General features: G+C 65.9%; 54 protein-coding genes and 2 tRNA genes (2 of these 56 cut by a window edge). 21 read left to right on the top strand and 35 right to left on the bottom strand.

Features of this window, described 5'->3' with window-relative positions; all coding sequences use genetic code 11:
* Together ABZ293_RS04990 and ABZ293_RS04985 are read left to right on the top strand one after the other, a co-directional pair.
* Positions 1-66: the end of a TerD family protein gene (locus ABZ293_RS04990; protein ID WP_355177376.1), read on the top strand. Its footprint begins 1605 nt before the window's first position; only the last 66 of its 1671 coding nucleotides appear in the window; the start codon falls outside the window, past its left edge; the stop codon is at positions 64-66.
* A gap of 59 nt (positions 67-125) precedes the next feature.
* The gene (locus tag ABZ293_RS04985) at positions 126-905 is read left to right on the top strand and encodes an enoyl-CoA hydratase-related protein (RefSeq protein ID WP_355177375.1); all 780 of its coding nucleotides are present in this window, start codon (positions 126-128) and stop codon (positions 903-905) included.
* On the opposite strand, the gene ABZ293_RS04980 is transcribed toward ABZ293_RS04985, so the two are convergent.
* The 4 genes from ABZ293_RS04980 to thiL are packed head-to-tail and all read right to left on the bottom strand — an operon-like array spanning position 902 to position 3907.
* Complete coding sequence (locus ABZ293_RS04980; protein ID WP_355177374.1) at positions 902-1789, bottom strand: alpha/beta hydrolase; 888 nt, start codon at positions 1787-1789, stop codon at positions 902-904. The two genes, ABZ293_RS04985 and ABZ293_RS04980, sit on opposite strands and share 4 nt — an antisense overlap.
* A gap of 58 nt (positions 1790-1847) precedes the next feature.
* Positions 1848-2102, bottom strand: a complete 255-nt coding sequence (locus ABZ293_RS04975) for a hypothetical protein (protein ID WP_355177373.1) — start codon at positions 2100-2102, stop codon at positions 1848-1850.
* 42 nt (positions 2103-2144) lie between these two features.
* Entirely contained in the window at positions 2145-2828 is a 684-nt protein-coding gene (locus ABZ293_RS04970; protein WP_355177372.1) for a uracil-DNA glycosylase, read from the bottom strand.
* A gap of 11 nt (positions 2829-2839) precedes the next feature.
* On the bottom strand, positions 2840-3907 hold the full coding sequence (gene thiL, locus ABZ293_RS04965) for a thiamine-phosphate kinase (protein ID WP_355177855.1): 1068 nt from the start codon (positions 3905-3907) through the stop codon (positions 2840-2842).
* Positions 3908-4186: 279 nt separating this feature from the next.
* Between thiL and ABZ293_RS04960 the strand changes: the two genes are divergently transcribed.
* On the top strand, positions 4187-4831 hold the full coding sequence (locus ABZ293_RS04960) for a DUF3515 domain-containing protein (protein ID WP_355177853.1): 645 nt from the start codon (positions 4187-4189) through the stop codon (positions 4829-4831).
* A gap of 32 nt (positions 4832-4863) precedes the next feature.
* Here the strand turns inward: ABZ293_RS04960 and ABZ293_RS04955 are convergent, their stop codons facing one another.
* Complete coding sequence (locus ABZ293_RS04955) at positions 4864-5997, bottom strand: D-alanine--D-alanine ligase family protein (RefSeq protein ID WP_355177371.1); 1134 nt, start codon at positions 5995-5997, stop codon at positions 4864-4866.
* Between the two features lie 66 nt (positions 5998-6063).
* A complete protein-coding gene (locus tag ABZ293_RS04950; protein WP_355177370.1) occupies positions 6064-7059 on the bottom strand; it encodes an NAD(P)H-dependent glycerol-3-phosphate dehydrogenase in 996 nt (331 codons plus the stop codon).
* Between the two features lie 43 nt (positions 7060-7102).
* On the opposite strand from ABZ293_RS04950, the gene cofC reads away from it, so the two are divergent.
* The 3 genes from cofC to ABZ293_RS04935 all read left to right on the top strand — a co-directional run bounded on the left by cofC (position 7103) and on the right by ABZ293_RS04935 (position 11087).
* Positions 7103-7801 carry a 2-phospho-L-lactate guanylyltransferase gene (cofC, locus tag ABZ293_RS04945; RefSeq protein WP_355177369.1) on the top strand — a complete coding sequence of 233 codons (699 nt, stop codon included), beginning with the start codon at positions 7103-7105 and terminating at the stop codon, positions 7799-7801.
* Positions 7802-7962: 161 nt separating this feature from the next.
* Complete coding sequence (locus ABZ293_RS04940; RefSeq protein WP_355177368.1) at positions 7963-10122, top strand: RNA degradosome polyphosphate kinase; 2160 nt, start codon at positions 7963-7965, stop codon at positions 10120-10122.
* Between the two features lie 20 nt (positions 10123-10142).
* Entirely contained in the window at positions 10143-11087 is a 945-nt protein-coding gene (locus ABZ293_RS04935) for a bifunctional NUDIX hydrolase/histidine phosphatase family protein (RefSeq protein ID WP_355177851.1), read from the top strand.
* A 192-nt stretch (positions 11088-11279) separates the two neighbouring features.
* On the opposite strand, the gene ABZ293_RS04930 is transcribed toward ABZ293_RS04935, so the two are convergent.
* From ABZ293_RS04930 to leuC, 3 genes are all read right to left on the bottom strand, one after another.
* Entirely contained in the window at positions 11280-11918 is a 639-nt protein-coding gene (locus ABZ293_RS04930; protein WP_355177367.1) for an HU family DNA-binding protein, read from the bottom strand.
* A gap of 156 nt (positions 11919-12074) precedes the next feature.
* Positions 12075-12683: a 3-isopropylmalate dehydratase small subunit gene (leuD, locus tag ABZ293_RS04925; protein ID WP_355177366.1), complete on the bottom strand. Its 609-nt coding sequence runs from the start codon at positions 12681-12683 to the stop codon at positions 12075-12077.
* Positions 12684-12908: 225 nt separating this feature from the next.
* Positions 12909-14330: a 3-isopropylmalate dehydratase large subunit gene (leuC, locus tag ABZ293_RS04920; RefSeq protein ID WP_355177365.1), complete on the bottom strand. Its 1422-nt coding sequence runs from the start codon at positions 14328-14330 to the stop codon at positions 12909-12911.
* Between the two features lie 146 nt (positions 14331-14476).
* Between leuC and ABZ293_RS04915 the strand changes: the two genes are divergently transcribed.
* From ABZ293_RS04915 to ABZ293_RS04905, 3 genes are all read left to right on the top strand, one after another.
* Positions 14477-15178 (top strand): IclR family transcriptional regulator, encoded by a 702-nt coding sequence (locus ABZ293_RS04915; RefSeq protein ID WP_354957543.1) that lies wholly within the window; start codon positions 14477-14479, stop codon positions 15176-15178.
* A gap of 34 nt (positions 15179-15212) precedes the next feature.
* Positions 15213-15749: a PPOX class F420-dependent oxidoreductase gene (locus ABZ293_RS04910; RefSeq protein ID WP_355177364.1), complete on the top strand. Its 537-nt coding sequence runs from the start codon at positions 15213-15215 to the stop codon at positions 15747-15749.
* Positions 15750-15881: 132 nt separating this feature from the next.
* On the top strand, positions 15882-16076 hold the full coding sequence (locus ABZ293_RS04905; RefSeq protein WP_355177363.1) for a DUF5302 domain-containing protein: 195 nt from the start codon (positions 15882-15884) through the stop codon (positions 16074-16076).
* An 829-nt stretch (positions 16077-16905) separates the two neighbouring features.
* Here the strand turns inward: ABZ293_RS04905 and ABZ293_RS04900 are convergent.
* From ABZ293_RS04900 to ABZ293_RS04885, 4 genes are all read right to left on the bottom strand, one after another.
* Positions 16906-16978, bottom strand: a tRNA-Glu gene (locus ABZ293_RS04900).
* Positions 16979-17134: 156 nt separating this feature from the next.
* Positions 17135-17206: transfer RNA gene (locus ABZ293_RS04895), tRNA-Gln, on the bottom strand.
* A 133-nt stretch (positions 17207-17339) separates the two neighbouring features.
* Positions 17340-18812 (bottom strand): glutamate--tRNA ligase, encoded by a 1473-nt coding sequence (gene gltX, locus ABZ293_RS04890; RefSeq protein ID WP_355177362.1) that lies wholly within the window; start codon positions 18810-18812, stop codon positions 17340-17342.
* 13 nt (positions 18813-18825) lie between these two features.
* The gene (locus ABZ293_RS04885; protein ID WP_355177361.1) at positions 18826-19599 is read right to left on the bottom strand and encodes a fumarylacetoacetate hydrolase family protein; all 774 of its coding nucleotides are present in this window, start codon (positions 19597-19599) and stop codon (positions 18826-18828) included.
* Positions 19600-20005: 406 nt separating this feature from the next.
* Here ABZ293_RS04885 and ABZ293_RS04880 point away from each other — a divergent pair, with 406 nt between their 5' ends.
* The 3 genes from ABZ293_RS04880 (at position 20006) to ABZ293_RS04870 (ending at position 22282) form a co-directional block, all read left to right on the top strand.
* Positions 20006-21142 carry an MFS transporter gene (locus ABZ293_RS04880; protein WP_355177849.1) on the top strand — a complete coding sequence of 379 codons (1137 nt, stop codon included), beginning with the start codon at positions 20006-20008 and terminating at the stop codon, positions 21140-21142.
* 297 nt (positions 21143-21439) lie between these two features.
* Positions 21440-21922 (top strand): hypothetical protein, encoded by a 483-nt coding sequence (locus ABZ293_RS04875; RefSeq protein ID WP_355177360.1) that lies wholly within the window; start codon positions 21440-21442, stop codon positions 21920-21922.
* Positions 21923-22033: 111 nt separating this feature from the next.
* On the top strand, positions 22034-22282 hold the full coding sequence (locus ABZ293_RS04870; protein ID WP_355177359.1) for a hypothetical protein: 249 nt from the start codon (positions 22034-22036) through the stop codon (positions 22280-22282).
* A gap of 9 nt (positions 22283-22291) precedes the next feature.
* On the opposite strand, the gene ABZ293_RS04865 is transcribed toward ABZ293_RS04870, so the two are convergent.
* The 5 genes from ABZ293_RS04865 to ABZ293_RS04845 all read right to left on the bottom strand — a co-directional run bounded on the left by ABZ293_RS04865 (position 22292) and on the right by ABZ293_RS04845 (position 27897).
* Complete coding sequence (locus ABZ293_RS04865; RefSeq protein ID WP_355177358.1) at positions 22292-22894, bottom strand: Uma2 family endonuclease; 603 nt, start codon at positions 22892-22894, stop codon at positions 22292-22294.
* 171 nt (positions 22895-23065) lie between these two features.
* Positions 23066-24073, bottom strand: a complete 1008-nt coding sequence (locus ABZ293_RS04860) for a 3-isopropylmalate dehydrogenase (protein ID WP_355177357.1) — start codon at positions 24071-24073, stop codon at positions 23066-23068.
* Between the two features lie 272 nt (positions 24074-24345).
* A complete protein-coding gene (gene serA, locus ABZ293_RS04855; protein ID WP_355177356.1) occupies positions 24346-25944 on the bottom strand; it encodes a phosphoglycerate dehydrogenase in 1599 nt (532 codons plus the stop codon).
* Between the two features lie 700 nt (positions 25945-26644).
* A complete protein-coding gene (locus tag ABZ293_RS04850; protein ID WP_355177355.1) occupies positions 26645-27097 on the bottom strand; it encodes a hypothetical protein in 453 nt (150 codons plus the stop codon).
* 305 nt (positions 27098-27402) lie between these two features.
* Positions 27403-27897: a helix-turn-helix domain-containing protein gene (locus tag ABZ293_RS04845; protein WP_355177354.1), complete on the bottom strand. Its 495-nt coding sequence runs from the start codon at positions 27895-27897 to the stop codon at positions 27403-27405.
* 463 nt (positions 27898-28360) lie between these two features.
* Here ABZ293_RS04845 and ABZ293_RS04840 point away from each other — a divergent pair, with 463 nt between their 5' ends.
* On the top strand, positions 28361-29812 hold the full coding sequence (locus ABZ293_RS04840) for an amidase (RefSeq protein ID WP_355177353.1): 1452 nt from the start codon (positions 28361-28363) through the stop codon (positions 29810-29812).
* Positions 29813-29975: 163 nt separating this feature from the next.
* Here ABZ293_RS04840 and ABZ293_RS04835 read toward each other — a convergent pair whose 3' ends face one another.
* From ABZ293_RS04835 to ABZ293_RS04805, 7 genes are all read right to left on the bottom strand, one after another.
* Entirely contained in the window at positions 29976-30179 is a 204-nt protein-coding gene (locus tag ABZ293_RS04835; RefSeq protein WP_040693519.1) for a cold-shock protein, read from the bottom strand.
* A 368-nt stretch (positions 30180-30547) separates the two neighbouring features.
* The gene (locus ABZ293_RS04830) at positions 30548-30946 is read right to left on the bottom strand and encodes a TetR/AcrR family transcriptional regulator C-terminal domain-containing protein (RefSeq protein ID WP_355177847.1); all 399 of its coding nucleotides are present in this window, start codon (positions 30944-30946) and stop codon (positions 30548-30550) included.
* 52 nt (positions 30947-30998) lie between these two features.
* Positions 30999-32840, bottom strand: a complete 1842-nt coding sequence (gene iolD, locus ABZ293_RS04825) for a 3D-(3,5/4)-trihydroxycyclohexane-1,2-dione acylhydrolase (decyclizing) (RefSeq protein WP_355177352.1) — start codon at positions 32838-32840, stop codon at positions 30999-31001.
* A 25-nt stretch (positions 32841-32865) separates the two neighbouring features.
* Complete coding sequence (locus ABZ293_RS04820) at positions 32866-33705, bottom strand: ATP-binding cassette domain-containing protein (RefSeq protein WP_355177351.1); 840 nt, start codon at positions 33703-33705, stop codon at positions 32866-32868.
* Complete coding sequence (locus ABZ293_RS04815) at positions 33702-34754, bottom strand: ABC transporter permease (RefSeq protein ID WP_355177350.1); 1053 nt, start codon at positions 34752-34754, stop codon at positions 33702-33704. The genes ABZ293_RS04820 and ABZ293_RS04815 overlap by 4 nt, the downstream gene beginning before the upstream one ends.
* Positions 34755-34767: 13 nt before the next feature.
* Positions 34768-35775 (bottom strand): sugar ABC transporter substrate-binding protein, encoded by a 1008-nt coding sequence (locus ABZ293_RS04810; RefSeq protein ID WP_355177349.1) that lies wholly within the window; start codon positions 35773-35775, stop codon positions 34768-34770.
* Between the two features lie 10 nt (positions 35776-35785).
* A complete protein-coding gene (locus ABZ293_RS04805) occupies positions 35786-36715 on the bottom strand; it encodes a TIM barrel protein (protein ID WP_355177845.1) in 930 nt (309 codons plus the stop codon).
* A 288-nt stretch (positions 36716-37003) separates the two neighbouring features.
* On the opposite strand from ABZ293_RS04805, the gene ABZ293_RS04800 reads away from it, so the two are divergent.
* Complete coding sequence (locus ABZ293_RS04800) at positions 37004-38008, top strand: LacI family DNA-binding transcriptional regulator (protein WP_355177348.1); 1005 nt, start codon at positions 37004-37006, stop codon at positions 38006-38008.
* A gap of 66 nt (positions 38009-38074) precedes the next feature.
* On the top strand, positions 38075-39094 hold the full coding sequence (locus ABZ293_RS04795) for a Gfo/Idh/MocA family oxidoreductase (RefSeq protein WP_355177347.1): 1020 nt from the start codon (positions 38075-38077) through the stop codon (positions 39092-39094).
* Between the two features lie 185 nt (positions 39095-39279).
* On the opposite strand, the gene ABZ293_RS04790 is transcribed toward ABZ293_RS04795, so the two are convergent.
* Positions 39280-39756: a nitroreductase/quinone reductase family protein gene (locus tag ABZ293_RS04790; RefSeq protein WP_355177346.1), complete on the bottom strand. Its 477-nt coding sequence runs from the start codon at positions 39754-39756 to the stop codon at positions 39280-39282.
* A 100-nt stretch (positions 39757-39856) separates the two neighbouring features.
* Here ABZ293_RS04790 and ABZ293_RS04785 point away from each other — a divergent pair, with 100 nt between their 5' ends.
* Positions 39857-40486 (top strand): TetR/AcrR family transcriptional regulator, encoded by a 630-nt coding sequence (locus ABZ293_RS04785; protein ID WP_355177345.1) that lies wholly within the window; start codon positions 39857-39859, stop codon positions 40484-40486.
* Positions 40487-40647: 161 nt separating this feature from the next.
* On the opposite strand, the gene ABZ293_RS04780 is transcribed toward ABZ293_RS04785, so the two are convergent.
* Both ABZ293_RS04780 and ABZ293_RS04775 read right to left on the bottom strand, forming a co-directional pair.
* A complete protein-coding gene (locus ABZ293_RS04780) occupies positions 40648-42036 on the bottom strand; it encodes a VWA domain-containing protein (protein ID WP_355177344.1) in 1389 nt (462 codons plus the stop codon).
* Entirely contained in the window at positions 42033-42923 is an 891-nt protein-coding gene (locus ABZ293_RS04775; RefSeq protein ID WP_355177343.1) for a MoxR family ATPase, read from the bottom strand. Before ABZ293_RS04775 ends, ABZ293_RS04780 begins: the two co-directional genes overlap by 4 nt.
* Before the next feature lie 263 nt (positions 42924-43186).
* Here ABZ293_RS04775 and ABZ293_RS04770 point away from each other — a divergent pair, with 263 nt between their 5' ends.
* A complete protein-coding gene (locus ABZ293_RS04770) occupies positions 43187-43495 on the top strand; it encodes a hypothetical protein (RefSeq protein ID WP_354954331.1) in 309 nt (102 codons plus the stop codon).
* Positions 43496-43731: 236 nt separating this feature from the next.
* On the top strand, positions 43732-44151 hold the full coding sequence (locus ABZ293_RS04765; protein ID WP_355177342.1) for a hypothetical protein: 420 nt from the start codon (positions 43732-43734) through the stop codon (positions 44149-44151).
* 63 nt (positions 44152-44214) lie between these two features.
* On the opposite strand, the gene ABZ293_RS04760 is transcribed toward ABZ293_RS04765, so the two are convergent.
* From ABZ293_RS04760 to ABZ293_RS04735, 6 genes are all read right to left on the bottom strand, one after another.
* The gene (locus tag ABZ293_RS04760; protein WP_355177341.1) at positions 44215-45261 is read right to left on the bottom strand and encodes a hotdog domain-containing protein; all 1047 of its coding nucleotides are present in this window, start codon (positions 45259-45261) and stop codon (positions 44215-44217) included.
* A gap of 105 nt (positions 45262-45366) precedes the next feature.
* Positions 45367-46527, bottom strand: coding sequence for an alkane 1-monooxygenase (locus tag ABZ293_RS04755; RefSeq protein WP_355177843.1), 1161 nt, complete (start codon positions 46525-46527; stop codon positions 45367-45369).
* Between the two features lie 285 nt (positions 46528-46812).
* Positions 46813-48117, bottom strand: coding sequence for a lipase family protein (locus ABZ293_RS04750; protein ID WP_355177340.1), 1305 nt, complete (start codon positions 48115-48117; stop codon positions 46813-46815).
* Positions 48118-48437: 320 nt separating this feature from the next.
* Positions 48438-49439 (bottom strand): ketol-acid reductoisomerase, encoded by a 1002-nt coding sequence (ilvC, locus tag ABZ293_RS04745; protein ID WP_354954363.1) that lies wholly within the window; start codon positions 49437-49439, stop codon positions 48438-48440.
* 247 nt (positions 49440-49686) lie between these two features.
* The gene (gene ilvN / locus ABZ293_RS04740; protein ID WP_040693551.1) at positions 49687-50190 is read right to left on the bottom strand and encodes an acetolactate synthase small subunit; all 504 of its coding nucleotides are present in this window, start codon (positions 50188-50190) and stop codon (positions 49687-49689) included.
* A complete protein-coding gene (locus tag ABZ293_RS04735; protein WP_354954318.1) occupies positions 50187-52115 on the bottom strand; it encodes an acetolactate synthase large subunit in 1929 nt (642 codons plus the stop codon). The genes ilvN and ABZ293_RS04735 overlap by 4 nt, the downstream gene beginning before the upstream one ends.
* Before the next feature lie 332 nt (positions 52116-52447).
* Between ABZ293_RS04735 and ABZ293_RS04730 the strand changes: the two genes are divergently transcribed.
* Together ABZ293_RS04730 and ilvD are read left to right on the top strand one after the other, a co-directional pair.
* Positions 52448-53095 carry a PH domain-containing protein gene (locus ABZ293_RS04730; RefSeq protein ID WP_355177339.1) on the top strand — a complete coding sequence of 216 codons (648 nt, stop codon included), beginning with the start codon at positions 52448-52450 and terminating at the stop codon, positions 53093-53095.
* A 336-nt stretch (positions 53096-53431) separates the two neighbouring features.
* The gene (gene ilvD / locus ABZ293_RS04725; protein WP_355177338.1) at positions 53432-55273 is read left to right on the top strand and encodes a dihydroxy-acid dehydratase; all 1842 of its coding nucleotides are present in this window, start codon (positions 53432-53434) and stop codon (positions 55271-55273) included.
* 436 nt (positions 55274-55709) lie between these two features.
* Here ilvD and ABZ293_RS04720 read toward each other — a convergent pair whose 3' ends face one another.
* A complete protein-coding gene (locus ABZ293_RS04720; protein ID WP_355177337.1) occupies positions 55710-56606 on the bottom strand; it encodes a DoxX family protein in 897 nt (298 codons plus the stop codon).
* 111 nt (positions 56607-56717) lie between these two features.
* Here ABZ293_RS04720 and ABZ293_RS04715 point away from each other — a divergent pair, with 111 nt between their 5' ends.
* Positions 56718-57671, top strand: partial view of a PQQ-dependent sugar dehydrogenase gene (locus tag ABZ293_RS04715; RefSeq protein ID WP_355177336.1) — the 5' portion only. It continues 153 nt past the right edge of the window; 954 of the gene's 1107 nt are visible here — the first part of the coding sequence; it begins with the start codon at positions 56718-56720; the stop codon falls past the right edge of the window.

The raw sequence follows: 57671 nt of genomic DNA, 5'->3' as shown, positions 1-57671 counted from the left end.
ACAAGTGTCGCCAATCTCCAGATCCTGTGCCGAAGGTGCAATCTGGAGAAGGGTGCACGCATGTGAGTGCCCGGATACGGCGCCAGCCGGGTGCAATGCCGATGGGCAGCGATAGGGTGCTGGACATGACCTCCACTGCGCAAACCGAGTACGTCACCATTGCGGACGGCGTTCTGCAGATCACGATTGCTACCGCCGCCAATGGCACTTCTATGGACTTCCAGGGGATTACCGCCGGGACGGAGGCATTGCGGGCGGCGGGGCGCGAGGTGGGGGCCGTGGTGTTGACGGGGAGCGGGGCGAACTTCTGTGCGGGTGGGAATGTGCGGGGGTTCGCCGAGGCGGAGGATCGGGCGGGACATATTCACGGGCTGGCGACGGTGCTGCACGACTTCGTGCGGGCGCTGGACGAGACGACGGTGCCGGTGGTGGTCGGGGTGCAGGGCTGGGCGGCGGGAGCCGGGATGAGCCTGGTATGTGCGGCCGATATCGCCATCGGCGGGCCGAGCACCAAGTTGCGTCCGGCCTATCCGGGGATCGGCCTGAGCCCGGACGGCGGGATGTCGTGGACGCTGCCGCGCATCGTCGGTGCGGGACGGGCGCGCGAAATCCTGCTCACCGATGCGATTCTCACCGCCGAGGAGGCCGTGCGGCTCGGCATCCTCAGCCGCTTGGTCGACGACGAGCAGGTGCGCGACGAGGCCATGAACCTGGCCCGAACCTTCACGACCGGACCACGATCCACCTATGCGAGCATCAAATCACTACTGGCGCGGTCGAATTCGGCGACGCTGAGCGAACAGCTCGACTATGAACGCGATGCGATCGCCGCCGCGGCGAACAGCCCGGCGGGCATCGAGGGCGTCAACGCGTTCATCGAGAAGCGCAAGCCGAAGTACGTTTAGTCACAAACGGATTCGGTCTCCATCGTCCGAGTCTCCAGCACGAATTTGGCGACCGCATCGGTGAAGGCATCATTGTCGTCACCGGCCGCGGTATGCGCCGCTCCACCGATCTCGACCAACTGCGCATGCGGCACCATCTCCCGAAATGCCGCGGCTCCCTCGGGCGTCACCACATCGGACTGCATACCGCGCACCAGCAGCACCGGCATCGTCAGAGCACGCGCCGCGACCTCCATCTGCTGGCTCATCTCGCTCGCATCCTCCACGCGGTCCCCGAGCATGTCCGGATCCCAGTGCCAGTACCAGCGCCCCTCGCGCTGCCGCAAGTTCCGCTGCAGACCATCGGTGTTCTTGGGCCGCGGGCGGTGTGGCATATATTCGGCGACCGCGTCGGCGGCCTGCTCCAGCGTGTCGAATCCGCCGCGATGCTTGCCGAGGAAGTCGATCACCCGCGCGACACCAGTCGGTTCGGGTCGGGTGACGATATCGACGAGCACCAACGCGCTGATCGCCTCGCCACCGGGCACCATCGTGGTGAGCAGGCCGGTGATCCCGCCCATGCTCGCCCCGACCACGACCGCGGGCGCACCCAACTGCTCGAGCACATTGACCAGATCCGCGACCATCGTGTCGCGCCGGTAATTCGCATCCGCCGCCCACTGACTGTCACCGTGGCCGCGGGCGTCCAGCGTGACGACCCGCATCCCGGCGGCGGCCAGCTTCGCCCCCGTCTGCTTCCACGAGTGTCGGGTTTGTCCGCCACCGTGGAGGAACAGCACGAGCGGGCCGTCCGCCGGGCCGAACTGGTCGGCCGCCAGCTCGATCCCATCCGAACCACGCAGGTGCAGCCGAATCGGATCGAGCAGGTTGTTCGCATTACTCACGATCCGAGGATCGCACAGCCTCCGTGGGGCCTCTTGTTGACCCCCGGTCAACGGGACGTCAGCAGTTCCACTTACCTTGCGCGCTGAGGGTGTTCTGCAGCAGGCAGGCGACCTTCGCATTCACCGAAGAAGAAATGGTGGAGGAGCCGTTCGAGGTGAATTCCTCACCGACCGGGGCGGCGTTGCCGGTCGAGGTGGTGTCCGCAGCGGGCTCCAGTCGCAGCGGGGCCGCACTCGCGGTGGCTGCGCCGCCGGCCATGGCCGCGCAGAATGCCAGCGCGACGGTGGCGCCGCGGACGGTCTTGATGTGCATTGAATTGTGCTCCTCTACTTTGTTTTACCTCAGCGCCCGGGATCAGGGCAGGCGCCAGTCAACAGGTTCGGCACCCAGTTCGTCGAGTAGTTCATTCACTCGCGAGAAGGGTCGCGAACCGAAAAACCCGCGCGAGGCCGACAGTGGCGACGGATGCACGGATTCGATATAGGGCACCTCGGCCTCGGCCAGCTGCGGCTTCAGTGTCTGCGCGTCGCGACCCCACAGGATCGCGACCAGCGGTTCATCCCTGGCCACCAGCGCGCGAATCGCCTGGTCGGTCACTGCTTCCCAGCCCTTGCCGCGATGGGATGCGGGCTGTCCCGGCGAGACCGTGAGGACTCGGTTCAGCAGCAGCACGCCCTGATCCGACCACGGACTCAGATCGCCATTGGACGGTGTGGTGTAGCCGAGGTCCTTGCTGTATTCGGCGAAGATATTGGCGAGGCTGCGCGGAACCGGCGAAACATCCGGGGCGACAGAGAAACTCAGCCCCATCGGATGGCCGGGCGTCGGATACGGATCCTGGCCGACGATCAGCACGCGCACCGCGTCGAACGGGCGCTGGAAGGCGCGCAGCACATTCTCACCGGCCGGTAGATAGCCACGGCCCGCGGCGTTCTCCGCGCGCAGGAATTCGCCCATGGCCGAGATCTGCTCCGCAACGGGTTCGAGAGCCTTCGCCCAACCCGGATCCATGATTTCCGTCAGTGGTTTCGCGCCCATGACCGCACAACCTATCGTGGCTCGGGCTCGGATGCCGAGTCCACCCCGCTGAACGATTCCCAGCCCCCGCTGCCCGACCGTCGCACACCGTCGACAGTGACGCCGTGACCTGCCAGCACACATCCGATCGGCGTCCAGCCCGGCGGCAATTCCCGCCGCGCCGACCAGGTTCCGACGAAGGCATGATCCTCGCCGCCGGTCAGAATCCATTGCGTCGCATCGGCATCCAGGCGTCGCGCGATCGCCTCCAGTTCCGGATCGCGCAATGCGGTCGAACCGATATCGATGGCCACGCCGGACACCGCGGCAATATGGCCCAGATCCGCGAGCAGTCCGTCCGAGATATCGGTCAGCGAGTTGGGGATCGCGGCCGCGGACGACCCGAGCACGCCCTCCGCTGAGGTATTCGAATCATCCGGTCCGGCAGCAACATCGACGATCGCGGCCAGCACCGCCGAATAGGGCGGCTGCGGGACCCGATGGGCCGCAAGCGCTTCGGCAACGAGCTCGTCGTCCGGATCGACCCCGGCGGTCAGGGCCGCCAGCCCGGCGGCGGACCAACCGAGCCGACCGGCCACCGCGACCGTATCCCCCACGCGCGCACCGGCTCTGGTGATCGGCGCGCGACCGTCCAGATCGCCGAAGGCGGTGACCGAGATGACCAACTGCGGGCTGCGCACCACATCACCGCCCGCGATCGAACCACCGGCCCGCCCCGCCTCGGCCCACATACCGTCGGTGAGACCGTCGATGACCTCGACCGGCGTATCGGCCGGACAACCCAGCGCCACCACGAATGCGGTCGGCACCGCGCCCATCGCAACCACATCGGCCGCGTTCTGCGCGATCGCCTTCCGCCCGATATCGCAGGGACCGGACCAATCGAGCCGGAAGTGCCGATCCTGAACCAGCATGTCGGTTGTCACCACGAACCGGCCGTCCGGCGCGGCCACCACGGCGGCATCGTCGCCGGGACCGAGCAGTACGCCGGGCGCCTGGACCCGGCCCGCGTTGATCCGCTCGATCAGTGCGAACTCCCCCAGCTCACGCACTGTCCGCGGTGGCGTGCTTTCGCTGATGACCGGTCCCTTCCCGACGTCGTGCTGGCTGGAATCCGACCGAGGGTACCCTTTCCAGGGCAATCGAGTACTACCAGGCCGGTGCGCAGCATCCATCCCCGCAACCGGTGCGAACAGGAAGGACCGGTGAGCATGGCGGCGGAGTCGTCGGAGCGCGATTCGTCGAGGGCGGATTCGCCGAAGGCCGAGGAGTCGAAGGATGCCGAGCTGTCATCGGACACGGCGGAGTCGGCTGGCGATAGCGCCGTAGCGCCGGGCGCCACAGCGGAGAACGCGCCCCTGCCCGCCACCGAGACCTCCGAAGATGTCGACGCCGAGTCCGAAACGGCCGATAGCGGCCCGGAGGACGCCGCTGCCGAGTCAGCTGGCGCCGAATCGGCCCCCGAAACCCGGGGCTACCCACCCGCGCTGATCGCGACCGCCGTCGCACTACCGGTGGTGCTGGTAGTCGCCGTCCTCGTCGCCGCCGTGCTGGCCCGCCGCGCGCCGACCGAACGCGAACCCCTGGTACTCGGTCCGGTCCCCGCGCCCGCCGCGACCGGACCCGCCTGCACCGCCTTGCTGCCCGCACTACCGGTCGACCTCGGCGACTACACCAAATCCACCCTGGTGGAACCCGCTCCGCCCGCGACCCGTGCCTGGCAGCGCAAGGACGGCGGCGATCCCATCGTGCTGCGCTGCGGCCTGGAGCGACCGCTGGAGTTCAACCGCGCCGCCGCGCTGCAGATCGTCAATGGCGTGCAGTGGTTCGAGGTCCGCGATGCCGCCGCCAAGGCGAGCACCTGGTTCGCCGTCGACCGCGAAACCTATATCGCACTGACCGTTCCCGACGGCTCCGGACCGACTCCGCTGCAAGGAGTTTCGGACACCATCACCGCGAATCTGCCCGCGAAGCCGATCGAACCCGCCCCCCTGCCGAACTGACCGCCGCCCTGGAGCGATAGGCCGCTCGGCCACTAACGCAGGCCGGTACCCCGTGCCAGCGCGGTCTCGATCAGCGTGGAAACCAGTGTCCGGTAGTCGATTCCGGTCGCCTCCCACATGCGTGGGTACATCGAGATCGATGTGAAGCCGGGCATCGTATTGATCTCGTTGATCACCGGCCCCTCGGCAGTGACGAAGAAATCGACCCGGGCGAGTCCCTGGCAGTCCAGTGCCTTGAACGCGCGCACCGCGAGTTCCCTTATGCTGTCGGACACTTCGTCGTCCAGCTTCGCTGGAACGTCGAATTCGCAGACATCGTCGAGGTATTTGGTTTCGAAGTCGTAGAACTCCGGCGCCGCGGCATCGGCATCCGGCATCCGGATCTCGGCCACCACGCTGGCCTCGACCCGGCCGTCCGGAAATTCCAGTACACCGCATTCGACTTCACGTCCGAGGATGCCCGCCTCCACGATCACCTTCGGATCGTGTACCCGCGCCGCGGCGATCGCCGCGTCCAACGCACTCCAGTCGGTGACCTTGGTAATGCCGATCGAGGAGCCCCCGCGTGCCGGTTTGACGAACACCGGAAGTCCGAGCCGCGCCCGATCGTCCGCGCCGAGCGTGTCGGCACCGGGCCGCAGCACCACCTGCCGCCCGATCGGCAGCCCCTCGGCGGCGAGCAGCTTCTTGGTGAATTCCTTATCCATACCCGCCGCGCTGGCCAGCACGCCCGGCCCGACATATGGCACCCCGGCCAATTCGAGCATGCCCTGCAGCGTCCCGTCCTCACCGAACGGGCCGTGCAGGATCGGGAACACCACATCCACCGAACCCAGCGTCACACTCGGATCGTCCAGCGCGACCAGCGCTCCGGACCGGCTCGGGTCGGCGGCCATGGTCAGCGCGGTGCCGGTGCTGTCCACCGCGGGCAGCGCATTGTCCTTGAAGCCGTCCGTGGCGACTGCTTGCCGGTCGCTCGAAAAGGTCAGCGCGGCCACATCGGAGCTGCCGAGCACCCAGGCGCCGTCGTGGGTGATGCCGATGGGCACCGCCTCGTACTGTTGCGGATCCAGGTTGCGCAGCACGCTGCCAGCGGATACACAGGACACGGCGTGCTCGTTACTGCGCCCGCCGAACACCACAGCCACCCTGATCCGGTTCGTCATGAACGGAACCGTACCCGTTATGCGGGGCGAACCAACCTCGCGCCCGTGCGATGCCCGCCTTCGGCCCTATTCCGGTTTGATCCGCCGTCCCAGCAGTTTGTCAACCGCTGCACGCACCGAAACTCCCTCATGACACACCAGGTGTACCGATGTGGTCAGCGGCATCTCCACATCGTGTGCGGCGGCCAGCGCCCGAATCGATGTGCACGACTTCACACCCTCGGCGACCTGGCCATGGGTTGCCTCCTGGGCCGCCTCCATGGACCCGCCCGCCCCGAGCACATGCCCGAATGACCGGTTGCGCGACAGCGGCGAGGTGCAAGTGGCGACCAGATCGCCCACCCCGGCCAAACCCGCAAGCGTGACCGGCTCCGCGCCGAGCGCTACCCCGAGCCGGATGATCTCGGCCAGCCCGCGGGTGATCAGACTGGCGATCGAGTTGTCACCCAACCCCATTCCCGAGGCGATGCCGCAGGCAAGCGCGATGACGTTCTTGCAGGCACCGCCGATTTCACAGCCGATCACATCGGTATTGGTGTAGGGCCGGAAGTATCCGTTGGCGCAGGCCTGCTGCAGCGCGGCCGCCCGCGCGGCATCGGTGCAGGCGATCACGGTCGCCGCGGGCTGCTCGGCGGCGATCTCCTTGGCCAGATTCGGCCCCGACAGCACCGCGATGCGGCTCTCATCGGCACCGGTGACCTCGCCGATGACCTGACTCATCCGCAGTAGCGTTCCGGTCTCGATGCCCTTGGCGAGACTGAGCAGCGCCGCGTCCGGCCCGATCGAGTCCTTCCACGTTTCGAGATTCGCGCGCAGGGATTGAGACGGAACCGCGAGTACGACAATGTCGGCCCCATCGAGCGCTTCGACGTGATCGTGGGTGGCCGCGATCGGCGGTAATCGCACGTCGGGCAGATAGAACGGATTGCGATGTTCGGTGGCGAGCGCCTTCGCCACCTCGGGCCGCCGGGCCCAGATCGTGACCTCGGTTCCCGCGTCCGCCAACACCTTCGCGAACGCGGTCCCCCACGATCCCGCGCCCAGCACTGCCGCCCTCGTCATCTGCCCAATATGCCATGGAAGCACTCGTGGAAGGATTAGGACCATGCGTCCGCATGCCGTGCACGCCGTGATCGCGGTCAAGAGCCTCGATCGGGCCAAGAGCCGCCTGGCCGACCGGCTGCGCCCGGAGCACCGGGCACAGCTGGTGCTCGCCATGCTCGCGGACACCGTATCCGCCACCGTCGCGGTGCCGCAGGTCGCGTCGGTCACCGTGGTGACCCCGGATCCGGTGGTCGCCGAGCTGGCGGGCTCGCTCGGCGCGGCGGTCCATCCCGAACCGCGCCGTGCGGTGCTCGACCCCGCCGACCCGGACGGTCTGAACACCGCACTCACCGATGCGGCGACCGCGCTGCGGCACCGGTACGGCCCGGTCGAACTGCTGGCCCTACAGGCGGATCTGCCCGCCCTGCGCCCGGACGAGCTCTCGGACATGCTGAGCACCGCACCGGTCGGGGTGCGCTCGGTCGTGGTGGACCACGCGGGCACCGGCACCGCCGCGCTATTCGTCGGCGACACCGTCGCGGCGCTGGACCCACGTTTCGGGCCCGGCTCCGCGGTACGGCATATTGCCGCCGGCGCGGTCGATCTGCGCGGTGACTGGCCGGGATTGCGGCTGGATGTGGACACCGCGGACGATCTCGATCGTGCCATCGACCTCGGCACCGGGGATTCGACGTGCGCTGCCCTGCAGGACATCGGCTGGCCGATTCGCGTTCACGAGGGCGTGCGCCGGGTGTGCTAGCCGATCGCCACGCCCGGCGTGATACTCACGTCAATGATGACGTCGGGCTGCACAGGGCCCGGTTAGTAGGGGATGATCGTTAACGTGAGTGAGCGAAGCGAGCGATTCCCGTACCAGCGCGCATCGCGCCTGTCGGTGCCGCGTGCCAGCGAGGCATGGGCATGAGCGAGACCGAGACCGTCAAGCAGCAACTGCTGCCGAACCCACTGCCCGCCGCGACACCGTTGGCCGACGATGCGGTGGTGCAGCGGTTGCCACGTGATCGCTACCTGAACCGTGAGCTCAGCTGGCTCGACTTCAACGCGCGGGTACTCGCCCTCGCCGAGGACGCGTCGCTGCCGTTGCTGGAACGCGCGAAATTCCTGGCGATCTTCGCCTCCAATCTGGACGAGTTCTATATGGTCCGCGTCGCCGGTCTCAAACGCCGTGCGGAGACCGGACTTTCGGTGCGTTCGGCGGACGGCCGTTCGCCCAACGAGCAACTGGAGCTGATCGCGGCGCGTACCCAGGAGATCGCCGACCGGCATGCCCGCGTTTTCCTCAACTCGGTACTGCCCGCGCTGACCGCCGAGGGCATTGCCATCATCGATTGGGCCGATCTGGACGACGATGAGCGCCAGCGCCTCTCGGGCTATTTCCAGGACCAGGTCTTCCCCGTCCTCACCCCGCTGGCGGTGGATCCGGCCCACCCCTTCCCTTACATCAGCGGACTGAGTCTCAACCTCGCGGTGACGGTGAAGGATTCCTCCACCGGCGCCGAACACTTCGCCCGCGTCAAGGTGCCCGATAACGTCGATCGCTTCGTCCGGGTGCGGCGAAACGAGTCCGGATCCCCCGTCGCGGCCTTCTTGCCGATGGAAGCGCTGATCGCCGCACATCTCGATCTGCTGTTCCCCGGTATGAAGGTGGTCGAGCACCACTCGTTCCGCATCACCCGCAATGCCGATTTCGAGGTCGACGAGGACCGCGACGAGGATCTGCTGCAGGCGCTGGAGCGCGAACTGGCTCGCCGCCGCTTCGGTTCGCCCGTCCGACTAGAGGTCTCCGACGATATGACCGAGCACATGCTCGATCTGCTGTTGCGCGAGCTCGAGGTCGATCCCGGGGATGTGATCCAGGTGCCGGGTCTGCTCGATCTGTCCTGCCTCTGGCAGGTGTACGGGGTCGATCGGCCCAATCTCAAGGACGCACCGTATGTGCCCGCGACGCCTCCGGCGTTCGGCGAGCGCGAAACCCCGCGCAATGTCTTCCAGGCGCTGCGCGAGGGCGACGTCCTGGTGCACCACCCCTACGACTCGTTCTCCACCAGCGTGCAGCGCTTCATCGAACAGGCCGCCGCCGACCCACAAGTGCTCGCCATCAAACAGACCCTGTATCGGACCTCCGGTGACTCCCCGATCGTGAACGCGCTCATCGACGCAGCCGAGGCGGGCAAGCAGGTCGTCGCGCTGGTCGAGATCAAGGCACGCTTCGACGAACAGGCCAACATCAAATGGGCCCGCGCGCTGGAGCAGGCGGGCGTGCACGTGGTCTACGGTCTCATCGGCCTCAAGACGCACTGCAAGACCTGTCTGGTAGTGCGCCGCGAGGGTGCGACCATCCGCCGCTACTGCCATATCGGCACCGGCAACTACAACCCGAAGACCGCGCGGCTCTACGAGGACGTCGGGTTGCTCACTGCCGCACCGGAAATCGGCGCCGACCTGACCGATCTGTTCAATTCGCTCACCGGCTACTCGCGAAAGGCCAACTACCGCAACCTGCTTGTCGCTCCGCTGGGTGTGCGCGCCGGAATCATCGAGCGCATCCAGCGCGAGACCGAACTGGCCGAAGAGGGCGTCCCGGCGCGAATCCGGATGAAGGCCAATGCAATTGTCGACGAGCAAGTCATCGACGCGCTCTACCGAGCTTCTCAGGCCGGTGTACCGGTGCAGATCGTGGTGCGCGGCATCTGCGGTCTGCGCCCGGGTGTCGAGGGGATGAGCGAGAACATCGAGGTGCGCTCGATTCTCGGTCGCTTCCTGGAGCATTCGCGGATCATGCACTTCCAGGCCCAGGACGAATACTGGATCGGCAGTGCCGACATGATGCACCGGAATCTGGACCGGCGCGTGGAAGTCATGGCGCAGGTGAAGGATCCGAAGCTGTGCGAGCAGTTGGGGTCGGTATTCGACTCCGCGCTGTATCCGACGACCCGCTGCTGGATACTTCAACCTGACGGCAGCTGGCAGGCCTCGCCCGACGGCGCCGACCGAGACGGTGCCCATGTACGTGACCACCAAGAATTCCTGATGCGAATGCGGAGACCGGATCACCAGTGAGTGGTACGACGGGATACGACATGGACGGGGGACCGTTCTGGGATCCCCGGGTAACAGCCAACATTCACGCCGCCGGTGCGGTGCTGTGGCGCAGGACGGCCGACGGTCCCGGTGCCATCGAGATCGCGGTGGTGCATCGCCCCAAGTATCAGGATTGGTCGCTGCCCAAGGGCAAACTCGATCCGGGCGAGACGCCGGTGCTCGCTGCGGTGCGTGAGGTCGGCGAAGAAACCGGCCTGGACTGCCGTCTGGGCCGGTATCTCGGGCACGTCACGTATCCGATTCCGGGACACCGGAAATTGAAGCGAGTGGACTACTGGGCAGCCGAGGTCGCGGGTGGGGCGTTCAGCGCCAATTCCGAGGTCGATGTGCTGTCCTGGTACACCTTGGACCGGGTGATGGACCAGCTGTCGTATCCGATGGACCGCCAGGTGCTGCGCGCCTTCACCCGCCTGCCCGCGGCCACCGCCACGCTGCTACTGGTTCGACACGCCAAGGCGGGCAGCCGGGGCCGATTCGACGGCCCGGATGAGCAGCGCCCACTGGAGCGGGAAGGGCAGGCCCGGGCACAGGCGCTGGTCCCGAATCTGCTGGCGTTCGGTGCATCCGAGATCTATTCGGCCGATCCGGTGCGCTGCGTCCAGACGGTGACGCCACTGGCCGAGAAACTCGGCGCAACCATCGCCATCGAGCCGCTGTTTTCCGAAAGCGGTTATGCCGCAGCGCCGGACAAGGCCCGACAATGCGCTGTCTCCCTGGTATCGGATCGCGCGGTGCGCGTTCTGTGCAGTCAGGGCAAGGTAATTCCCGATCTGCTGCAGTGGTGGGCCGATCGGGACGGCATCACGCTGCCATCCGCGCGCAACCGCAAGGGCAGCGTGTGGGTGCTGTCTTTTGCCTCGGGTCGGTTGGTCGCCGCCGACCACCTCGACCGGTCGCTGTCGGCCGCCATCGTCAAATCCTGACCCCAATGGGGACCGCAACCGTCACGCGGTCGCTACTGGACCCCAAATTCGGACATAGGTAGCTAAAACGGCCCTGGGGCGAACCCCAGGGCCGTTTTTAGCCGGTACAGGGAGTGATTCCGCTCAGTGGAACCGAATCACTCGATGGCGCTGGACCTTCAGCCGCATCCGATGCGGCCTCGAACCTCCGCGTCAGCGAGCGCGGCGGGCCGGAGCCTTCTTGGCCGCGGTCTTCTTCGCGGGCGCCTTCTTGGCGACGGTCTTCTTCGCAGCGGTGGCCTTCTTGGCCGCCACGGCCTTCTTGACCGGAGCCTTCTTGGCGACGGTCTTCTTGACGGCCGCCTTCTTCGCGACCGTCTTGGCGGCAGTTGCCTTGCGGGCGGTGGTCTTTGCCGGGGCCTTCTTCGCAGCCGTCTTCTTCGCGGGCGCCTTGGTGGCGGTCGCCTTCTTGGCGGCAGCCTTCTTCGCCGCCACCTTCTTGGCGGCCGCCTTCTTCGCCGCCACCGGTGCATTCGCGCCGCGCTTTACGGCGGGGCCGCTCGCGGTCAGCTTCTGCTTACCCGCGATGACGGCCTTGAACTGAGCACCTGGGCGGAACGCAGGCACCGAAGTGGGCTTCACCTTGACGGTTTCGCCGGTGCGCGGGTTCCTGGCAACTCGAGCCGCACGCTTACGCTGTTCGAACACACCGAATCCGGTGATTGTGACGCTTTGACCCTTGTGCACAGCGCGCACGATGGTGTCGACCACATGCTCGACTGCCGCGGTGGCCGTGCGCCTGTCCGTACCCAACTTTTCGGTCAGAACGTCGATCAGTTCCGCCTTGTTCATTGAATCCTCCGCAGACTAATGGCCCGTCGTCGGACCGACTAGGTACCACGGTAAACCCACTTTGAGCAAGAGTCTATGTGCCACGCCAAAATTCATGTGGTTTAGCACACGTCCAGCTACCGCCCCTAGGGCTGTACAGCTATCACTACCGGGTGATTACGCCTGCGAAATATGTGCCGGAAGGGTTGTGGGTTTCCAACTTGGCCTTGCCTTTTCGAACTCATCGATGACGTCACTGCGCCGGAGGGTGAGCCCGATGTCGTCCAATCCTTCGAGCAGACGCCACCTGGTGTAGTCATCAATATCGAACGGCAACACGACGGTTCCGGCCGTCACCGTGCGCGCCTCGAGGTCTACAACCAATTCGAGACCGGGCTGTTCCTCGAGCAACTTCCAGAGCATTTCGACATCGTTCTGTGACATCTGCGCGGCCAACAGACCACCCTTGCCCGCATTGCCGCGGAAGATGTCGGCGAAGCGTGATGAGATGACGACACGAAAGCCGTAGTCCGACAGTGCCCATACCGCGTGCTCACGCGAGGATCCGGTGCCGAAGTCCGGCCCCGCCACCAGCACACTGCCCCGGTTATAAGGCTCGGTGTTCAGAATGAAGTCCGGGTCGGACCGCCATGCTGCGAACAGTCCGTCCTCGAATCCTGTGCGCGTCACCCGCTTCAGGTACACGGCCGGAATGATCTGATCGGTGTCGACATTGGATCGGCGCAGCGGCACTCCGATCCCCTTGTGGACGGTGAAGGCTTCCATTTCTGCTGATTCTCCTGGGTCGTTAGGCGATTTGAGCCGACCGTTTCGAGCGACCTGCAAGCAGTCGCTACGGCTGCCGTTTCGAGCGACCTGCAAGCAGTCGCTACGGCTGCCGTTTCGAGCGACCTGCAAGCAGTCGCTACGGCTGCCGTTTCGAGCGACCTGTGGGCGGTCGCTATGGCCGGAAGTGCGAATCGATGCGGGCGCAAGGCGTCCGCACGCCGATCAGTCCAGATCCGCCGGTGCGGACAGGGTGCCGCGGACCGCCGTCGCGGCCGCTACGAGCGGGGAAACCAGGTGTGTACGGCCACCTTTGCCCTGTCGACCCTCGAAGTTGCGGTTCGATGTCGAAGCACAACGCTGACCGGGCGCGAGCTGATCGGGATTCATTCCCAAGCACATCGAGCAGCCCGCCTGACGCCATTCGGCGCCCGCCGCGGTGAAAATCTCGCCCAGTCCTTCTTTTTCCGCCTGTGCGCGCACCCGCATAGATCCCGGTACAACCAACATTCGCACACCGTCGGCGATGCGGCGTCCCTTCAAAATCCCGGCCACAGCGCGCAAATCCTCGATGCGCCCGTTGGTGCACGAACCGACGAATACCGTATCGACCGACACCTCTCGAAGCGGAGTTCCCGGCTCCAAGTCCATGTATCGCAGCGCTTTCTCCGCGGACTCCCGCGCCGTATCGTCGGCAATCTGCGCGGGATCGGGCACCGTCTCACCCAGTGGCGCACCCTGTCCCGGATTCGTGCCCCAGGTGACGAACGGGGTCAGCGCATTGGCGTCGATGTGCACCTCGGCGTCGAAAACCGCGCCCTCATCGGTCTGCAACGCCTCCCAGGCGGCCACTGCGGCGTCCCAGTCGGCTCCCTGCGGCGCGTGCGGGCGTCCTTTGAGGAATTCATAGGTGGTTTCGTCAGGGGCGATCATTCCGGCCCGCGCACCCGCTTCGATCGACATGTTGCAGATGGTCATTCGCGCCTCCATGGACATGGCGCGAATGGCCTCGCCGCGATACTCGAGCACATAGCCCTGACCGCCGCCCGTACCGATCTTGGCGATAACGGCCAGAATCAGGTCCTTACTCGTGACACCGGGCGGCAATTGGCCGTCAACGGTGATCGCCATGGTCTTGAACGGACGCAGTGAGAGGGTCTGCGTGGCAAGGACATGTTCGACCTCGCTGGTGCCGATCCCCATCGCCAGTGCGCCGAACGCACCGTGGGTCGAGGTGTGGCTGTCACCGCACACCACCGTCGTACCCGGCTGCGTCAAACCGAGCTGCGGCCCGACGACGTGCACGATGCCCTGATCCAGATCCCCCATCGGATGCAGTCGCACACCGAATTCCGCGCAGTTGTGGCGCAGGGTCTCGACCTGGGTGCGCGAAATCGGGTCGGCGATCGGCTTATCGATATCGATGGTCGGGACGTTGTGATCCTCGGTCGCGATGGTGAGATCGGGACGGCGCACGGGGCGACCGGCGGCGCGGAGCCCGTCGAAGGCCTGCGGACTGGTCACCTCGTGCACGAGGTGCAAATCGATGTAGATCAAATCCGGCTCACGGGAGGCGCCTTCGCCCTCTCCGCGGGCAACGACGTGCTGCTCCCACACCTTTTCGGCCAGTGTGCGGCGCTCGGCCATTCTCGATCACCTTTCCGACGAGCAACCGGTTCGCGCGATCTGGGCTGAGGCGCGGTTCCGGCTGCACAATTTGGCTATCCGGCGCGTCGGGAGCGAGCAGAGCGCTTAAGTGGCTTTCTCAACATCCGAGACGCTAATATCGTTCTATGAGACAGCATAGCGGTATCGGCGTCCTCGACAAAGCGGTGTCAGTGTTGTATGCCGTCGCGGAGCACCCCTGCGGTCTCAATGAGCTGTGCACCCGCACCGGACTGCCCCGCGCCACCGCCCATCGCCTGGCTGTAGGGCTCGAGGTACACCGGCTGCTGGCCCGCGACAACAACGGCCTGTGGCGGCCGGGCCCGGCCCTCGCCGAACTCGCCGCCGGCGCCACCGATCCGCTGCACGAGGCCGCCTCCGCAATTCTCCCGCGCCTGCGCGAGATCACCGGCGAGAGTGTCCAGATCTACTGCCGCGACGGCAATGCGCGGGTATGCATCGCCGCCCTGGAACCACCGGTCGGACTGCGCGATACCGTGCCGATCGGCGCGCGACTGCCGCTCACCGCCGGATCGGCGGCCAAGGTGCTGCTGGCCTGGGCGGATCCGGAATTGCAGCGCACCATCCTGGCCGATGCGGTCTTCGGCGAGCGCGCGCTGGCCGAGGTACGCAAGCGCGGCTGGGCGCAGAGCGCCGCCGAGCGGGCCAGCGGTGTGGCCAGCGTCTCCGCACCCGTGCGCGATGCCGCGGGTCATGTCATCGCGGCCGTTTCGGTATCGGGCCCGATCGATCGCATGGGCCGCAGACCCGGCGCACGCTGGGCGGCCGACCTGGTCGCCGCCGCGGACGCATTGCACAAGAGGCTGTAACACGTTCTAGTTCGAACATCTAAGGTTGGTGCGCATGGGAGTAAACCAACGGGCGCAGATCGTCATGTCCGATGCCGAGATCACCGAGTTCCTGCAGCGCAGCCGCATCGCAACGCTGGCAACCATCGGCCCGAACGGCACGCCGCATCTCATCGCGATGTGGTATGCCCTGCTCGATGGCGAGGTCGCACCCGATGGCTCGGTCCGCAAGCTGCCCGAGCTGTGGTTCGAAACGAAGGCGAAATCGCAGAAGGCCGTCAACCTGCGCCGCGACCCGCGCATCACCTGCATGGTCGAGGCGGGTCACACCTACGACCAGTTGCGCGGGGTCTCCATCGAAGGCCACGCCGAGATCATCGACGATCCGGAGAAGCTGTTCGCCGTCGGCGTGAGCGTCTGGGAGCGCTACACCGGCCCCTACAGCGAGGAAGTCCGCCCGCTGGTCGAACAGATGCTGCACAAGCGCGTCGCCATCCGGGTGGTCCCCGATCGCCTGCGCAGCTGGGACCATCGCAAACTCGGTCTGCCGGAGCTGCCCCTCGGCGGCACCACCGCGCAATCGCCGGACTGATCGCGGCACGCGGGCGATATCCGACTGACACACCGCGCCCGCGCACAGTAGCGTCAACCCTGTTCGACCCGAATCGGCAGCGCGCCGACGCCCCTTGGCGCGGTGCGCGGTCGCGACGACGAGGAGCAGACGATGGCGGAAGCGGATAGTTCCAACGGCAGCGCGGGGTCCAGCGCCGAAGAGGTCAAGCGCAAATTCAAGGAAGCCCTGGAGCGCAAGAACCAGCACCACGCCAAGTCGACCGATCATATGAACGGACGATCCAAGGCAACCTCCGCCCACGGCAACGCCAGCCACAAACGCGAGTTCCGCCGCAAGAGCGGATAAAGCCCCACCACCCCACCAAAAGGCCCGCCAGCCCCCACCTGGAGGGCCTTTTGCATGTCCCCCACTTCCCGCCCCCACCGACAGCCACACCAAATACGGACCGCCCCCAAACACCCCCCATCACGCACCCCCCAGTACAACCTCACCCCCGCCCGGCCCCCCTCCAACGACCAAGCAACACCCACCCCCCGCCCCGTGCCCCCCAACATGGATCGGCCGAGAATGCGCTGATGCAGGGGTGCTCTCGACGTTTACCTGCATGAGCGCATGGTGATCACTTGTCCAGGGGTTGCATACCCCCTCTCGTCGGTGGTGAGCCCGCGCGAGAGGTCGACGGTGCTGGAGACGCGGGGCGCAGCTGGGAACCCAGGCCCAGGAACAATGCATCGGCGAGCCACCAGCCCGGGATCTATGTGACCACCAACGGTCCGGCACGCATGCGACCAAGAACCACCAACCCGGCACCCTGCGACCAAGAACCACCAACCCGGCACCCTGCGACTAAGAACCATCAATCCGGGACCCCGTCACCGGCCCGGGACCCTCGATCAAGAACCACCCAGCCCGGCACCCCTCAATCAAGAACCACCCAGCCCGGCACCCACACAGCCGAAACCACGCGTCCAGTCCCCTGCGAACCCCCCACATGACCGGCACCAACACGACCGACAACCCCATCGCGGAAGCCACCTAGCCGACCCCATAAGCCCGCGATCCCGGTCCGGGGGCGAAGCCCTCCGGGTAGGGGCGTGGGGGTTCCACCCCCACAGAACAATGCGAAAACGAGCAAGGCCCATGCTCTCCATGAGCATGGGCCTTGCACTCGTTGTAGCCCCGACGGGATTCGAACCCGCGCTACCGCCTTGAGAGGGCGGCGTCCTAGGCCGCTAGACGACGGGGCCAGGACTGGACCTCCCACATTTCTGTGGGCGATCTTTCCGTTTCGATCTTTCGATCAGTGGAAGCTCGGTTAGCTTAGCGGACCGAAGCTCGGCGACCAAATCGCCGGATGCTGAACAACTTTCGGCCGCGAACCGAGAGACGAACAACATTCTCCGCTGGGGTACCAGGACTCGAACCTAGAATGGCTGAACCAGAATCAGCTGTGTTGCCAATTACACCATACCCCAATGACCAGGACGTTCGACCTCGTGTCCGGCTGACCCGAGGCCCTGTTCCGAGCCGAGAAGAAGAGTACCAAACCGCATACGGTTAACTACAAATCGGCTGGTCAACGCCCTGTTTTTCGGTCAAGTCCGGGTTTTACGCGGGCGCGGTCCACGCCAGCGCCGAGCGCAGCCGAGCCAGGCTGGTTTCGCGGCCGAGCAACTCCAGGGACTCGTACAGCGGCGGGCTGATGTGCGAACCCGTCACCGCCACTCGCACTGGCGCGAACGCCTTGCGCGGCTTGAGCCCCAGATCATCGATGAGCGTGGTTTTGAGCACATCCTCGATAGCGGAGGTGGTCCAGGCCGGTAACGGCTCCAGCGCGGCGATGGCGGCGTCCAATATCGGCGTGGCATCGGGGCCGAGGTTCTTCGCCCCCGCCGCCGGATCAATCGCGAACTCTTCCGCGGGCGCGAACAAGAAACGCAGCAGATCCCACGCATCGGACAACACCACGATCCGGGTTTGCACGAGTTCAGCGGCCGCGGCGAACAACTTGTCGTCGATGTCGGCGCCGATGTGACCGTGTTCGGTCAGGAACTCACGTAAGCGGTGCGTGAAATCCCCTGGCTCCAGCAATCGGATGTGTTCGGCGTTGAGCGAGTCTGCCTTCTTCTGATCGAAACGTGCCGGATTCGAATTTACTTTCGAGATATCGAAGGCCGCCACCATCTCCGCCATCGAGAAAACATCGCGATCATCCGCGATGCCCCAACCGAGTAACGCCAGGTAATTCAGCAAACCCTCCGGGATGAATCCCCGATCCCGATGGACGAACAGATTCGACTCCGGATCGCGCTTGGACAACTTCTTGTTGCCCTGCCCCATCACGAACGGTAGATGAGCGAACTCCGGAGTGAACTCAGCAACACCGATCCGCCGCATCGCCGCATAGAGCGCGATTTGCCGCGGAGTTGAGGAAAGGAGGTCTTCCCCGCGCAAAACATGGGTGATCTTCATCAATGCGTCGTCGACCGGGTTTACCAGCGTATAGAGCGGATCGCCATTACCGCGGGTGAGTGCGAAGTCGGGCACCGTACCCGCTTTGAAGGTGGTTTCGCCGCGCACCAGATCGTGCCAAGTGATGTCCTCATCGGGCATCCGCAACCGAATTACCGCCGGACGTCCGGCAGCGCGATAGGCCTCGACCGCCTCCGGGGTGAGATCGCGGTCATAGTTGTCGTAGCCGAGCTTCGGGTCCCGGCCAGCGGCGCGGTGGCGCTCCTCGACTTCTTCGGGCGTGGAGAAGGATTCGTAGGCCTCACCGGCCGCCAGCAACTTCTGCACGATCTCCATGTGCAGCTCGCGCCGCAGCGACTGCCGGTACGGCTCATAGGGTCCGCCGACCTCCGGACCCTCATCCCAAGTGAGGCCGAGCCAGCGCAGTGCGTCCAGGATCGCCCGGTAGGAGTCCTCGGAATCGCGTGCGGCATCGGTATCTTCGATGCGGAAGACGAACTTGCCGCCGGTGTGGCGGGCGTACGCCCAGTTGAACAGCGCCGTCCGGATCAGGCCGACGTGTGGCGTCCCGGTCGGTGACGGGCAGAAGCGGACCCGTACTTCAGTCATGGCTCTCTTTCGACTAGCGCTTGGCGGCAACAGGATTGGTGAGGGTTCCGATGCCCTCGACGGTCACGGACACGTTCTGCCCGGACTGCAGCGGGCCGACACCCTCCGGGGTTCCGGTGAGGATCACATCACCGGGCAGCAGCGTCATTACCGTGGTCACCCACTCGATGAGCTTCGGAATATCATGTAGCAGAAGCGAAGTGCGGCTGCGCTGGCGGACCTCACCATCGACTTCGGTGACGATCTCCAGATCCGAAGGGTCCAGCGAGGTTTCGATCCACGGGCCGAGCGGGCAGAAGGTGTCGTAGCCCTTGGCCCTGGTCCACTGGCCGTCGTGCTTCTGCTGGTCACGGGCGGTCACATCGTTGGCGACGGTGTAGCCGAGCACTACATCGAGCGCACGTGCGGCGGGCACATCCTTGCACGGACGGCCGATGACGATCGCCAGCTCACCCTCGTGGTCGACCTGGGAAGAGCTGGGCGGCAAGATGATCGGCGCGTTCGGGCCGATGATCGAGGTGCTCGGCTTCATGAAGATCACCGGATCGGCGGGTGCGACACCACCCATTTCGGCCGCGTGCGCGGCGTAGTTCTTGCCGATGCAGACCACCTTGCTGGCCAGAATCGGCGCGAGCAGGCGCACATCGGCCAGCGGCCAACTCCGCCCGGTGAACGTCGGCGTACCGAACGGATGTTCCGCGATCTCTTTGGCGACGCTCTCGCTCCCCTCCCCTTCGATACTGACGAAAGCGACTCCATCGGGACTGGCGATTCGACCTAGACGCATGCCCGGCAGTCTATCGACCCCCGTCGACCTGCTCGAACGCGCTGTGTCCAATTGTCGCGCCGATGACCGCGGCGCGTTCGCGGCTGTCGGAGTCGCGCGGTCCGAGCCGTCGGGACTCGCGCTGTGACGCATGCGATTCGGATATCCCGAGTTCATGGCCGCGCCTTCGCGCAGACGCCGGCCGGGCCGCGAACCGTCTCGCTCCGCAGGCGTCGACACCGCGGCTCGGCTCGGCGTCGAAGTTGTGAGGAGATAGACAACCCGACCCTCGAAATCAGGTTGCCCACCGGGTGTACGGTAAGGCCCAATGTTCATAACCTGAGAACTTGATCCCATATTTTGAGATTCCGAGGTGAGGTCGTTGGCTACTACCGTGACGCAGCCGCGCGAGGTCCGACGGTGGTCCATGCTCGGACTCGGCGTCTTCGCGCAGGCATCCAGTGCCGTGTTCATCCACGGGGTCCCATTTCTGCTACCGGCGCTGACCGCGGACGGCATGCCGCTGGCGACCGCCGGACTACTGGTGGCCATGCCGACGGTCGGGCTGGTGTGCACGCTCATCGCGTGGGGCTATGTCGTCGACCGGATCGGCGAGCACAAGGTGTTGGTCGGCGGGCCGCTGCTGATGTTCGTCGCGGGCGCGGCGGCGGCAACGGCGTCGAATTACCTCGCGCTCGGCGCGCTGCTGTTCTTCGGCGGCGTCGGCGCGGCGAGCACCAATGGCGCCAGCGGGCGGGTGATCGTCGGCTGGTTCCCGCCACATCGACGCGGGCTGGCCATGGGAATCCGGCAGACCGCACAGCCTTTGGGTGTCGGCGTCGGCGCACTGGCCATTCCGGCGGTGGCGGCCGAACACGGTGTCTCGGTGGCCATTCTGGTGCCCGCCGTCATGGCGGGCGCGGCCGCGCTGGGCTGTTTGGTCGGCATCGTCGATCCACCACGCCCCACGGGTGCGGCCGTGGACCGGGCCAACCCCTATCGCGGCGATTCCACACTGTGGCGCATACACGCGGTGTCAGTGCTGCTATGCGTTCCACAAGGCACCGTCTGGACTTTCGCATTGTTGTGGTTGCACCGTGACGTCGGCTGGTCGCTGCCGGCGGCGGGCGCCCTGGTTACCTTCACCCAAATCCTCGGCGCCCTAGGGCGAATCGGCGCGGGCGCGTGGTCGGATCGCGTCGGCAGCCGACTGGGACCGCTGCGCACCGTCGCCATCGCCGCCGTAATCAGCATGGCCGCCTTGGCTTCGGCCGCATGGACACATGCCTGGTGGGCCGCGATCCCGCTGCTGATCGCGGCATCGGTCATCACCGTGTCCGATAACGGCTTGGCCTTCACCGCGGTCGCCGAAATCGCCGGACCCTACTGGAGCGGACGCGGACTCGGCATCCAGAACACCGGCCAGAACCTCGCAATAGCCGCCATCCCACCGGCTTTCGGCGCACTCATCACCGCCAGCGGCTTTCCCGCCGCGTACCTACTGGCTGCCGCGCTGGCGACGGCGGCCGTGCCGCTGGTTCCCGCCGATCGACAATCCAAATAACGGCCCCTTACGAATTCGCGCCCGCCCCGGTCTGCCGGGGCGGGCGCGATCCAGGTGTGCCGATCACATGCGACGGTCCGCCGATGCGACACGAGCCTCGCGCTTTCCGAATCGTGCAACACCGAGAATCGACAGTGACCCGACAGACGTCGTCGCATCGATCTCCGCACCCCACTGGAACCCAGCGCAGGTTCCCCAGTATTCGCGGCGCATCGAACCAACCGGATCCGCCCTCCGATCGCATGGCCATGTAAATCCAGCCTTGACAAGCCATTGATGTCAAGTCAGGCTTTACATATGCCTGATGAACACCAACACATAGACCCACAGGACGAGCGGGCAATGCTCGGAAAGTTGTTGTCCGCCAATGCGGAACTAGTCGTGGGCGTGCTGCGTCCAGAGGACGGGCGGCCCAGCGTGCCGGTGCTGGCCGCGCTCACCGCGACCCGAAACTTGAGCCGCCTCGTCGACGACATCCTGCACACCCTGGCCCGGCAGGCCCGCGATGAAGGCCACACCTGGGCCGAAATCGGCGATCTGCTCGGCACTTCACGCCAAGCGGCCTTCCAGCGCTTCAGCGGCCCGATGCCCCCAACGGGACCGTTCCCGCCACCCCCGGCGCCACCCGGATTCCCAACGCCGCCCGGCACTCCCATGCCCCCAACCCCGCCAACACCACCCGGATTCCCAACCCCACCGGGTCTGCTCACCCCACCCACCATGCCGATACCGCCCAACATGCCGAAGCCGCCCAGCCCGCCAGCTCCGCCCACCCTCTAGTTCCGATCAACGAATCCCCCACCACCGCAGGGATTCACCACCAGCACCTCGTTTCACCGACACGGCAGGGTCACCAGCCGCTGCGCCCGACGACACCGTCGCGAGACCGTCATGACCGAGCAATTCCCGACCACCGCCGAACAACTGGCCGAACTGGCCGGGCGCGGATCGGCCATTGCCGAATCGGTCAGTGCGGCAGCCACTCTCATCGAATGGCAGCATCTGGCCGTCGCCGGTGAAGTGTTCGATGTCATTGGGCCGATCGCCGGGCCGGTGGCGCGTATGCACGATGTCATCGCCGGTGCCGTCGCTGAGTCGATGCGCGGTATCGCCGCGGCGGTCGGTGGCGCGCTGGCCTAGTGCGATTGATCAGATCTCGATCAGGGCAGCCGGGTCGAAACTCACCCGGAACGGTGGATCCGCCTGGATCTGCGCAGTGCACACCGTTCCCGCCGCCACTACTGGACTAGCGCGAAAGGCGCCGTCCGCGAGCAGCATTCGGTGGATCCGGACCTCCGGATGATGTTCGACGATCCAGTATTGCGCAATATCGATGGCCGCGTATTCGCGGACCTTCCTGACCCGATCGGTGCGCTCGGTACCGTTACCCGGTGCGACGACCTCCACGGCGAGCAGCACTTCCCTGCCCAGGATGACCCTGGGGGTTTCGGCGACAATCGCCGCTCGCGCAATATCTCTCGGGATCACCACGATATCTGGCTTGCGCACACCACTCGGGGTGCCGACTTCCCAACCGCCGCCTATACATATATGCACAGCCGCCCCGACCGCCGCGGCATCGATGAGCCGTCCGAGCCGCTGCACCACGAAGTTGTGTCGGGCACCGGTGGCGACCGCGATCAACCATCCGTCCTCGAGTTCGAACCCTCTACCGCCGTCCGGTAGGTCGTGCAGATCAACTTCGGAATAAGGTCCGAACCCCCGCCCACGCAGCACCCGACGCTCACTCATCGGACCACCCGGTAGCCGGAGACGGGTCGCGTCGACACGTCGATTCGGAGGCCATACATCGATGGTTCGCGCTCGCGGAGCCGAATTCAAGTGTGTGCCAGGCCCCCTCGCGGTTCGCGAATGCGCAAAGCCCGCACCCGAAACCGTCGAGCGCGGGCCTTGCGGGAAGTATCAGACCGCCGCGGCGATCCGATCCCCGACCTCGACGGTCGAGGCCGCACCACTGCGCGACGCGAGATCCTTGGCAACCGCGCCTTCGATCCGGGCGGCCGCCTCGGTATTGCCGAGGTGGTTGAGCAGCAGCGAAACCGACAGGATCGCGGCGGTCGGATCGGCCTTGGACTGACCCGCGATATCGGGAGCACTGCCGTGCACCGGCTCGAACATGCTCGGGTTGGCGCCGGACGCGTCGATATTGCCGCTGGCCGCCAGGCCGATACCACCGCTGACCGCCGCCGCAAGGTCGGTGATGATGTCGCCGAAGAGGTTATCGGTGACGATCACGTCGAAGCGGCCCGGATCGTTGACCATATGGATGGTGGCGGCGTCGATGTGCTGGTAGGCGGTCTGCACCTCCGGGAATTCGACCGCGACCTCGTTCACTGTGCGCTGCCACAGCGAACCGGCGAAGGTCAGCACATTGTTCTTGTGCACCAGCGTCAGGTGCTTGCGGCGCGCCTGCGCCTTGGCGAAGGCGTAGCGCACCACGCGCTCGATGCCGAAGCGGGTATTGGTGCTGACCTCGGTGGCGACCTCGTGCGGCGTCTCCACCCGGATGGCGCCGCCAGTACCGGTGTAGGGCCCCTCGGTGCCCTCGCGCACGACAACGAAGTCGATATCCGGATTGCCAGCCAGCGGACTGGTCACGCCCGGGTACAGCTTCGACGGCCGCAGGTTCACGTGGTGGTCCAGCGCAAAGCGGGTGCGCAGCAGCAGTCCGCGCTCGAGCACACCGCTGGGCACCGACGGATCGCCGATCGCGCCGAGCAGGATCGCGTCATGCTGCTTCAGCTCGGGCAGCACCGAATCCGGCAGGATCTCCCCGGTCGCATGGTAGCGACGGGCACCCAGGTCGTATTCGGTCTTCTCGACACCCGGCTGCACCACATCGAGCACCTTGAGTGCCTCCGCGATGACCTCGGGACCGATCCCATCACCGGCGATAACAGCAAGCTTCATAACAAATGCTCCGTTCAATTTGCCGACCGCAGTCGTCGCAGGATCGCGGGATGTGGTTCGCCCGCCCGTATTCGAACCGCGCCGCACGCCTGCCGATCCATGCGTTCGCCCTGGCATCGCGCCGGGCGAACAGCAGCAAGGTCACCGTACTTGGTGCCCTGGGCCGAGCCGCGAGCGGGCGCGACCAGCGCGGTGCCATTCATGCGCCACGCGCCGCCACCAAAGGTAACGGCGCGCGGCTGGCTCCTGAGCCGGGGCTCGAGCCCGGATTGTCAGAACAGGTCGACCAGGACGATCTTGGCGGCGCCGACGGATTCCGCGATCGCGGCCTGGACGTCGGCAGGGACTTCGCGGGCCACCCGCAGAACCACGGTCGCGCCTTCTTTGTCGACATCCTGGCTCAGCTGTGCGGCGAGGATATCGATCTCGGCCTCGCCGAGCTTGGTGCCGATCTTGCCCAGCGCGCCCGGCCGGTCGTCGTAGTTCAGCACGGCCAGGTTCAGGCCCTCGGCGCGCATATCGTAGTTGCGGCCGTTGATGTTGACGATCTTCTGCACCAGCTGCGGCTCGGTCAACGTGCCGGCCACATTCAGGGTGCGGCCGTCGCCGAAGACCGCGCGCAGGTCGACGACGCTGCGGTGGCTCGGGCTCTCCGAAATCTTGGTGACCTGGGCGCTAATGCCACGGTCCTTGGCCAGCGCGGGGGCGTTGACGAAGGTGACCTGGTCCTCGACCAGCGCGGAGAAGATGCCGCGCAGCGCCGACAGCTCCAGCACCGCGACATCCTGCGCGGCCAGTTCGCCGCGCACCTGCACCTCGACACTGACCGGGAGCTCGTTGGACACCGCGCCGAGCAGGTGACCCTGCTTGCGCACGATCTCCAGCCACGGTGCGACCTCGTCGCTGACGGTGCCACCGGTGACATTCACCGCGCCCGGCACGAATTCACCGGCCAGGGCCAGCAATACGGACTTGGCGACATCGGTGCCCGCGCGGTCCTGCGCCTCGGCGGTGGATGCGCCCAGGTGCGGGGTCACGACGACCTGCGGCAGATCGAACAGCGGGCTGTCGGTGCACGGCTCGGTGTCGAACACGTCCAGGCCCGCGGCGCGCACGTGACCCGACTTGATGGCGTCGGCGAGCGCCTGCTCGTCGACCAGCCCACCGCGCGCGGCATTGACGATGATGACGCCGGGCTTGGTCTTGGCGATGGCTTCCTTGCCGATGATGCCCTTGGTCTCGGGGGTCTTCGGCAGGTGCACCGAGATCAGGTCGGCGCGCTCGAGCAGATCGTCCAGGCTGAGCAGTTCGATGCCGAGCTGGGCGGCGCGGGCCGGGGAGACGTAGGGGTCGTAGGCGATCACCTTGGTCTCGAACGCGGCCAGGCGCGCGGCGAACAGCTGGCCGATACGGCCGAGGCCGACAACACCGACGGTCTTGTCGAAGATCTCGACACCGTTGAACTTGCTGCGCGCCCAGGTGCGCTCGCGCAGCGTGGCGTCGGCGGCCGGGATCTGGCGGGCCGCGGCCAGCAGCAGCGTGACGGCGTGCTCGGCGGCGGTGTGGATGTTCGAGGTGGGCGCGTTGACGACCATGACGCCGCGCTCGGTGGCCGCGGGCACATCGACATTGTCGAGGCCGACGCCGGCACGGGCGACGATCTTCAGGTTCTTCCCGGCCTCGAGCACCTCGGCGTCGACGGTGGTCGCGGAGCGGACCAGCAGCGCGTCCGCCTCGGGCACCGCGGCGAGGAGTGCCGGGCGGTCGGGGCCATCGACCCAGCGAACCTCGACACCGTCACCAAGCGCGTCGACGGTCGACTGGGCGAGCTTGTCGGCGATCAGAACAACAGGACGGCCTGCTTGGCTCACTGTGGGTTACTCCTGGGAGGAAGAGGGGTAGGCATTTACCGCCGACCAGCTTAGTGGGCGCGAAATCGCAGCGCCCTACCCCCTGGTAGGCGGCCGCCGTCAGTGCCGTCGCCAGATCCGGCAAAGGCGAAGCCCCGCACCATCGGGTGCGGGGCCTCGACTCGTCTCGCGCCGAATCGAACGGCACGGATACGGCCGAAATCAATCGGCCGCAACAGCACTATCAGCCGCCGAACGAACCCGTCCACAGGGTGTTGAGAATACCGTGCAGAGCAGCGCTACCGGTGGAAAACAGGCCGTTCAGGGCAGCAGAACCGGTGTCGATGATAACGGGGATCATGAAATTTCCTCTTCGTCGAAAACAAATCCAGTCGAACTGGCTGACACATGGCACATCGGGGCTTACGCAAATCCGGTTACGGATTTCGGCCGGATAGTGACGCAGACTACATACTGCTTTTCAATGTGATCTGGACAACCGTCCATCATGGTCTTGAGCAGGCCAGATTCAGTCAATCGCAGGTCAGACATCCTTTTCCAAGCCATAATTAGCTCCGCAAAGGAGGATCCCTGAGAGCTCTCTAAGAGAATGTTTCGAACCGCCTGAGACCTATCCGAGATAGGACTGATCAACCGGCAGGAACCCGGCAAATCTCGGACAAATCCAACGTTGCTGCCATCGAGTTGCGTGGCAGCGCTATTAGTCGGAGCGATACATCAGATATGGGCGCCCCAAAATCAGCGCGACAGCAAGCACGGCGCTACCGAAATACACCGGCAGCAGATGGATGAACGCGGTGAAGTGGATGAAGAAGTGGATTACCAGCGCAGTGGCCGACCCGGTAACGGTCGCACCGAGCAACGTCCACCACACCCATGCCTCGCCCTGCCGCCAGCCCCACAGACCGAGCAGCACGATCGCCACCGTCGTAGCCATCAGCGCGCCGCCGAATCCGGCACGGTCGTGTGCGATGAACGGCAGTAGGTGTGCGATGGCGGACTTCAGCGTGGCGGCATCGGTGTGCATCAACTGCAGATCGGTCGGCACGAAGACGAAGGTGAGTCCTACGGTCGAGATGACGACGCCGCCGATGAAAACGCCCACCTCCGTGGCGATCATCACCAGCTGACCGACCAGCGCGCGTCGACGCACTTGTTCCGGACACTGCGGCGGCTGGTTACCGCGATCAACGAGCCGACCGAGCTCAAATCACGCACCCGCGAAATGGGCAGCGGCACAGTGCCTGTGCCGATCGCCGAGTTCATCGCGGACGAATTCGACCGCGCGACAGCCGCTTTCCCGAAGACGGCGGATCGAGATCCGGAGCCCGCGAGATCACCGCCGACTTCTTCCGCAGGGAAGTCCTCGCTACCGGAGATGAGCTGTAGCGCTCAGAACTCGGCCGCGCCGTCGACAGGCCGTGCGGCCGGATCTGGTGCGCAAGCCGCAGCGCGATATCACCCCTCGGCGACCGCGTCGGCATAGGCGCGCGCCAACCGCTCGGTCGCGGTCGGGGCATCCGGATCGGGGCGGGGCACGCCGAGGTGCGATTCGCGCAGCTCCTCCATGAACTCGGCCCACAGCTGCGGCCCGCCCTCCTCCAGCAGTTCCGCGCGTACGCGCAGGCGCTTGGTCGTCGGTCGATGCCGCAACCCCCATGCGCCCAGCTGCGCCATGATCGGCACCAACTGAATCGCGGGCTCGGTCAGCCGGTACTCGGCCTTCTGCCCGGGACGGGCGTCCTCGCGGCTGAGCAGTCCGGCCGCGACCAGGCGCTTGAGCCGGTCGGACAGGATATTGGATGCGATGCCCTCCTCCGATCCGGCGAGCAGTTCGCGGAAGTGGCGGCGGTTGCCGAACATCACGTCGCGCAGCACCAGCAGCGTCCACCGATCGCCGATCACCTCGATAGTCGCGTTGATCGGGCAGCCCGAACGTCCCTGATCGCGCATCTGATGCTCCCTCGGTCGAAATCGCCGATTGCATTCTACAACCAGATGCATCTTCCCCATGCACGATCTGATTGCAAAATGCAATCAGATCGTGCTGATGAAGCTGTTCGGGCATACGTCGGTTCGCAGCCTCGCAAAGTACGCGCGGGTGTCCGACGAAGGTCTCCTGAATTTCCAGGCCGACACCGATCCCGCCGCGCATTGTCATGGCCAGTCGTCGGGTGAGTATTCTGTGGCCGGGAAGAACATGACGATTATTGAGACATCTATCCCGTTGCGCGAAGCGGCATTTCATGTCCTGCCCGCATGGAGTTGGCCCGCTGCCGACGCTGTGACCTGGGGTGAGCCGTCTTCGATGGCAGAACGAGCGTGTGACTTCACCGGCGCAGGTGGTCCGTTCGACTTTCCCGTTGTGCGAATCGGCATTTTATGTCCTCTCCGGCGGGCCAATAGCGTCGGATTCATGGATTGGGATTTTCAGTCGGCGGAAGAACTCGCGGCCGCCTTGCATGCTGGTGAAGTGACATCGGTGGAACTGACCGATGAGGCGATCGCCCGTATCGAGCGGGACGACAAGGCGATCAACGCGATCTGTGTACCGGATTTCGACCGCGCGCGGGCCGCCGCGCGCAGTGCCGACCAGGCGCGCGCCCGCGGCGAGGATCGGCCGCTGCTCGGCATTCCGGTGACGGTCAAGGAGTCCTACAACATCGCCGGGCTGCCCACGACTTGGGGCATGCCGGAGCACGCGAACTACGTACCGGCCGAGGATGCGGTACAGGTGTCGCGGTTGAAGGCGGCCGGCGCGGTGCTGCTCGGTAAGACCAATGTGCCGTTGATGCTGCGAGACATCCAGAGCTTCAACGAGATCTACGGCACCACCAACAATCCGTGGGATCACGGCCGCACGTCGGGTGGGTCCTCCGGCGGATCGGCGGCGGCACTGGCGTGCGGATTCGGTGCGCTGTCGATCGGCTCCGACCTCGCCGGTTCGCTGCGCACCCCCGCGCATTTCTGCGGCGTCTACGCACACAAGCCGACCCTCGGACTGGCGGCGACCCGCGGGATGGTCGCGCCGCCCGGCCCGGCCTTGCCGGTCGATCTCGATCTCGCCGTCGTCGGTCCGATGGCGCGTACGGCGCGCGACCTCACGCTGCTGCTCGATGTGATGGCCGGACCGGACCCGCTGACCCACGGCGTCGCCTACGACGTCGCACTGCCGCCCGCGCGCCACGAGCGGCTGTCGGACTTCCGTGTCCTGATCATCGAGGACCATCCGCTCATTCCGACCGGATCGGCGGTGCGGGCGGGCGTGAACCGGGTCGCCGAGGCGCTCGTCGACGAGGGCGCCCGCGTCGAACGGCACAGTCCGCTGCTGCCCGATCCGACCGAAGCGGCGACGCTCTACATGCTGCTGATGCTGTCGAACGCCGCCACAAGTCTTTCCGTCGACATGTACCAACAGCTGCAAACCCACGCCGCCGCCCTGAGCGCGGACGACCGGAGTCTCGATGCGGCGCGGCTGCGCGGCATGGTGCTCAGCCACCGCGACTGGGTCGAGGCGAACAACCGTCGCGAACTCCACCGCCACGGCTGGCGGCAACTCTTCGCCGAGTTCGATGCCGTGGTGTGCCCCATCACGCCCACTCCCGCCTTCCCGCACGACCACAACGGAGGTCTGGAGAACCGGCACATCGACATCGACGGCGTCGAGTACCCGTACTTCGACCAGCTCGTCTTGGCCGGTGTGGCCACCATGCCCGGCCTGCCTGCCACCGCCATACCCGCGGGCCGGTCCCCCGAGGGGCTGCCGGTGGGAGTACAGCTCATCGGTCCGATGTTCGAGGACCGCACCCCACTGCGGCTGGCCGAACTGCTCGAGCAGAAGATCGGCGGCTTCCAGGCACCGAAGTAGGGCGTACTACTCAGGTGTCCGTCGAGGACGAGGTGCGACGCAGCCAGCCGACCGCACCGTCGAAGATCGCTTTCGGCCCCTCGCCGGTGCGCATAACCAATCCCCTGAAACGACGAGAGGCCCGCACCCCCTGCCGGGTGCGAGCCTCCTAAGTCACGCTTGATCAGATAGCGCGGACGTCCTGGGCCTGCGGACCCTTCTGGCCCTGGCCGATCTCGAACTCCACGCGCTGGCCCTCTTCGAGGGACCGGAAACCCGAGCCGGAAACGGCCGAGTAATGCACGAAGACGTCAGGGCCGCCTCCGTCTTGAGCGATAAAGCCGAAGCCCTTCTCGCTGTTGAACCACTTCACACTGCCTTGAGCCATGTTCTTTACTTCTTACTTCCTGTTGGTGAGCCGAGCAGATCACTTCGATGAGCCCGGTCTCACGATCAACAATGCCATCATCCGACGAATTCAGCCACATCCAGCGGTGGTGACTGTGAGCAAGCCGACGTTGGCGATGGGCTGCGGCTGTCGCCGCAATGCCGGATCCACGGCGCTGGCTACCCCGCCCACACTACTAGCCCAGAGCACAGATCAGCCGGTCAGCGCACACTTTTAGCTATCGCCGCGAGCCCCGCTAGGGATCCCAGCAACCATTCTCGGCACACACTTCGGACCGATCCTAAGAAGTTGTAAAGAAAATACGCGATGGGACGCTTTCGCGCGCACTAACTGGTCGGTTTTCAGTTTTATGACCGCGCCCGACCGATCGCCGCGGCGACGCCATCGAGGACGAGTTCGAGGCCGAAGGTGAAATCCGCGTCGGGATCCTCCGGCGGTGCCTCCCAGATATCGGCGGCGAATAGCCTTGCGGCATCGGGAAATCGTGCCGGATCGACCAACTCGACGAGATCGCGGCCGTAGTTCTGTTCGACCTGCGTTTGTTCGAGACCGGCCGCGCGGCTGCCCACTTCGAGTTCACTGGCAAGTACGAATGCCTGCCGGACATGGCCGCTGACCACCGTGATCACGCCGACCTTGGCCGCCCAGTCCAGATCCATATCGCGCAGACAGCGCAGCCCCGCATCCATCCATCCGATGGCGTTCGGGCCACGCGGCGGACCAGCAACCGCAGCCGGGCCAGCCAGGGGCGTCGCTGGAAAGTCGCTCGCTGCGCCAGCGCCCAGCGTCCATTCCCGTTCAGCCGTTCAGGTGGCGCACCTGCCTCGACTTCGACTCGTCGTACGCCGCGCGACCGGATAGGTGTTCCGGCACGCCTACCTCCCACCAGGCGCCCGCCTCGGTCCATGCCGATGGCTGAGTGCGCACGACAACGACGGCCGGACGGGACTCGCCGAGGGCGGCGGCGCGGGCCCGCGCATACGCGCCACGGAACTCGACCAGGTCGGTCGCGGTGAAGACCGCACAGCCCAATGATCGAGCATGGCCGGCGAAATCGACCCGGGGCGGCCTGGGATGGTTGGTCCGACAGTCGGTATAGAAATTGTTGAACGGCTCGCCGCCCTGCCCCTCCTGCAGGCGTGCGATCACCGCGTACCCATCGTTATCGCAGACCACCGCGACGAACCGGTGGCCAGCGAAGGCGGCCGAGAACAGTTCGGAGTTCAGCATCAGATAGGAGCCGTCGCCGAGCATGGTGGTGACCAGGCCGTGCACATGCGCCATGGCCGCGCCCCAGGCACCGGCGAGTTCGTACCCCATACAGGAGAATCCGTACTCGACATCCATCGTCGGGACGGTGCCGGTGGCGCGCCAGCCGCCGATCAGTTCGCCGGGCATACCGCCCGATGCGGTCATGACATAGTCGTCCGGTGCGCTCAATTCATTGACGATGCCGACGATTTGGGCATAGCTCGGAGTGCCGGGCGTGGGCGCGCGCAGCTTATCGATATGGGTGTCCCAGGTGCTTCGGAGTTCTTCGGCGCGGGCGGACCATTCGGCGTCGACTCGCCAATTCGCGAGGTGCGCAGCCAGTTCCCGCACAGTCGCATCGGCATCGCCGACAACCGCGAGTGCGCCGTGCTTCACCGCGTCGAATCGGGCCGTATTGATGCTGACCAATCGGACGTCGGGGGCGAAGACGGTCCAGGACGCGGTGGTGAAGTCCTGTAGTCGAGTGCCGATGGCCAGCACCAGATCCGCTTGTGCGGCAGCGGTATTGGCCGATGTCGAGCCCGTCACACCGAGCGGGCCGGTGAACAATGGGTGATCGTGCGGCACGAGGGTCCGGCCCGCTGTCGTCTCTGTGATCGGAATACCGTGCCGCTCGGCGAATTCGAGCACCAGTCGGCCCGCACCGGAATAGCGGACGCCGCCGCCGAGGATCAGCAGCGGACGTCGCGCCGAGCGCAGCGCGTCGGCGGCTTCGGCCACTACCCGCGAGTCGGGGCGGGTACGCGTGATTCGGTGCACGACCGGCTCGAACAGTGCCTCGGGGAAGTCATAGGTCTCGGCTTGCACGTCCTGGGGCAATGCGAGCGTCACCGGTCCCGCATCGGCCGCGTCGGTCAGCACCCGGGCCGCTTGCGGCAGGGTGGCGATCAATTGTTCGGGGCGCGTGATGCGGTCGAAGTATCGACTGACCGCGCGAAACGCGTCATTGACGGTGACGGTGGGGTCGCCGAAGTGCTCGACCTGTTGAAGCACCGGATCCGGTGCTCGACTGGTGAAGGTATCGCCGGGAAGCAGCAGCAGCGGTAGGCGATTCGCATGAGCGACACCGGCCGCTGTCACCATATTCAGTGCGCCGGGACCGATCGAGGAGGTCGCGATCCCGACCTGACGGCGGTGGGTGGCCTTCGCCAGACCGACCGCCGCCAAGGCCATCCCCTGCTCGGTATGCCCACGCCAGACCGGTATTTCGGCACTGCGCTCCTGCAGCGCAGTGCCGAGCCCGAGCACATTGCCGTGCCCGAAGATCGCGAAAACGGCCGGGAACAGGGGTACTTCACGACCATCCAGGGTCTCCGAGCGCTGAGCGACCAGCCAGCCGACCAATGCCTGCGCCATCGTCAACTTCATGCGAACCGTCCTCGAAGTCGTGGGTTCACGGCGTGACCACTCGCTGCAACTCGTGCTCGAGTGCGTCCAATTCGGCGCCACCGGCCATTTGCCTGGTCAGCTCCGGCAAATCGATCTCGGACTTCTCGTAGGAGCCGAGCATCGCGCCGCGCTTGAGCAAGAGGAAGCGGTCGCCGACCGGGAAAGCATGATGCGGGTTGTGCGTGATCAGGATGACCCCGAGCCCGCGGTCTCGTGCCTGCACAACATATTTCAGCACCACACCGGCCTGCTTCACGCCGAGAGCTGCGGTCGGCTCGTCCAGAATCAGCACCTTGGCCCCGTAGTGCACCGCCCTGGCGATCGCGATGCACTGACGCTGGCCACCGGATAGCGTGCCGACCGGCTGCTCCAGATCGCGGATCTCGATGCCCATATCCGCCAGCGCCTGCTGGGCGATATCGCGGCCCCTGCGGCGGTCGAGCAGTCGCAGCGGACCGTATCCGAGGGTCGGCTCGGAGCCGAGTACGAAGTTGCGCCACACGCTCATCAGCGGCACCACCGCGAGATCCTGGTACACGGTCGCGATGCCGTGATCCAAAGCCTCTCGGGGCGAGGACAATCGGATCGTCTGCCCGTCGATCTTCAGCTCACCGCGGTCGTGCTGGTGCACACCGGCGAGAATCTTGATCAGCGTCGACTTACCCGCACCATTGTCGCCGAGGATGCAGGTGACCTGTCCCGCGTTCACGACCGTCGAGACGTCACGCAAGGCGACGACACCGCCGTAGCTCTTGCCGATATCGATCGCTTCGATCAGTGGTGTCGGCTCAGCCGGCACCACGCCGCCGCCACTGGTCGAATCGCTCCGCGATGCTGTGTTCATCGGCGTACCCTCTCGGCTCGCTTCTTGAATATGTTGTTGACCAACACCGCTGCCAACAGCAGGACGCCGAGGAACAGCATGAACCAGTCACTGTCCCAACCGGCGAAAACGATGCCCTGACGCGCCATGCCGAAGATCAGCGCGCCGATCGCGGCACCGACCGCCGAACCGAATCCGCCGGTCAACAGGCAGCCGCCGACCACGGCCGCGATGATGTAGTGCAGCTCCAGCCCGACACCCTGATTCGCCTGCACGCTGGAGAAGCGGAGGATACTGCAGGATCCGACGACCCACCCCGCGAAGGCCGTGGTCATGAAGAGCAGGATCTTCGTCCGGTCGGCGGGAACGCCGACGGCCCGCGCACTGGGCAGCGCACCGCCCACCGCGAAGATCCAGTTGCCGAATTTCGTGCGTACCAGCACAAGTGCGGCGATCGCGGTCAGCACCACCCACCAGACGACCGATGCCTGCAGGTGGGTGTCGCCGATATCCAGTGTCGATGCGAAAACCCATCCGGCCGAGTTGTACCCCTCGGCGCTGCGAATGCCGGATACCTGAACGGTTCCGGTGACCAACCGGGTTACGCCGAGGTTGAGACCCTGCAGCGCGAGGAAGGTGCCGAGCGTGACGATGAAGCTCGGTAGACCGGTACGCATCACCAGCCACCCGTTGAACGCACCGACGGTCAGCGCGAAGAGCAGCGAAACCAGCAGCGCCAGCCAGACATTCCATCCCGCATGCACCGCGAGCAGTGCGGTGACCAGCGCGGTGGAGGCGGTCATGACACCGGCGGACAGATCGAATTCACCGCCGATCATCAATAGCGCGACCGCGACCGCCATGATGCCGAGTGTGGACGAATCGTCCAGCCAGGTCGCGACGCCGAGCGGACTGAGGAACCGGTCGGTAATGACCGAGAAGAATACGAAAACCAATGCGGCGCCGAGCAATGCCCCGATCTCCGGTCGGACGATCAGGCGCTGGAACAGCGAGGGGCCCTCCGGCGGGCTGCTGGGTGCGACCTCGGAAGTTTTGGTGGCAATAGTCATTTCATCCACTCCTTCAGCGCATGCCCAGTGCCACGCGCGCGGCCACGGCTTCGACATTGTTCTTGTCGACGAAGGCGGGCCCCGTCTGCACCGGTGCGCCACCACCGACCGAGTTCAGGTTCGTCCGATACAACTGCAGCAGTACCACCGGCAGATAACCCTGTTCGTACTGCTGCTGGTCCACCGCGAAGAGCAGCTTGCCCGCCCGAATCGCCTCGACCACATCGGTATTCAGGTCGAAGGTCGCGACCGTGGCGGCCGACTGCGATTCCTTCACCCCATCGACCGCGCGGGCGGCGACCTGTGAATTCAGCGTCAGCACCGCGTCGATGGACCTATCCGCCTCCAGCGCGCCCTTGATGCGGGACTGCGCGTCGGTGGGATTATTGATATCCACCTGCAAGGTGGTGCCGTTGCCGAAGGCCTTGGTCGCGCCATCGCAGCGCTGATTGGCGCCGATATTGCCCGCCTCGTGGATGACGCACAGCAACTTCTTGCGGCCCGCGTCGGCGAGGCGTTTACCCGCGGACTGCCCGGCCAACGTCTCACTTTGTCCCACATGGCCGATGGCGCCGAATTTTGCGCTCTCGCTCTCGCCCGAATTGATGGTCACCACCGGAATACCTGCGGCGACGGCCTTCTCGATCGAGGGCCGCAGCGCCTCCGGATTCGCCATCGATACGACCAGACCGTCCACACCCTGCGCGACCGCATTATCGATGAGCTTGGCCTGCTGCCCGGGATCGCCGGAGGAGTTGTACTCGACACGGACGCCGAGATCCTTGCCCGCCGCCTCCGCACCGTTTTTGACGACGTTCCAGAAGGCGTCACCGGGGCTGCCGTGGGTCACCACCGCGACCGACCCCAGCTTGCCCTGGGCGACGGGGGAATGGGTCGGAGCGGGGACATCCGCACCCGGACCGCTACACGCGGCGAGAATGGTGGCCGCGGCCAGCCACGGCACCAGGCGGCGCGATCGCCGCCACCACGGCGTGCGTATTTCCAGTGACATCGTTGTCATCACTTCCCATCTAGATTCGGGCGGAGTCGAGAGCGGAACCGATGCCCGCGAGGTGGATCAGACTGCGGGCGGCATCTCGGCTCGGCAGTTCCGCCGAATCCTCGGGGCGCAATGCCGTGTCCTGTTCGATGACATACCAGCCTCGGTATCCGGCGGCATGCACGCTGCGCACCAGGGCGTCGATATCGACATCGCCGTCGCCGAGCGGGACGTAGATGCCCTGGCGGACCGCGTCGCTGTATTCCATTGCGCCGCTGCGCACTCGGTCGGCGATCGCATTGCGCACATCCTTGAGGTGGATATGTCCGATGCGATCCGGATAGCGCTGCGCGAGGCGCACCGGATCGGTGCCACCGATGAGCAGGTGGCCGGTGTCCAGGCACAGGTCGAGATCGGAATCGGCGAGGAAGCGGTCGACTTCGGCTTCGTGCTCGACGTAGGTGCCGACATGTGGATGCAGCGTGGTGCGGAGTCCATATTCGGCGGCGACATCCCTTATGGCAGCGGCCGTTTCGATGAGGGTTCGCCACTCTTGGTCGGAAAGCGCTGGGCGCGTGTCATATCCGTCGAGACCGGTCGCGGCCGCGAGGACGACTACTTCCGCACCCGTCGCGGCGAACAGCGCGGCGTTCTCGCGGGCGGCCGCGATCGCCTGCTCCGGGTCGCGGTGCAGTGCGAGGGCGAGGAACCCACCGACCGAGCTGATTCCGAATCCGTCGAGCAGCGAACGCAATTCGAGGGGATCACGCGGTAGATAGCCGGGTGGGCCGAGTTCGGTGGCCGAAATGCCGAGCGCGACCATCTCGGTCAGCACGGTCCGTGCGTCGAGCACGTGACCCCAACCGGGGACTTCACAGACTCCCCAGGAAATTGGCGCGGCCGCGATGCGCAGCGGGTGGCGCGGTTCGGGCGCATCCGCCACCCGGCCACCGCCCGTCATCGAATCGCTATGCGATGCAGTACTCATCGGGACTCTCCGACCTTCAGCGTCGATCATGCGCTCCGAACTATTGGAGCGCTCCAACTATGTAACGTGGGTCATAGTGTGTCAAGTACTGCATTGTCAGCTCTCATATCGCTGCTACCAGCGAAAATCCTGGCGTCCAGCAGAAATGCAGCGAGTTGGCGATGGGAAGAATGCCGGATTAGAGCGCTCTATTGCCTAGCGGGCGTCAACCTTGTAACGTCCGACACTGCATGAGCACGGCGATTACGGAACGGAGGCGAAATGGCTCGACCGACCATGGAGGACGTCGCCGCCCGCGCCGGTGTGTCCCGCGCGCTGGTATCCCTCGTCATGCGCAACTCCCCCAAGGTCAGCGAGCACCGCCGTCGCGCGGTGCTAGCTGCCGCGAAAGACCTCGGCTACCAACCGCACATCATGGCGCGATCGCTGGCCAGCCGGACCTCCAATATCGTCGGCGTCATGGTCTCCGACCTGCGCAATGCGTTCTTCGCCGATGTGGTGGAGGGGATGGACGCGGCCGCACAGGAGGCGGGCCTGGAACTGATCCTCAATACCGGGCGCCGCAGCGCCGCCCGCGAACGCACCGCACTGGAGAGCCTGCTGTCCTTCCGACCCGGCGGCGTCATCCTGCTCTCCCCCGTACTGCCCATTGCGGCCGTCCGCGAAGCCGCCGAAAAGTGTCCGGTCGTGCTCATCTCACGCAGTTCCGCCATTGCCGATGTCGACACCGTCAATGACAATGGCGAGATCGGTGCCGCGCTGGCCGTGGATCATCTGGTCTCGCTCGGCCACCGTCGAATCGTGCATCTCGACGGCGGCGGCGCCTTCACCTCGGCCGCGCGCCGTCGCGGGTACCGCGACGCCATGGCGCGAAATGGGTTGGAGCCCATGATCATCGCGAGCGAGCACACCGATTCCGCGGGTATCGCCGCGATCCAGAAACTGCTGAACCTGTTCTCTCGCGACAACTTTCCCACCGCGCTGGTGTGCGGTAACGACTTCAACGCCGTCGGCGCGATGTCGGCGCTGGAAGAGGCCGGACTTTCCGTGCCGCACGATGTTTCGATCGTCGGCTATGACAACACGTCACTGGCCGCGCTGCGACACGTCTCCCTGACCACCATCGATCAGCCCCGAAACCAGATGGGTCGCTTGGCAATCGAGGCGCTCATCGAACGCCTGCGCGACGGCCGCACCGAACCGGTGCGCCGCCGCCTGCAACCGTCACTGGTCGTCCGTGCGACGACTGCCGCTCCCCGGGACTGACCCGGGTCCGACTGTCGCCCCCGGTATCAACAACCGCCATTTCGTATTTCATTAGGAGGAGAGCCGATGACATCCGCGCACACCGTCACTATTGGCCTGGCAGGCACCGGAAGAATCGGCACCTCCCACGCCGAGACGCTCAAACACCTGCCCGGTGTCGACACCGTCATCGTCGCCGATGCCGACGCCGAGCGCGCCCGCGCCGCCGCCGGAAAGCTCGGTGTCGAAGTTGTCGCCGATATCGACGCCCTATTCGCCTCGCCCCTGGACGGCCTGGTCATCGCGACGGCCACCGATTCCCATCCCGAACTGATCACCCGAGCCGTGGACGCGGGCATCCCCGTCTTCTGCGAAAAGCCGGTGGCCGCCGACATCCGAGGCACCCTCGAGGTCATCACCCACATCGAAAACTCCACCGTCCCGGTCCAGATCGGCTTCCAACGCCGCTTCGACGCGGGCTACCGCGCCGCCCGTGCCGCCATCGCCTCCGGCGCACTCGGCTGGCTGCACACCCTGCGCGCCACCACCCTCGACCCCGCACCCCCACCCGCCGAATACATCCCCCGCTCCGGCGGTCTGTTCCGCGACTGCGGCGTCCACGATTTCGACATCATCCGCTGGGTCACCGGCCGCGAGGTAGTCGAGGTCTACGCCACCGGCGCCAACCGAGGCGAAACCTTCTTCGCCGACGCAGGCGACGTGGACACCGCCGCGGTACTCCTGCGCCTGGACGACGGCACCCTCGCCACCGTCTCCCTCAGCCGCTACAACGGCGCAGGCTACGACGTCCGCCTCGAAGCCCTCGGCTCCCGCGGCAACGCCATCGTCGGCCTCGACGACCGCGCCCCCTTGACCTCCGTCGAACCCGACTACACCCCCTCCACCTTCCCCGCCTACCCCGGCTTCATGGAACGCTTCCGCCGCGCCTATACCGACGAACTGGCCGCATTCCTCTCCGTGATCAAGGGCGACCTCGAAAACCCCTGCACCCCCGCCGATGCCTTGGCCGCGTTCTACATCGCCGAGGCGTGCGAACTCTCCCGCCGAGAGGGCCGCTCCGTCGCGGTGTCCGAAGTCCGGCACTGATCCGGACCCTCGTCACCGGCCGACTGTGTCACGGCTCGTGCCGCAGTCGGTCACGACAGCCTCGAATCTCGGCGATGACGCGCCGCCGCGATGATCCACCGCGTGAGCGGCAAGGTCATCGCGGCCGTCGCGGAGACGATGGATGCGGATCAGCTGGCCGAGCAGCTGTGGGGCTACAGCGAAGATCATGACCGGGCCGGCAGGGGGCGGAGGCGTACTACGGCGGTGCCGTGGGCCAGGGCCGTGCGGAGGGCGGGAAGGTTGGTGGTGCCGTCGGGGTCGAGGTGGATTCTGGCGAAGCGACCGTGGGTCGGGTTTTGGGTGAGGATTTCGCGGTAGAGGGTGGCGGCGCGGGGCTCGTCGGTGATGACCTCGTGGTCGGCTTGGATGTCGGCGCCGCGGAAGCGGATCCGGACCGGGGTGCCCGGAATGAGGTTGCGGCGCCAGCTGGCGGCGGTGCCGATCAGAAGGTGGCCGTCGTATTCGGCATAGCCGACGGGGTTGGCGTATTCGCGGCCGGTTTTGCGGCCGGAGACGGTGATGATGAGGAGTTTCTTGCTCAGTAGCGGGTGCAAGGGGGATCGGAGGATGGCGCGGACGACGGCGTCGCCGATGCGCTGGGTGCGAGATTGGGTGGTAGGGGCCTTGGTCGAGGGGGACATGGTGCCTCCGCTGGTCAGTTAATTACTGAGTGGATACTCGAAAAATACGACTGTGTGGGGCATACTGCAAGGGTTGATTCGGCGTGGAGAGGAGATTGGGGTGGCGGCGTCCGCGGATGGTGCGCGGCCGACTCGCGCGCAACGGGGGCGGCCCTCGACGGGGGTGCGGGAGTTAGTTGTGGTGGCGGCGCAGGCGATATTGGTGGAGGCGGGGGTGGCTCGGCTGACCACGAAGGAAGTGGCGAAACGGGCGGGGGTGGCCGAGTCGAGCATCTTCTATCACTTCGGGGATCGAATGGGGTTGCTGCAGGCGGTGATCCAGCGGCATCTGCGGCCGGTCAAGGATGTACTCGGGGAGGTCGAGGAACGGCCCGGGTTGCGGGCGGATCTGGTGGCGCTCGTCGAAGCGTTGGAGGGGTTCTTTCTGGATGCCATTCCGGTAATGGCCGCGGTGCAATCGGATGCGGAGTTGCGCGCGAAGTATGCCGAGCGCAGTCGGGAGTTGGATATCGGGCCGCACCGCGCGGTCGACGCTGTCATTGCGCACCTGTCGATGCCGCGCGCGGACCAGCGCGTACCGGTCTCGGTGGATCTGCGAGCAGTCGCTCTGCTCCTGGTCGGCGCGGCGCATCAACGCGCGCTGCAACGTCACCTGAGCCCACCCGACGTGGTCACGGCGCTGCCGACAACCGAATCCATTGTGGACACGGTCATGCCTATCCTCGGCTGAGACCGCCGAGTGCCTGCGAGCGGTGAATCGACTCGCGGAAGTCGACCTGTCCGTCTCGCCCACACACCCTCGACCAGGAGACGCCAGAACTGACCCCGTCGCCCCTTCCGCTGACGGACACCGCAGACCTACTCGGCGACAGCCGAATGACGAAGAGAGCGTTATCGAGCAGGCAACAGCCGACCGATAACCTCAGCGAGCTGTTTCACATTGCGGCATTCGTGCATGGTGATGTGTTCGGCGAATACATGCGCGGCCGAATCACCGCTGGACCAGGAGCGGGCGGGTTCGGGATTGAGCCAGTAGGCGTGTTTCGCGCGGTCCGACATTGCTCGCAGCGCAGCGAGATTCGGATCGGTACGGTTGGTGCGGGCGTCGCCGAGAATGAGCAGCGAGCTGCGGGGCCCGAGGGCGTCGAGGTAGTTGTCGACGAAGCCTTGCAGCGCCTCACCGTAGTTGCTGCTGCCGAAGCGGGCGACTTTGGAATCGCGCACGATTCGGGCGGCGGTACCCGGGACGGGCCGCTCACCAGGAGTGAAGAAGCCAGTGATTTCGTCGCAGGTGTCGATGAAGCCGAAGCTGCGGACCCTGCTGAATTGGTCCTGCAGCGCCTGCACGAGTTGCAGGGTGAATTCCGCAAAACCCGTGACGGAGCCGGACAAGTCGGCCAGTACGACGAGGTCGGGGCGGCCGTGTTTGCGGGCCCGCAGCACCGGGTCGATCGGCACTCCCCCGGTTGCCATGGAGCGACGCAGGGTTCGGCGCATATCGATCTGGCCGCGGACCGCCTTGCGGCGGCGGGCGGCGAGGCGGGTGGCGAGTTTGCGAGCCAACGGGTTGACCAGGCGGCGCATTTCGGCGAGGTCTTGTTCGCGTGCGCCGAGGAAGTCGACCCGATCGGTGCTGGATTCGACGCCGCGACGGGCAATGTATTCGGTGCCGCGCAGTTGCGCGGAGCGCAGGCGCGCCTCGGTTTGGACGGCGGTGCGGAATTCGCGCAGGCGGCGGTCGGCTTCGATGGTACGCACGGTGGTGTCGAGGTCACCTCCCATGCCTGCGACGATGCGTTCGACAAGTTCTTCCGGCCGTAGGGATTTCATGGTCAGATAGGAGGACCAGCCAGCACCCGATGCGGTGCTGACCGGGCTCGAGGTCATACCGGTGCCGACTCCGCCGTATCCGCCCAGCTCGGTGAGCGCCTGCCGAGCGAGTTCGGTTACCGCATCGCGGTCGTCCCGGGCGAGGGCGTCCACCAAGCGGTCGCGCAGTGCGTCGACGGACTCCGCGGTCGACGGCGTTGCCGACCGCGGAGTTTCGGCGGTCAGGAAGTAGAGATCGAAGAGCTGGTCGAAAACGGCGCGCTGGCCGTTGCGGCGCAGCAGACATGCGGCCATGCCGGAACGCAGGCGGTTGCGGTCGGAGAGACCGAGCGCCAGCATTGCCCCGGCGGCGTCGATGGTTTCACTCGGCCCCGCGGAGATTCCGTGGTCACGCAACAGTCCGACGAATTCGACGAGACGATCGGTCAGCGTATCGCTGGGAGTGGTCACGATGGTCTGCGATCGTGTGGCTCAACAGCGGGCAGTTCCAGGCGATCGATGGCGATGCGGTGGTCGGCTTGGTATTTGAGCAGTACGCCGAGGGTGGAGCGCACGATAGTGCCGGTCAGGTTCCGGGTACCGAGGGCGACCAGAGTGCGCGCCCAGTCCACGGTTTCGGCGATCGACGGAGGCTTGCGCAGCGACAGTTCGCGAAGGGCGCCGACCGTTCGGACCACCGGCTCCCCCAGCGCATCATCCAACTCGGGCACCTTCAGGCGGACGATGGCGCGTTCCAATTCGGCTGTCGGGTAGTCGATGTGGAGGTAGAGGCAGCGGCGTTTCAGCGCCTCGGACAGGTCGCGGTTGGCATTGGAGGTGACGAGGACGATGGGCCTGCGGACCGCGGTGACGGTACCGAGTTCGGGGATGCTGACCTGGTAGTCGCCGAGGACCTCCAGGAGCAGTCCTTCGAGTTCGACATCGGCCTTGTCGAGTTCGTCGATGAGCAGCACGGTCGGATGCGGGTTTCGAATCGCGGCCAGCAGCGGACGCTGCAACAGGAATTCCTCGGTGAAGACATGGTCGCGGGTGCTGTCCCAGCCTTCGTTATCGGTGGCGGTGATGCGCAGCAGCTGCTTGGCGTGATTCCACTCGTAGAGCGCGCGGGCCTCATCGATGCCCTCGTAGCACTGCAGGCGCACGAGCTCGGAGCTGGTGGCGGTGGCGATCGCGTTGGCCAGCTCGGTCTTGCCGACACCCGCCGGGCCCTCGATCAGCAGGGGCTTGCCCAGGTGCCCGGCGAGGAACACCGCGGTGGCGATGTCGGTGGACGGCAGGTATCCGGCGTCGGTGAGCCGCCGCGTCACCTCGTCGACCGAACCAAAGAACTTACTCATCAGTAACTAGTCTACGGCCTGTATCCACCGAAGATCGGTCGGGGGCGGCGGCGTCAGTGGGGCTGGACAGACCCTGAGCCCAAATCAGCACCCGCTAGGGGAATCGTCATACCAAAGGCTGATTCTTCCCTCGAATCCCGCTTCACCTCTGGCTTTTCGGACAAAAGCGGCACAGGGTGTACGTGCGGTCGATGCGCAAATGCGAGCAGACCCTCGTCGGGGATGGCGAACGCAACGTTCGCCGCAGATAGAAAGGATTCACAGTGTTTTCCAGAACGACGTCCGTTCCAGGCCGGGCCGTGGTGGCCAGAGTAGCCATCGCCGGTGCACTCGCCGCAGTTCCGTTGACCGCGCTGGCGATTCCCGCGTCCGCGGACCCGACCGCCACCGAACCCGGCGTGACCGAGGTGCGGCACCCACACAACGATTGGGATTGCGACCGCCCCGGCTTCTTCGACGACTGGGACCACCACCCCGGCCGGTGGGATGACTGCGACTTCCCCGGCCGCTGGAATGATCCCTGGCGATTCCCCCGCCACCTCTTCCCGCGCGGCGCGTTCGGCAGCAGCTGATCCCGAGCAATTACGGCCCGGCACCGAGCAGGTGCCGGGCCGATCTGCGTTCGGCCCCGCGCGCTGCGTCGAAGTAACCGGCCCGCACCGAGCACCCCGTCGCCGACCGACTCCGGGTTGATACCTCCGGGAACACCCCCACCCCAGTCGGACCCCGTCTCATACTTCCGACTGAAAAAACCCTGAATCGGCCTGCGACAGAAGACTTTTCGACGACAACACGCCAGAGTGGGAGCATGACAACGACGCCTCGCCGAATGCTGGCCCAGGTGGCCGCGGCCGCCGCCATCGCCGTAGTTCCCTTGACCGCCTTGGCAATTCCGGCCTCGGCCGCACCAGCGACCGGCTCCGCCGGATCCGGCGCGGGCTGCGAGACGGCCGAGAATCGAGACGCGTGCGAACAGGCATGGCGGGACGAGCAGGCGCGGCGCAAGCGGGAGGACGATAACTGGGCGAACAGCCTGAACAATCCGGCCAACCCCATGAGCCCGCTCAACCCCAATAACCCGGCCAACCCGCAATATCAGTGGGAGCACAGCCTGAACAATCCGGCCAACCCGATGAGCCCCTTGAACCCCAATAACCCCAATAACCCGAACAACCCGAGCACCCCAAGTAGCCCGAGCACCCCGAGTAGCCCTACCTCTAGCCACTGACCACGCACCGAGGACACTGGTGGCCCGCCTCGCCCCGGAGCGGGCCCGAATTCCCGCCGCGATTTACGGCATAGGCGCGCGGAAGTGACTGGGTTCGGCGTCGGCGGGCACGGCGCTGGCCGCGGTGAACGGCTCCACCTCGGCCCGCAACTCGACGAGGTGTCGAGCGTGCGCCGCTAGCGCACGGTCCTCGTCGGAAACCGGAACCCACTGCCGGACGGGCAGCGCCTTTCCACTGCCGTCCACCGCGACGACGACGGCGAGCCCGTGCGCCGCAAGAGCCGGTTCGTCGGAGTGGGTATCCGTGGCGGTCACGTGCACGCTGACGTGCATACTGCGCGGACCGGTATAGATCAGCCGAGCACCGACCTCGACGATATGACCGATGACAATGGGCCGGTAGAACCGGATCCCGCCGAAGTAGGACGTAATGACATGCTGTCCAACCCAATCGGCGCCGCAGATATAGGCCGCCTCATCGATCCACTGCATGGTGCGACCGCCGTGCACCTTGCCGCCCCAGTTGATATCCGACGGCGCCGCCAGGAATCGCAGCGTGCCGGTGGGTGCGGTGCCCGCCGATGTGTACTGCTGGGCAGCCATCGCCTCTTCGATCCGCTTGCGCACCGAAATCCGCGCCCGCGCCTGCCGGTGCCGCTGTAACTCGAGAATCGTGGTCGGATTCCACTGCGGCACTTCCACGGTCCGCCGATTGTCGTCGACCGCGACGAAAATCGTCAGACATTGCGCCGTCTGCACCGGCTTGCGTCGCGTGGGATCGGTCGAATAGACGCTGACCAGGATATGCATGCTGGTGCGTCCCGTATGCACGAGATTCGCATGCAATTCGACCAGCTCACCGACCGCGATCGGCCGGTCGAGATGAATATTTCCGACATAGGCGGTGACGCAGTAACAACCACTCCACTGGGCCGCCGCCGCATAGGCGACCTTATCGATCCATTCGAGTAGCTTTCCGCCGTCGACCGAGCCCGCGATGCCCGCATCGGCCGGTTTGACGAGGAAGCGGTGGATGGCCTCGGCACGTCGACCGGCCGATGCCGAACTCGGTGCGGAGGCGGGGACAAGTGTGGTGGATGAGGTGCTCACGACTCGCGATCTGTTCGGCAGACAAAGGCTTCGACTCCGTTGTCCCCGAAGACGATAGGCAACCGCGCCGCTACGGGCGAGTAGCGAGCTCCGCTGATCCGAGAGTCAGTGGACGTATTTGGCGGAGCGAGGGGATTCGTTGCGACGTTTGGTTCGCCGCTTGGTGTTGACGAGGTTGATATCGCCGCCGTAGTGGGCCAGGACACGATGGTCCATGACCGCGCGCCAGATCGCGGGAACAGCAGCCAGCAGGATCATGCTGGCGTAGCCCGCGGGTAGCTGTGGCGCCTGCTCCGAACTGCGCAGGGTCTGGTAGCGGCGGCCGGGATTCGCGTGGTGGTCGCTGTGGCGCTGCAGATGGAACAGGAATAGGTTCGTGACCAGACGGTCACTGTTCCAGCTGTCACGTGGGGAGCAACGCACATATTTGCCATTGCGACCGCGCTGGCGAAGCAGTCCGTAGTGCTCGACGTAGTTCACCGTCTCGAGCAGCCCCGCGCCGATCAGCGCCTGCAGTGCCAGAAATGGGATCACCACCGGCCCAAAGATGACGATCAGCGTGCCGAACAGCACGACACTCATCGACCAGGCCTGCAACAGATTATTGTCCCGGCAGAACCAGCGCTTTCCCTTGCGGGACAGGCGTTCACGCTCCAAGGCGAGGGCTGAGCGGAAGCCGCCGATCATACTGCGCGGCAGGAACTCCCACAGTGATTCGCCGAATCGGGCACTGGCCGGATCTTCCGGCGTAGCGACGCGCACGTGATGGCCGCGATTGTGCTCGACGAAGAAGTGCCCGTACCCCGATTGCGCCAGTGCGATTTTCGCCAGCCAGCGTTCGAGGTGCTCGACCCGATGGCCGAGTTCGTGGGCGGCATTGATTCCGATGCCCGACACGAACCCGAGCGTCACGGCCAAACCGAGCTTATCGGATATGCTCAGTGCGTCTCTGGACCAGAGAAATCCCGCGATGAGCAGGCCGATGAACTGTAGCGGCAGGAAAAGGTAAGTGCACCACCGGTAGAAGCGATCGTTGGACAAGGCCTCGTAGTCCTCGTCGCGCGGATTGCTCCCGTCATTCCCTATTGTCCAGTCCAGCAGCGGGATCACCACGAGCACAATGATCGGACCGATCCACCAGAAAATCTCCAGGCCCGTACGGGCCACCAGTTGTGAAGGAAGTACCGAACAACTCGGAGCGATCAACCCCAGTATCCACAGATACCGCTTGGGGTCGCGCCTTTCAGTATTCTCGAAGATCGACATAAGCGCCTCGGGCATCCAACTGAACAACACCGACAGTGAGTGTGGCCGCCGAAATCCGTTGCGGTAGAACTGTCGCTCCAGAATAGCTGTGTCTGCGCCGCGCGCCAGCGATCTTTCGAAATCCGCATTCTGACCTGGCGGCCTTCCTCGGCCGAGGGGTGAATCTCGCCGCGCCCAGCGGTGCTGCGGCCGGACATCGAATCCGACACTCGATCTGCGTGCCCGACGGCGGGTTTCGGCCCTGGGACCGACCCGCCACCGGGCACTACGCACCGAACGCCAGCGCTACGGCAGCGCCGCGCAGTTGGACGGAGCGGGCATACCCGCGAGCCGATCGGTCAACCACTGCTGCGAGGCCACCATTGCCGGGAAGAAGGCGATCACGTGGGTACCCACGAGTCCGGATGCGGGGGGAATTTCGGCGTTCGCTTCCAACTGAACGGGCACTCCGCCGCCACACCAACCGGCGGCCACGTCGCGTACCGGCGCAAATGGCGCGCCCTGGTCGTTCATGGCCGAGGCGGCAAGTACCGGAACGGCCGGGGCGCGGGTGCCGATACGCTGCTCGGCGAATGCCGACTGCAACACCGGGGACCGATCGATAACGGCGGTGATCGGTTCACCGCTGGTGGTCCACTCGGACGTGCGCCCATGCTCCTGGGCAAGTCCGGCCGGGACGGCACATTTGCCCAGGGACTCCTGCAGGATCGCCTTGCCGAGGTCGTTGAGTTCGGCGTCGAGCACCGGACGAGTTTCCGGGTAGTCGGCGGCAATGCCATTGAGTATCCAGGCGATTGACGGTGCGAAATCGGCGCGGCCATCGTTGAATCCGATGAAGTATTCGTCGTCAACCACCGGCCCACCGACGTAGGCGCCGCGCACATTCAAATCGGGGGCGTAGCTCGATTGCAGTTCGGCCGCACCGGCGGAGGCCATACCGCCCTGCGAATACCCGTAGAGGATGACCGGTGTGCCGGGGTTGAGACCGGTGTCGGGCAACTGCAAGGCGGCGCGCGCGGAGTCCAGTACCGCATAGGCTTGCGACTTCCGGTTGAGATAGTCGTGCACGTCGGGCGTGCCGAGTCCGTGATAGTCGGTCACCACTATCGCGACACCGCGGTTGAGCAGCGAACGGATTGCCACCAGGTCGTATTCGAAGATTATGTCCAACGGAGGCTGGAACTCGGCGATAGTCGACATCAGCTTCGAGGGCGCGCATTGATCGCCCTGTCCCTTGGTACCGCCCGCGTACGCGATCAGCGGCCGCTCGCCCGGCCCGTTCCACGGCACGGTCGGCTGCAGATACGTGCCGACCACCGCCGTCGGCGCATCGTGGGTATCGCTGCTGACGTACATCATGCGCGTCGCCGCCGCGGGGACCACTCCTGGCTGTCCGGGCGCCGACATTGCCACCGTCGCCGGTTCGGCGCGAACAATAGTGCCCCGCCCGTCCGGGAGCGATGGCGGTGGAAGGTAGAAATCATCGGCCTCCGCGACCTGTTGCTCCCCCGCCGGTTGCGCCCATATATGAGGTGCGGCGATAGTCCCGCCTCCGACCACGATCAGGGTTCCCGTCAAAGCTACGGTCAATCCAAATATCCGGCTGCGCACGATGTCGGATCCTTCCTGCGAAATTGGGAGGTACCCATGGCGTCTAGAATCGGATAGAGAGGGTATCTCCAGCAGTAACGGTTTTCCGTGAATCCCGACGAGAATCGCCGATCCGTGACGGCCTCGAACCCACAAACACCGAGGTCCATTTCGGCGTGAAACTCCTCGACTACGAGTTCGGGTCGGAGCCGGTGCTCATGTTAGTAGCGACAATTGCGTGGCCACGGCATAAGCGATCACCGAAACAACAGTGGCCCACCCCGACGAATCGGGATGGGCCACTGTCGTGTTTTCGCGTATTACGCGGTTTCGGTGATCGGCCGGTCGACCCAGCTCATCAGGCCGCGCAGCTTGGCGCCGGTGACCTCGATCGGGTGCTCGGCATTGGCCTTGCGCAGGGCCTCGAGCTCCTTATTGCCGCCCTCGACATTCGCGACGAGCCGCTTGACGAAGCTGCCGTCCTGGATGTCGCGCAGGATGTCCTGCATGCGCTTCTTGGTGTCGGCATCGATAACCCGCGGACCCGACAGGTAGCCACCGAATTCGGCGGTGTCGGAGACCGAGTAGTTCATCCGGGCGATGCCGCCCTCGTACATCAGATCGACGATGAGCTTGAGCTCGTGCAGCACCTCGAAGTAGGCCATCTCCGGGGCGTAGCCCGCCTCGACCATGACCTCGAAACCGGTCTTGACCAGCTCTTCGGTACCACCACAGAGCACCGCCTGCTCACCGAACAGGTCGGTCTCGGTCTCTTCCTTGAAGGTGGTCTTGATGACACCCGCGCGGGTACCGCCGATGCCCTTGGCGTAGGACAGCGCCAGCGCCTGACCCTCACCCTTCGGGTCCTGCTCGACCGCGATCAGGGCCGGAACGCCCTTGCCATCGACGAACTGACGACGCACCAGGTGGCCGGGACCCTTCGGCGCGACCATGCCGATGGTCACGTTGGCCGGGGGCTTGATCAGGCCGAAATGGATGTTGAGGCCGTGGCCGAAGAACAGTGCGTCGCCGTCCTTCAGGTTGGGCTCGATGTCGTTGGTGAAGATCGACGCCTGAGCGGTGTCGGGGGCGAGCACCATGATCACGTCGGCCCACGCGGCGACCTCGGCCGGGGTGCCGACGGTCAGACCGGCCTCTTCGGCCTTCGGCCGCGACTTCGACCCCTCAGCGAGGCCGACGCGGACCTCAACACCGGAGTCGCGCAGGCTCAGCGAGTGCGCGTGCCCCTGGCTGCCGTAGCCGATGACAGCGACCTTGCGGCCCTGGATGATCGACAGGTCGGCGTCGTCGTCGTAGAACATCTCGACTGCCACTCTTGGTTCCCTTCGGATCGGATCATCCCCGCCGGAGCGGGGAACACCATGCTGACGCAGGTGATGAGTTTGCAAATTTCGGATCAAATCGGATCCCCCGCGTGCGCGGGGAGCGCGGCACACCGACCGTCGATCGCAGCAAGACTAGCTCGTCGCCACGATCAACCGATCAGGCACTAGCTGACCAGCCCGTTTCCGGGCTGGTCCAAAAGACACAGCGCCACCGCGGCGAGTGTCAGCGAGTCGCGGTGATCGATTTCGGACCGCGACCCACGGCGACCACACCGGACTGCACGATCTCCCGGATGCCGTACGGCTCGAGCATCCGAAGCAGCGCGTCGAGCTTGGACCGGGTTCCGGTCGCCTCGACGGTGAGCGCGTCCGGCGAGACATCGATCACCTTCGCCCGGAAGAGCGTAACCGCCTCGATGACCTGCGTCCGCACGCTGGCGTCCGCACGCACCTTCACCAGGATCAGTTCGCGGGCGACCGAGGTGTCGGCATCCTGCTCCACGATCTTGATGACATTGACCAGCTTGTTGAGCTGCTTGGTGACCTGCTCGAGCGGCAGGTCTTCGACGGTGACGACGATGGTCATGCGCGAGATCTCCGGGATCTCGGTGCCACCGACGGCCAGCGATTCGATATTGAAGCCACGGCGGGAGAACAGCGCCGCGACCCGGGCCAGCACGCCCGGCTTGTCCTCGACCAGGACGCTCAGGGTGTGAGTGGTACTCACTGATCGGTCCCCTTGTTCTTCTCATGCGACATCGCCTCGTGGATAACGGCGGGCTCGGCGGCCTGCTCGTCCTCATCGAAGAGCGGGCGGATGCCGCGCGCGGCCATGATCTCGTCATTGCTGGTGCCCGCGGCGACCATCGGCCACACCTGGGCGTCCTTGCCGACGATGAAGTCGATCACCACGGGACGGTCGTTGATGGACTGCGCCTCGCGGATGGCGGCCTCGACGTCCTCCTCGCGCTCGACCCGGATGCCGTGGCAGCCGAGGGCTTCGGCGAGTTTGACGAAATCGGGGATGCGCAGGGTATGCGTGCCGAGATCGGTGTTGGAGTAGCGCTCCTCGTAGAACAGGGTCTGCCACTGGCGGACCATGCCGAGGTTGCCGTTGTTGATCAGCGCGACCTTGATCGGCACGCCCTCGACGGCACAGGTGGCCAACTCCTGGTTGGTCATCTGGAAGCAGCCGTCACCGTCGACCGCCCACACCTCTTTATCGGGTGCGCCCATCTTGGCGCCCATGGCCGCCGGAACGGCGTAGCCCATGGTGCCGAGACCACCGGAATTCAGCCAGGTGCGCGGCTTTTCGTACTTGATGAACTGCGCGGCCCACATCTGGTGCTGGCCGACGCCGGCACAGTAGATGGCGTCGGGTCCGGCCAGCCGACCGAGCGCCTCGATGACGAACTCCGGCGACAGCGAACCGTCGCTGGGCGTCGTCCAGCCGAGCGGGTAGCCCTTGCGGATGCCGTCGAGGTACTGCCACCAATCGGTGAGATCCAGCTTCGGCGGGCCGGAGGGGTCGGCCTTGAGCGTCTCGATCAGTTCGACGATCACCTCGCGGCAGTCGCCGACGATCGGGACGTCCGCGTGGCGGTTCTTGCCGATCTCGGCCGGGTCGATATCGGCGTGGATCACCTTGGCGTCGGGTGCGAAGGAATCCAGCTGACCGGTGACGCGGTCGTCGAAGCGCGCGCCGAGGGTGATCAGCAGATCGGACCTCTGCAGTGCGGCGACCGCGCCGACGGTGCCGTGCATACCGGGCATGCCCATGTTGAGGTGGTGGCTGTCCGGGAACGCACCGCGCGCCATCAGGGTGGTGACCACCGGGATCCCGGTCAGCTCGGCCAGTTCCAGCAGCTGCGGTGACGCGTCGGCCTTGATCACGCCGCCACCGACGTAGAGCACCGGCTGCTTGGCCTCAGAGATCATCCGGGCGGCCTCGCGCACCTGCTTGCCGTGCGGCTTGGTCACCGGACGGTAGCCGGGCAGCCGCATCTCCGGCGGCCAGCTGAAGGTGGTCTGCGCCTGCAGCACATCCTTGGGGATGTCGACGAGCACCGCACCCGGGCGACCGGAGGCGGCAAGGTAGAAGGCCTCCGCGATGATGCGCGGGATATCGACACCCTCGGTGATGAGGAAGTTGTGCTTGGTGATCGGCATGGTGATGCCGGAGATATCGGCTTCCTGGAACGCGTCGGTGCCGATCAGCCCGCGTCCGACCTGGCCGGTGATGGCGACGATCGGGACCGAGTCCATCTGCGCGTCGGCGATCGGGGTGACCAGGTTCGTCGCGCCCGGACCCGAGGTGGCCATGCAGACGCCGACCTTGCCGGTGGCCTGCGCATAACCGGTCGCCGCGTGCCCCGCGCCCTGTTCGTGCCGGACGAGAACGTGACGGACCTTGGTGGAATCGAAGAGCGGGTCGTAGACCGGGAGAATCGCGCCGCCGGGAATGCCGAATACCGTGTCGACGCCGAGCTCCTCCAGGGAGCGGACGACGGACTGCGCGCCGGTGACCCGCTCGGGCGGGACCTGGCGGCGGTTCGCCGCGGTCGTCGGACTACCAGCGGCCACGGCCGGCTGATTCGCCGAAGGCGCTGGCCTGCGGGCCGAGGGCCCGGGCCGTGCGGTTGGTGCACTCACCGTCTTCGTTCCTAACTGTTCGTACTAGACCCCGGACAATTGTGCTTGCACGTGGTGCCTTGCGAAGCGGCCACGTGCCAGGACTTTTGTCCCGAACACAAAAAAGCCCCCGACAGCGCAGGGCTGTTCGAGGGTGGCGCGTCGCAACGCGAGCTGACGTATTCGACTCAGGTAGTCAGGCTCAACGCTGGACGCGCCGGCCGATTACGAGCAACTCGATTCGATTCACGCGCATGACGGTATGTGTGCGCGAGTCGATCAGTCAAACAGGTCTCATTATGTGAGACCGAGCGGGTGCTCGAGTCCGTTCACCATGATGCGAGGATGGTGGTGTGTCATCACCGCATCAGTCCGTGCCACCGGCTAAATCGTCCCATACGCCCGCGGCGGGATCGGAGACGGGTAGTTCGCCGGAACCGACCGAGCCGAAGCAGACGGCGCAGGTCATCCGCATTACGCAGATGGCCTATCTCGGTGTGGTCGTCTTGCTGTTCTGCGTATTCTTCGCCTTCGTCGGCTGGCCGGTCGGGCTGTGGTGGCTACTGCTGCTGCCGGTCGCGGCGGCGGTGTGGATCGCGCGCACGCGCACCACGGTGTCGGAAGACGGGTTGGATCTGCGCACTGTTTTCGGTTCGCGACACCTCGACTGGGCACAGGTCGCGGGCGTCAGCATTCCCAAGCGCGGGTTCGTGCGTGCCCATCTGACCGACGACAGGGATGTGAAACTCCCCGCGGTCAGCTATGACCGGCTGCGCGATCTGATCCGGGCGTCGAACGGCCGGATTCCGGATCTGTTCGCGGCGGAGGCCGCCGCGCGGGAGGCCGAGCGCGAGTCCGAGGCGAAGACGGCCGAGGAGTCTGCCGCCGATACCGAAGCACCTGCCCCCGACACCAAGGCACCTGCCGCCGACACCAAGGCACCTGCCGCCGAGGCCGAGGCACGCGACTCCCAGACCGAGGCACGCGACTCCGACTCGTAGCGATTCACCGGCAGCGGGAACAGCGACCGCCGCCGGTAGGCTCGCTGACGGATGCGCGGTCCGGTGACCGCGTCGGACGGACAATCCCCGCCCGCGCGCACCGGACCGATGGATACCGACGGTGCCGGAGCGGACACGGCCGATGACACCGTCCGCGCCGACGACACCCTCGCGGCGACACCATCCCGAACCACAGACCGATGGCGATCAGCGCCGTCGACCGCCACGAAAGGCCCGCCCGCGCGCGGGAGTAACGTGGTCGGTCGTTGAATTTGCTCATTGAGCGAACTCCGCGCAGTCGCACATCAGCCCCCGCGACCTCCCGAGGATCGATACATGCCACCGCTTCGTTCACGCACAACCACCATCGGCCGCAATGCCGCAGGCGCGCGCGCACTCTGGCGCGCCACCGGTATGACCGACACCGACTTCGGCAAGCCGATCGTCGCCATCGCGAACTCCTACACCCAGTTCGTACCGGGCCACGTGCATTTGAAGAATGTCGGTGAGATCGTCGCCGACGCGGTGCGCGCCGCGGGCGGTGTGCCACGGGAGTTCCACACCATCGCGGTCGACGACGGCATCGCGATGGGCCACGGCGGCATGCTCTATTCGCTGCCCTCGCGCGAGATCATCGCCGATTCGGTCGAATACATGGCCAATGCGCACACCGCCGACGCGCTGGTGTGCATTTCCAACTGCGACAAGATCACGCCGGGCATGCTCAATGCCGCCATGCGCCTGAACATTCCGGCCGTCTTCGTCTCAGGTGGGCCGATGGAGGCCGGTAAGGCCGTGGTCGTCGGCGGTGTCGCGCAGGCGCCGACCGATCTGATCACCGCGATCGCGGCCAGCGCCAATATGAATGTCAGCGAGGAAGGACTCAGCGAGGTCGAGCGCAGCGCCTGCCCGACCTGTGGTTCCTGCTCAGGCATGTTCACCGCGAATTCGATGAACTGCCTCACCGAGGCGCTCGGACTCGCACTGCCCGGCAACGGGTCGACGCTGGCCACCCATGCGGCCCGCCACGCGCTGTTCGAGAGGGCCGGCACGGTGATCGTCGATATCGCCAATCGCTGGTACCGCGAGGACGACGCATCGGTGCTGCCCCGGAATGTGGCCAATGCCAAGGCCTTCCGCAATGCGATGGCCCTGGACGTGGCGATGGGTGGTTCCACCAATACCGTGCTGCACACCCTGGCCGCCGCGCAGGAGGGTGAGATCGACTTCGATCTGCAGACCATCGACGAGATCAGCCGCCAGGTGCCGTGCCTGTCCAAGGTGTCGCCCAATTCCGACTACCACATGGAAGATGTGCACCGCGCCGGCGGCATTCCGGCCATCCTCGGCGAGCTGCGCCGCGCCGGTCTGCTGGAGACCGACGTGACCACGGTGCACACCGCCAGCCTCGACGAATGGCTCGACACCTGGGATATTCGCTCCGGCAAGGCATCCGAGGAAGCCATCGAACTGTTCCACGCCGCACCCGGCGGCGTGCGCACCACCGAGCCGTTCTCCACGAACAACCGCTGGTCGTCGCTGGACACCGACGCCGAGGGCGGCTGCATCCGCGATAAGGCGCATGCCTACACCGTCGAGGGTGGTCTGGTTGTCTTGCGCGGCAATATCGCCCCCAATGGCGCGATCCTCAAGACCGCGGGCATCGACGAGGAACTGTTCTCCTTCCAGGGCCCGGCCGTGGTGGTCGAATCCCAGGAGGCCGCGGTCTCGGCGATCCTCGGCAAGCAGATCAAGCCGGGCGATGTGATCGTGGTCCGCTACGAGGGTCCCAAGGGTGGGCCCGGTATGCAGGAGATGTTGCACCCCACCGCATTCCTCAAGGGCGCGGGCCTCGGCAAGGAGTGCGCGCTGATTACCGACGGCCGGTTCTCCGGCGGCACCTCCGGCCTGTCTATCGGCCACATGTCCCCCGAGGCCGCCGCGGGTGGCGCGGTCGGCCTGATCGAGGACGGCGATCAGATCCGCATCGACGTCAAGACCCGCACCCTCGAGGTACTGGTGGACGAGGCGACCCTGGCCGAGCGCCGCGCGAAAATGGATGCCTCCGAACGCCCTTGGCAGCCGGTCGACCGTATCCGCCCGGTCACCACCGCCCTTCGTGCCTACGCAGCCCTGGCCACCTCGGCCGACAAGGGCGCGGTTCGCCAGGTGCCCTGATCCAGATCCGACGGACAAGCGGCGTCTCACCTCGTTCGGGGTGGGACGCCGTTCTTCAGTGCCCGTAGGGGATTCATCCGTCGTCGCAGCACTTGCCGAACCGCAGGCACTGACCTCACGAAACGCTGTTTCCCATTGGGCTCGAGTGTGATTCGCGCGGCACGCTCGACATCATGGGCACACGATTGCGCCCCTGTCGAAGTGATCGGTACTGCGATCCCATTGTCCGAGAGCGCAGTCCGAGTGCCGTGAGAACGAACGGCGTTCCTCGTGTGCATGCGAGGAACGCCATTCGTGTTTCAGTGACAACTGATTTCGTCAGGACATGGGTAACTCGTCGGGTACTCCCGAAACCCAGCGGGGCACCCAACGCAGGACCTGAACGCGGGCCGCGTGGGCACCCAACTGGTATGGCCTGAATATTCGGGGAGGCGGATCAGAACGGACCAATGCCGGTCAGCGGGTTGCCGCCGTGCAGCCAATACCAGGTGCCGATGGCGGCGGCGATCGCGAGGGTCAGGACGGCGAAGGAGCCGAAGGCGGGGCGGGTGGCCCAGCCGCGGTTGCGGTCGAAGGATAGGCGGCCCGGGCCGGTCAGCAGCAGGACGACGGCGGTGCCCGCGAGGATGGACTCCAGCTCGACGCCGCTCTTGACCGAGGACTTGTACTGGAAGCCCGCAACCATGCCCTGCTTCCACAGCCACGCGTCGATGATCACCGCCAGTACCGCGCCCGCGGCCAACGGACTGGCCAGGCCGAGTACGAGCAGTGCGCCACCGCCGAGTTCACCGGCGATGACCAGGATGGTGGACAGCGTCGCGTGGTCCCAGCCGCCTGCGGCCATCATGTCGCGGGTGCCGTCCAGGCCGGGTCCGTTGAACCAGCCGGTGAGCTTCTGCAGGCCGTGATAGATGAAGGTGCCGCCGACCACCAGCCGCAGCACGAACAGGCCGAGATCGAGTGTGCCGCGGCGGACATCGCCATTGCGGCGGCGCAGCGGGCGGCTCGGCTCGCCAGGACCGTTCGATGCGGGCGGGATGCTGGCGTAGGCGTAGGCGGCGTTCGCGGTGTCATTGGCCCTGGTTTGTTCGCCGACCGAGGGGATCTCGGGATCGAGACCGAGCTCCTCTTCCGTGCGCGGCACGTCTTTCGCCAGTTCGGGACCTCGGCCGCTCGGCGGGGTATCGGAGGGCAGGTTCAGTCTGGGCATCACGCCGGTGGGTGAATCATAGGGGCTGGTCACGCCACGACCGGTGGATGACACCGCCGACTGCTCATCCGTCAACGCGCCCTCGATGCTGGGCGCGGATGTGTCTTTCGGCTTCTCGGTCACGGTCGATACCCTATGCCGACGCGCGCGCCGGTGTGCGGTGCGCATGCGACGGCGTGTCCGTTTCTCGACCCGGAGCAGCACATCGGCTGCGGTTTCCGTAACGTCTGAACCATGAGTTTGGTTGTCGTGGGCCGTATCGCCCTGAGCCTGGCGCTGGGCTCCGTCCTGCTGGTCGGCTGCGCTCGGTTCGACGATTCCGCCTCCAGCCCCTTCACACCTGAACCGACCTTCAGCCCCGCCGAGCCCAAAACGCCGCAGCAGAATCCCTCGCCGCGTCCGCGCCCGACCGGTCCGTGCATCGATCCGGACCCGAATGTGATCACCACCTGCCTGGACTCCACCGGCGGGATCATCGCGTTCGGCGAGGACGCCATGGTCGCCGAGCGGCGCACCGGTCGCATCTACAAGACCGTCGCGGTGGATCCGAGCGATCCGCAGTCGCCTCCGGTCTTGGTCAACCAGGTCGACGTGGACGGCTCCGGTGACGGCGGCATCACCGATATCGCGCTCTCGCCGACCTACCGCGAGGACGGACTCATCTACGCCTACATCACCACCGCGACCGACAACCGGGTGGTGCGCATCGCCGAGAACGGCCCGCCGAAGGACATCCTGACCGGAATTCCGAAGGGGTCCGTTGGCAATCACGGTGCGCTGGAATTCGTCTCGCCGACCGAACTGCTGGTGCTGACCGGCAATGCCGGCAATCCCGGTCTGGCCAGCGCCCCGTCGTCGCTGGCTGGCAAGGTGCTGCGGATCAACTCGCCGTCACCCGGCGCCAATCCGGAGGTCGTGGTCTCCGGTCTCGGCATCGCGGGCGATCTCTGCGATGACGGCAAGGACAGCGTCTGGATCACCGACCGCACCGCGACCGAGGACCGGCTGCAGCACCTGGCCAAGGACGGAACCGTCACTACCGCCTGGACCTGGCCGGATCGGCCCGGCGTCGCGGGCTGCGCGGCCGGTCCGGATGTGGTGGCCATCGCAATGTCGGGGGCGAAGGCGCTCGCCATCGCGAATCCGGATGCGAACACCCACGCGGTGACCGCCGCGCCGACCTTCATC

Origin of the sequence: Nocardia sp. NPDC005998, assembly GCF_040614395.1 — a bacterium.
GTDB lineage: Bacteria > Actinomycetota > Actinomycetes > Mycobacteriales > Mycobacteriaceae > Nocardia.
This window is presented reverse-complemented; position numbering and strand designations above follow the sequence as displayed.

Coding starts and splice junctions, on each gene's coding strand:
- ABZ293_RS04870 (WP_355177359.1), top strand. CDS start 22,034: ATGACCGAGCAATTCCCGACCACCGCCGAACAACTGGCCGAACTGGCC.
- ABZ293_RS04905 (WP_355177363.1), top strand. CDS start 15,882: ATGGCGGAAGCGGATAGTTCCAACGGCAGCGCGGGGTCCAGCGCCGAA.
- ABZ293_RS04970 (WP_355177372.1), bottom strand. CDS start 2,828: ATGGGCGCGAAACCACTGACGGAAATCATGGATCCGGGTTGGGCGAAG.
- ABZ293_RS04840 (WP_355177353.1), top strand. CDS start 28,361: ATGGATTGGGATTTTCAGTCGGCGGAAGAACTCGCGGCCGCCTTGCAT.
- ABZ293_RS04845 (WP_355177354.1), bottom strand. CDS start 27,897: ATGCGCGATCAGGGACGTTCGGGCTGCCCGATCAACGCGACTATCGAG.
- leuD (WP_355177366.1), bottom strand. CDS start 12,683: ATGGAAGCCTTCACCGTCCACAAGGGGATCGGAGTGCCGCTGCGCCGA.
- ABZ293_RS04815 (WP_355177350.1), bottom strand. CDS start 34,754: ATGACTATTGCCACCAAAACTTCCGAGGTCGCACCCAGCAGCCCGCCG.
- ABZ293_RS04910 (WP_355177364.1), top strand. CDS start 15,213: ATGGGAGTAAACCAACGGGCGCAGATCGTCATGTCCGATGCCGAGATC.
- ABZ293_RS04935 (WP_355177851.1), top strand. CDS start 10,143: ATGGACGGGGGACCGTTCTGGGATCCCCGGGTAACAGCCAACATTCAC.
- ABZ293_RS04930 (WP_355177367.1), bottom strand. CDS start 11,918: ATGAACAAGGCGGAACTGATCGACGTTCTGACCGAAAAGTTGGGTACG.
- leuC (WP_355177365.1), bottom strand. CDS start 14,330: ATGGCCGAGCGCCGCACACTGGCCGAAAAGGTGTGGGAGCAGCACGTC.
- ABZ293_RS04940 (WP_355177368.1), top strand. CDS start 7,963: ATGAGCGAGACCGAGACCGTCAAGCAGCAACTGCTGCCGAACCCACTG.
- ABZ293_RS04765 (WP_355177342.1), top strand. CDS start 43,732: ATGACAACGACGCCTCGCCGAATGCTGGCCCAGGTGGCCGCGGCCGCC.
- ABZ293_RS04820 (WP_355177351.1), bottom strand. CDS start 33,705: ATGAACACAGCATCGCGGAGCGATTCGACCAGTGGCGGCGGCGTGGTG.
- ABZ293_RS04955 (WP_355177371.1), bottom strand. CDS start 5,997: ATGACGAACCGGATCAGGGTGGCTGTGGTGTTCGGCGGGCGCAGTAAC.
- ABZ293_RS04835 (WP_040693519.1), bottom strand. CDS start 30,179: ATGGCTCAAGGCAGTGTGAAGTGGTTCAACAGCGAGAAGGGCTTCGGC.
- ABZ293_RS04875 (WP_355177360.1), top strand. CDS start 21,440: ATGCCTGATGAACACCAACACATAGACCCACAGGACGAGCGGGCAATG.
- iolD (WP_355177352.1), bottom strand. CDS start 32,840: ATGAAGTTGACGATGGCGCAGGCATTGGTCGGCTGGCTGGTCGCTCAG.
- ilvD (WP_355177338.1), top strand. CDS start 53,432: ATGCCACCGCTTCGTTCACGCACAACCACCATCGGCCGCAATGCCGCA.
- ABZ293_RS04800 (WP_355177348.1), top strand. CDS start 37,004: ATGGCTCGACCGACCATGGAGGACGTCGCCGCCCGCGCCGGTGTGTCC.
- ABZ293_RS04860 (WP_355177357.1), bottom strand. CDS start 24,073: ATGAAGCTTGCTGTTATCGCCGGTGATGGGATCGGTCCCGAGGTCATC.
- ABZ293_RS04865 (WP_355177358.1), bottom strand. CDS start 22,894: ATGAGTGAGCGTCGGGTGCTGCGTGGGCGGGGGTTCGGACCTTATTCC.
- ABZ293_RS04790 (WP_355177346.1), bottom strand. CDS start 39,756: ATGTCCCCCTCGACCAAGGCCCCTACCACCCAATCTCGCACCCAGCGC.
- ABZ293_RS04950 (WP_355177370.1), bottom strand. CDS start 7,059: ATGACGAGGGCGGCAGTGCTGGGCGCGGGATCGTGGGGGACCGCGTTC.
- ABZ293_RS04985 (WP_355177375.1), top strand. CDS start 126: ATGACCTCCACTGCGCAAACCGAGTACGTCACCATTGCGGACGGCGTT.
- ABZ293_RS04755 (WP_355177843.1), bottom strand. CDS start 46,527: ATGTCGATCTTCGAGAATACTGAAAGGCGCGACCCCAAGCGGTATCTG.
- ABZ293_RS04805 (WP_355177845.1), bottom strand. CDS start 36,715: ATGACGGGCGGTGGCCGGGTGGCGGATGCGCCCGAACCGCGCCACCCG.
- gltX (WP_355177362.1), bottom strand. CDS start 18,812: ATGACTGAAGTACGGGTCCGCTTCTGCCCGTCACCGACCGGGACGCCA.
- cofC (WP_355177369.1), top strand. CDS start 7,103: ATGCGTCCGCATGCCGTGCACGCCGTGATCGCGGTCAAGAGCCTCGAT.
- ABZ293_RS04810 (WP_355177349.1), bottom strand. CDS start 35,775: ATGACAACGATGTCACTGGAAATACGCACGCCGTGGTGGCGGCGATCG.
- ilvC (WP_354954363.1), bottom strand. CDS start 49,439: ATGTTCTACGACGACGACGCCGACCTGTCGATCATCCAGGGCCGCAAG.
- ABZ293_RS04915 (WP_354957543.1), top strand. CDS start 14,477: ATGAGACAGCATAGCGGTATCGGCGTCCTCGACAAAGCGGTGTCAGTG.
- ABZ293_RS04880 (WP_355177849.1), top strand. CDS start 20,006: ATGCTCGGACTCGGCGTCTTCGCGCAGGCATCCAGTGCCGTGTTCATC.
- ABZ293_RS04775 (WP_355177343.1), bottom strand. CDS start 42,923: ATGAGTAAGTTCTTTGGTTCGGTCGACGAGGTGACGCGGCGGCTCACC.
- ABZ293_RS04795 (WP_355177347.1), top strand. CDS start 38,075: ATGACATCCGCGCACACCGTCACTATTGGCCTGGCAGGCACCGGAAGA.
- ABZ293_RS04975 (WP_355177373.1), bottom strand. CDS start 2,102: ATGCACATCAAGACCGTCCGCGGCGCCACCGTCGCGCTGGCATTCTGC.
- ABZ293_RS04885 (WP_355177361.1), bottom strand. CDS start 19,599: ATGCGTCTAGGTCGAATCGCCAGTCCCGATGGAGTCGCTTTCGTCAGT.